Source organism: Cellvibrio chitinivorans, assembly GCF_035117775.1.
In the GTDB taxonomy this organism is placed as follows: Bacteria; Pseudomonadota; Gammaproteobacteria; order Pseudomonadales; family Cellvibrionaceae; genus Cellvibrio; species Cellvibrio chitinivorans.
Genome location: NZ_JAYKKN010000005.1, coordinates 230,687 through 288,357 on the forward strand (window position 1 = coordinate 230,687; position 57,671 = coordinate 288,357).

43 protein-coding genes (2 of these 43 running past the window's edge) are annotated in these 57,671 nt (G+C 47.5%); 22 read left to right on the forward strand and 21 right to left on the reverse strand.

Translation table 11 applies throughout. The features are described from left to right. The 4 genes from SPL68_RS14820 to SPL68_RS14835 all read left to right on the forward strand — a co-directional run. Positions 1-426: the 3' end of a multidrug efflux RND transporter permease subunit gene (locus tag SPL68_RS14820; RefSeq protein ID WP_323815947.1), read on the forward strand. The gene continues 2,649 nt to the left of window position 1, outside the view; 426 of the gene's 3,075 nt are visible here — the last part of the coding sequence; its start codon lies beyond the left edge, outside the window; its stop codon occupies positions 424-426. A gap of 94 nt (positions 427-520) precedes the next feature. After that, on the forward strand, positions 521-3,607 hold the full coding sequence (locus SPL68_RS14825; protein WP_323815948.1) for an efflux RND transporter permease subunit: 3,087 nt from the start codon (positions 521-523) through the stop codon (positions 3,605-3,607). A 59-nt stretch (positions 3,608-3,666) separates the two neighbouring features. Further along, the gene (locus SPL68_RS14830; RefSeq protein WP_323815949.1) at positions 3,667-5,511 is read left to right on the forward strand and encodes a glycoside hydrolase family 2 protein; all 1,845 of its coding nucleotides are present in this window, start codon (positions 3,667-3,669) and stop codon (positions 5,509-5,511) included. A 195-nt stretch (positions 5,512-5,706) separates the two neighbouring features. After that, the gene (locus SPL68_RS14835; protein WP_323815950.1) at positions 5,707-6,417 is read left to right on the forward strand and encodes a FadR/GntR family transcriptional regulator; all 711 of its coding nucleotides are present in this window, start codon (positions 5,707-5,709) and stop codon (positions 6,415-6,417) included. 131 nt (positions 6,418-6,548) lie between these two features. Here the strand turns inward: SPL68_RS14835 and SPL68_RS14840 are convergent, their stop codons facing one another. Together SPL68_RS14840 and SPL68_RS14845 are read right to left on the reverse strand one after the other, a co-directional pair. Beyond that, on the reverse strand, positions 6,549-8,447 hold the full coding sequence (locus SPL68_RS14840; protein WP_323815951.1) for a family 43 glycosylhydrolase: 1,899 nt from the start codon (positions 8,445-8,447) through the stop codon (positions 6,549-6,551). 103 nt (positions 8,448-8,550) lie between these two features. Beyond that, positions 8,551-10,500 (reverse strand): glycoside hydrolase family 97 protein, encoded by a 1,950-nt coding sequence (locus SPL68_RS14845; protein WP_323815952.1) that lies wholly within the window; start codon positions 10,498-10,500, stop codon positions 8,551-8,553. Between the two features lie 216 nt (positions 10,501-10,716). Between SPL68_RS14845 and SPL68_RS14850 the strand changes: the two genes are divergently transcribed. The 4 genes from SPL68_RS14850 to SPL68_RS14865 all read left to right on the forward strand — a co-directional run bounded on the left by SPL68_RS14850 (position 10,717) and on the right by SPL68_RS14865 (position 12,311). Then, positions 10,717-10,971, forward strand: a complete 255-nt coding sequence (locus SPL68_RS14850) for an AbrB/MazE/SpoVT family DNA-binding domain-containing protein (RefSeq protein WP_323815953.1) — start codon at positions 10,717-10,719, stop codon at positions 10,969-10,971. Further along, positions 10,971-11,312 (forward strand): type II toxin-antitoxin system ChpB family toxin, encoded by a 342-nt coding sequence (locus SPL68_RS14855; RefSeq protein ID WP_323815954.1) that lies wholly within the window; start codon positions 10,971-10,973, stop codon positions 11,310-11,312. The genes SPL68_RS14850 and SPL68_RS14855 overlap by 1 nt, the downstream gene beginning before the upstream one ends. A gap of 66 nt (positions 11,313-11,378) precedes the next feature. Next, the gene (locus SPL68_RS14860; protein ID WP_323815955.1) at positions 11,379-11,744 is read left to right on the forward strand and encodes an MmcQ/YjbR family DNA-binding protein; all 366 of its coding nucleotides are present in this window, start codon (positions 11,379-11,381) and stop codon (positions 11,742-11,744) included. Between the two features lie 60 nt (positions 11,745-11,804). Then, positions 11,805-12,311 (forward strand): TlpA family protein disulfide reductase, encoded by a 507-nt coding sequence (locus SPL68_RS14865; RefSeq protein ID WP_323815956.1) that lies wholly within the window; start codon positions 11,805-11,807, stop codon positions 12,309-12,311. Between the two features lie 76 nt (positions 12,312-12,387). On the opposite strand, the gene SPL68_RS14870 is transcribed toward SPL68_RS14865, so the two are convergent. Together SPL68_RS14870 and SPL68_RS14875 are read right to left on the reverse strand one after the other, a co-directional pair. Further along, positions 12,388-13,455: an aldose epimerase family protein gene (locus tag SPL68_RS14870; protein WP_323815957.1), complete on the reverse strand. Its 1,068-nt coding sequence runs from the start codon at positions 13,453-13,455 to the stop codon at positions 12,388-12,390. Positions 13,456-13,499: 44 nt separating this feature from the next. After that, entirely contained in the window at positions 13,500-14,534 is a 1,035-nt protein-coding gene (locus tag SPL68_RS14875) for a glycoside hydrolase family 43 protein (RefSeq protein WP_323815958.1), read from the reverse strand. 119 nt (positions 14,535-14,653) lie between these two features. On the opposite strand from SPL68_RS14875, the gene SPL68_RS14880 reads away from it, so the two are divergent. Continuing rightward, positions 14,654-15,688 (forward strand): arabinan endo-1,5-alpha-L-arabinosidase, encoded by a 1,035-nt coding sequence (locus tag SPL68_RS14880; protein ID WP_323815959.1) that lies wholly within the window; start codon positions 14,654-14,656, stop codon positions 15,686-15,688. A 61-nt stretch (positions 15,689-15,749) separates the two neighbouring features. Here SPL68_RS14880 and SPL68_RS14885 read toward each other — a convergent pair whose 3' ends face one another. Continuing rightward, positions 15,750-18,134 carry a glycoside hydrolase family 127 protein gene (locus tag SPL68_RS14885; RefSeq protein ID WP_323815960.1) on the reverse strand — a complete coding sequence of 795 codons (2,385 nt, stop codon included), beginning with the start codon at positions 18,132-18,134 and terminating at the stop codon, positions 15,750-15,752. A 198-nt stretch (positions 18,135-18,332) separates the two neighbouring features. On the opposite strand from SPL68_RS14885, the gene SPL68_RS14890 reads away from it, so the two are divergent. Continuing rightward, complete coding sequence (locus SPL68_RS14890; RefSeq protein WP_323815961.1) at positions 18,333-18,935, forward strand: hypothetical protein; 603 nt, start codon at positions 18,333-18,335, stop codon at positions 18,933-18,935. 75 nt (positions 18,936-19,010) lie between these two features. Here SPL68_RS14890 and SPL68_RS14895 read toward each other — a convergent pair whose 3' ends face one another. Beyond that, positions 19,011-20,474: a family 43 glycosylhydrolase gene (locus SPL68_RS14895; protein ID WP_323815962.1), complete on the reverse strand. Its 1,464-nt coding sequence runs from the start codon at positions 20,472-20,474 to the stop codon at positions 19,011-19,013. A 180-nt stretch (positions 20,475-20,654) separates the two neighbouring features. Then, on the reverse strand, positions 20,655-23,441 hold the full coding sequence (locus tag SPL68_RS14900) for a TonB-dependent receptor (protein WP_323815963.1): 2,787 nt from the start codon (positions 23,439-23,441) through the stop codon (positions 20,655-20,657). 438 nt (positions 23,442-23,879) lie between these two features. Here SPL68_RS14900 and SPL68_RS14905 point away from each other — a divergent pair, with 438 nt between their 5' ends. Next, the gene (locus SPL68_RS14905) at positions 23,880-25,511 is read left to right on the forward strand and encodes a sodium:solute symporter (RefSeq protein ID WP_323815964.1); all 1,632 of its coding nucleotides are present in this window, start codon (positions 23,880-23,882) and stop codon (positions 25,509-25,511) included. Positions 25,512-25,904: 393 nt separating this feature from the next. Here SPL68_RS14905 and SPL68_RS14910 read toward each other — a convergent pair whose 3' ends face one another. From SPL68_RS14910 to SPL68_RS14970, 13 genes are all read right to left on the reverse strand, one after another. Next, positions 25,905-27,095 carry a pectate lyase gene (locus SPL68_RS14910; RefSeq protein WP_323815965.1) on the reverse strand — a complete coding sequence of 397 codons (1,191 nt, stop codon included), beginning with the start codon at positions 27,093-27,095 and terminating at the stop codon, positions 25,905-25,907. 365 nt (positions 27,096-27,460) lie between these two features. Further along, positions 27,461-30,289, reverse strand: a complete 2,829-nt coding sequence (locus SPL68_RS14915) for a TonB-dependent receptor (protein ID WP_323815966.1) — start codon at positions 30,287-30,289, stop codon at positions 27,461-27,463. Positions 30,290-30,393: 104 nt separating this feature from the next. Next, the gene (locus SPL68_RS14920; RefSeq protein ID WP_323815967.1) at positions 30,394-33,792 is read right to left on the reverse strand and encodes a LamG-like jellyroll fold domain-containing protein; all 3,399 of its coding nucleotides are present in this window, start codon (positions 33,790-33,792) and stop codon (positions 30,394-30,396) included. A gap of 298 nt (positions 33,793-34,090) precedes the next feature. Continuing rightward, on the reverse strand, positions 34,091-34,390 hold the full coding sequence (locus SPL68_RS14925) for a hypothetical protein (RefSeq protein ID WP_323815968.1): 300 nt from the start codon (positions 34,388-34,390) through the stop codon (positions 34,091-34,093). 130 nt (positions 34,391-34,520) lie between these two features. Continuing rightward, positions 34,521-36,059, reverse strand: coding sequence for a methyl-accepting chemotaxis protein (locus tag SPL68_RS14930; RefSeq protein ID WP_323815969.1), 1,539 nt, complete (start codon positions 36,057-36,059; stop codon positions 34,521-34,523). A gap of 52 nt (positions 36,060-36,111) precedes the next feature. Then, positions 36,112-36,396: a hypothetical protein gene (locus SPL68_RS14935; protein ID WP_323815970.1), complete on the reverse strand. Its 285-nt coding sequence runs from the start codon at positions 36,394-36,396 to the stop codon at positions 36,112-36,114. Positions 36,397-36,543: 147 nt separating this feature from the next. Next, on the reverse strand, positions 36,544-37,512 hold the full coding sequence (locus SPL68_RS14940; RefSeq protein ID WP_323815971.1) for a glycoside hydrolase family 43 protein: 969 nt from the start codon (positions 37,510-37,512) through the stop codon (positions 36,544-36,546). Between the two features lie 183 nt (positions 37,513-37,695). Then, positions 37,696-39,033 carry an MFS transporter gene (locus tag SPL68_RS14945; RefSeq protein ID WP_323815972.1) on the reverse strand — a complete coding sequence of 446 codons (1,338 nt, stop codon included), beginning with the start codon at positions 39,031-39,033 and terminating at the stop codon, positions 37,696-37,698. A 133-nt stretch (positions 39,034-39,166) separates the two neighbouring features. After that, on the reverse strand, positions 39,167-39,766 hold the full coding sequence (locus SPL68_RS14950; protein WP_323815973.1) for a beta-phosphoglucomutase family hydrolase: 600 nt from the start codon (positions 39,764-39,766) through the stop codon (positions 39,167-39,169). A 97-nt stretch (positions 39,767-39,863) separates the two neighbouring features. Continuing rightward, positions 39,864-41,366: an L-arabinose isomerase gene (gene araA / locus SPL68_RS14955; RefSeq protein ID WP_323815974.1), complete on the reverse strand. Its 1,503-nt coding sequence runs from the start codon at positions 41,364-41,366 to the stop codon at positions 39,864-39,866. 216 nt (positions 41,367-41,582) lie between these two features. After that, complete coding sequence (locus tag SPL68_RS14960) at positions 41,583-42,275, reverse strand: L-ribulose-5-phosphate 4-epimerase (RefSeq protein ID WP_323815975.1); 693 nt, start codon at positions 42,273-42,275, stop codon at positions 41,583-41,585. Further along, positions 42,275-43,942 carry a ribulokinase gene (locus SPL68_RS14965; protein WP_323815976.1) on the reverse strand — a complete coding sequence of 556 codons (1,668 nt, stop codon included), beginning with the start codon at positions 43,940-43,942 and terminating at the stop codon, positions 42,275-42,277. The genes SPL68_RS14960 and SPL68_RS14965 overlap by 1 nt, the downstream gene beginning before the upstream one ends. A 164-nt stretch (positions 43,943-44,106) precedes the next feature. Then, positions 44,107-45,090: a glycoside hydrolase family 43 protein gene (locus tag SPL68_RS14970; RefSeq protein WP_323815977.1), complete on the reverse strand. Its 984-nt coding sequence runs from the start codon at positions 45,088-45,090 to the stop codon at positions 44,107-44,109. Positions 45,091-45,427: 337 nt separating this feature from the next. Between SPL68_RS14970 and SPL68_RS14975 the strand changes: the two genes are divergently transcribed. The 6 genes from SPL68_RS14975 (at position 45,428) to yjfF (ending at position 52,666) form a co-directional block, all read left to right on the forward strand. Continuing rightward, complete coding sequence (locus SPL68_RS14975; protein ID WP_323815978.1) at positions 45,428-47,182, forward strand: IlvD/Edd family dehydratase; 1,755 nt, start codon at positions 45,428-45,430, stop codon at positions 47,180-47,182. A gap of 11 nt (positions 47,183-47,193) precedes the next feature. Beyond that, positions 47,194-47,964: an SDR family NAD(P)-dependent oxidoreductase gene (locus tag SPL68_RS14980; protein ID WP_323815979.1), complete on the forward strand. Its 771-nt coding sequence runs from the start codon at positions 47,194-47,196 to the stop codon at positions 47,962-47,964. A 70-nt stretch (positions 47,965-48,034) separates the two neighbouring features. Further along, complete coding sequence (locus SPL68_RS14985; RefSeq protein ID WP_323815980.1) at positions 48,035-48,979, forward strand: ABC transporter substrate-binding protein; 945 nt, start codon at positions 48,035-48,037, stop codon at positions 48,977-48,979. A gap of 158 nt (positions 48,980-49,137) precedes the next feature. After that, entirely contained in the window at positions 49,138-50,649 is a 1,512-nt protein-coding gene (locus SPL68_RS14990; protein ID WP_323815981.1) for a sugar ABC transporter ATP-binding protein, read from the forward strand. Positions 50,650-50,676: 27 nt separating this feature from the next. Then, on the forward strand, positions 50,677-51,717 hold the full coding sequence (locus SPL68_RS14995; protein ID WP_323815982.1) for an ABC transporter permease: 1,041 nt from the start codon (positions 50,677-50,679) through the stop codon (positions 51,715-51,717). Continuing rightward, entirely contained in the window at positions 51,710-52,666 is a 957-nt protein-coding gene (gene yjfF, locus SPL68_RS15000) for a galactofuranose ABC transporter, permease protein YjfF (RefSeq protein WP_323815983.1), read from the forward strand. Before SPL68_RS14995 ends, yjfF begins: the two co-directional genes overlap by 8 nt. A 66-nt stretch (positions 52,667-52,732) precedes the next feature. Here yjfF and SPL68_RS15005 read toward each other — a convergent pair whose 3' ends face one another. Beyond that, positions 52,733-53,623: a substrate-binding periplasmic protein gene (locus tag SPL68_RS15005; protein ID WP_323815984.1), complete on the reverse strand. Its 891-nt coding sequence runs from the start codon at positions 53,621-53,623 to the stop codon at positions 52,733-52,735. Positions 53,624-53,962: 339 nt separating this feature from the next. Here SPL68_RS15005 and SPL68_RS15010 point away from each other — a divergent pair, with 339 nt between their 5' ends. From SPL68_RS15010 to SPL68_RS15030, 5 genes are all read left to right on the forward strand, one after another. Continuing rightward, a complete protein-coding gene (locus SPL68_RS15010; RefSeq protein ID WP_323815985.1) occupies positions 53,963-54,133 on the forward strand; it encodes a hypothetical protein in 171 nt (56 codons plus the stop codon). A 36-nt stretch (positions 54,134-54,169) separates the two neighbouring features. Further along, a complete protein-coding gene (locus SPL68_RS15015) occupies positions 54,170-54,985 on the forward strand; it encodes an endonuclease/exonuclease/phosphatase family protein (RefSeq protein WP_416377432.1) in 816 nt (271 codons plus the stop codon). Continuing rightward, complete coding sequence (gene clsB / locus SPL68_RS15020) at positions 54,982-56,262, forward strand: cardiolipin synthase ClsB (protein ID WP_323815986.1); 1,281 nt, start codon at positions 54,982-54,984, stop codon at positions 56,260-56,262. Before SPL68_RS15015 ends, clsB begins: the two co-directional genes overlap by 4 nt. After that, positions 56,259-57,278, forward strand: coding sequence for a lysylphosphatidylglycerol synthase transmembrane domain-containing protein (locus SPL68_RS15025; protein WP_323815987.1), 1,020 nt, complete (start codon positions 56,259-56,261; stop codon positions 57,276-57,278). The genes clsB and SPL68_RS15025 overlap by 4 nt, the downstream gene beginning before the upstream one ends. A gap of 253 nt (positions 57,279-57,531) precedes the next feature. After that, positions 57,532-57,671, forward strand: the beginning of a protein-coding gene (locus SPL68_RS15030) for a hypothetical protein (RefSeq protein WP_323815988.1). 730 nt of this gene lie beyond the right edge of the window; the window shows 140 of its 870 coding nt (coding positions 1-140); its start codon is at positions 57,532-57,534; its stop codon lies off the right edge, out of view.

Below are 57,671 nucleotides of genomic sequence, written 5' to 3' on the forward strand. Positions count from 1 at the left end.
TCGGCTACCGTCGGCGCCTTGCTCGCACTCTTACTCACCGGCCAGCCGCTAGATTTGATTGCCGTAATCGGTGTTGTGCTCTTGATCGGCCTTGTGAAAAAGAACGGCATCATGATGGTGGACTTCGCCCTCGACGCCCAGCGCACGCTCGGTATGTCGCCGCGCGAGGCGATTCATCGCGCTGCACTTATGCGCTTCCGCCCGATTTTAATGACCACTCTCGCAGCCCTGTTTGGCGCTATTCCGCTGATGCTCGCATCAGGCTCAGGCGCCGAACTGCGCCAGCCGCTGGGTTTGGTGATGGTGGGCGGATTGCTGGTCAGTCAGGTACTCACCCTGTTTACCACGCCGGTGGTGTATTTGTTTTTTGATCGCTGGGTACAAAAGCCCGGCGATGACTCGCTTACAGAGGAGGCAAAAGCGTAGGTTGGGCAGCAATGCCCAACATATCGATGCCCAACGCTCCTGTTCGAATCTGGAATTGTTGGGCATGGCTGCCCAACCTACGTGAGATCACCCTATGAATCTTGCAGAACCTTTTATCAAACGACCGGTTGCCGCATCACTTTTGGCGATAGGCATTGTGCTGCTCGGCCTGCTGGCCTGGCGCATGCTGCCAGTCGCGCCCCTGCCACAAGTGGATTTCCCCGCGGTGCAAATCTATGCCGGCCTGCCCGGCGCCAGCCCTGAAAGTATGGCGGCGACTGTCGCAACTCCGCTGGAGCGTGCGCTTGGCAGTATTCCCGGCGTCACCGCCATCAACTCCAACTCCACCCAAGGCAGCACCTTTATCTGGGTGGAATTCACCCTCGACCGCGATCTGGATTCCGCCGTGCGCGATGTACAAGCCGCGCTCAATGCGGCGCGCGGCCAGTTGCCAGCAGGCATGCCAGGCAACCCCGGCTATCGCAAAATCAGCCCATCGCAAGCGCCGATTATGGCGCTGGCGCTCAGCTCGCCCAACCTATCGCCCAGCGCGCTTTACGATGCCGCCTCCACCATCCTTGCGCAAAAGCTTGCTCAGGTGCAGGGCGTGGGGCAAGTGGGGATTGATGGCGCATCCCTGCCCGCCGTGCGCATCCAGCTCAACCCCAATGCGCTCGCCAACTACGGCATAGCGCTGGATGAAGTGCGCAATGCCATTAGCAATGCCAATGTGCTGCGTCCACTCGGTATTCTGGAAGAGGACGATATTCGCTGGCAGGTGCGCACCAATGAAAGCCTGCGCACCGCCAAGAACTACCAAACACTAGTGATTCGCTACGCTGAAAACGGCGGCTTGGTGCGCTTGCAGGATGTCGCCACCGTGAGCGATTCCGTCGAAAACCGCTATACCGATGGCTTCCACAACCAAAGCTCTGCGGTGACACTCACAGTTGCGCGCCAGACCGGCGCCAATATTGTTGAGACTATCGATGCGATCAATGCCCAGCTGCCCGCCCTGCGCGCGCTTATGCCCGCCGACACCCAGCTCAAAGTGGTGATGGATCGCTCCCCCGGCATTCGCGCTACCCTCAAAGAGGCGCAAATCACCCTGATGCTGTCGGTGCTGTTAGTCGTCGGCGTGGTCTGGGTCTTCCTCGGCAGCGCCCGCAGCGCACTGATTCCCAGCCTTGCGATTCCGGTCGCGCTGATCGGTGCCTTCGCGATCATGTATCTCTACGGTTTCTCACTCAATAATCTCTCGCTGATGGCATTAATCGTCGCAGCGGGATTGGTCGTGGACGATGCCATAGTGGTGCTGGAAAACATCAAACGCCATATCGAGCGCGGCGTACCGCCATTTAAAGCGGCGATTGAAGGCACACGCGAAGTCGGTTTTACCCTGCTGGCGATGAATATCACCCTCGTCGTGGTATTTATCTCGATCCTGCTGATGGGCGGCATAGTGGAAAAACTGTTCCGCGAGTTCTCCATCACTCTTGCCGCAGCAATGATTATTTCGCTCGCGGTATCGCTCAGCCTCACGCCCGCCCTATGCGCGCAGCTGCTAAAAAAAGAGTCAAAAAAGGCGGAAAAAGTCGGCATTTTCGAAGATATCAAACACGCCTATTCCATCGCCCTGAGCTGGGCGCTTCGCCATAGCCGGATTGTGATGCTGGTACTGGCAGGTGTCATCGGCCTCAATATTTACCTTTACATCGCCATCCCTAAAACCATGCTGCCCGAGCAGGATACCGGCCAGATGACCGCTTTTGTGCGCGGCGATGATGGTTTTTCATTCCAGATCATGCAGCCAAAAATCCAGCAATTCCGTCAGGTGCTCTTGGCCGACCCGGCGATTGAAGATGTGTTTGGCGCAACCGGTGGCGGCACTGGTGTGAGTAACGCCTGGATGCGCATCAGCCTCAAGCCGATGGCCGAGCGCGGCGTATCGGTACAGGAAGTCACCGATAGGATACGCCGCCAAATCCCCAGTATCCCCGGCGCTATGTTGATGGTCGGCCCGGATCAGGATATTCGCCTGTCGTCACCCTTTAGCCGCAGCGAACAGGAGCTAATGCTGCTCGCCGACGACCTGAAACAGCTGCACAAATGGGCCGCCAAAATCACTACCGCCATGCAGGAAATGCCCGAGCTGACCGAAATTGACGGCGTAAAAGAAGAAGGCACACAGCAGGTGGTGCTCACCATTGACCGCGAAGCCGCGCAGCGTTTGGGCGTGAACATGAATACGGTCGCGAGCATGCTCAACAACTCCTTCTCGCAGCGGCAGGTCTCCACCATGTATGAGGAGATGAATCAGTACCGCGTAGTGATGGAGCTTGAGCCGGGTTTTACCGCCAGCCCCGCTGTGCTGGAGCAGCTGCAGGTAATCACCAATGATGGCAAACGTGTACCGCTTTCGACCTTTGCCAGCTTCGGCTACGGCCTAGCGGAAGACCGCGTGCGCCACAGCAATCAATTTGCCTCAGAGAGCATCGGCTACGGCGTAGCGGAGAATTACACCGAAGAGCAGGCGCGCGCGGCGATTGAGACAAAAATCGCCGAGCTGATGGTACCAAAAGAAGTCTATCTCGCCCCCGCCGGCAGCAGTCGCCCCGGCTGGGGACCAAGCACACCCGGCTTGGCGCAAGACCCGGCAGTGCTTATCGCCTGTGTGCTACTTGCGGTCTATTTAATTCTGGGGATTTTGTACGAAAGCACCATCCACCCACTGACGATTTTATCCACCCTTCCCTCCGCGGGAATCGGCGCACTTTTAGCGCTGCGCCTGAGCGACACACCATTCAGTTTGATCGCCATGCTCGGCCTGTTTTTACTGATCGGGATAGTCATGAAGAATGCGATTTTGATGATCGACTTTGCGCTTGAGTTAGAGCGTAAAGAGGGATTGTCCTCGCGCGACTCCATCTACCAAGCGGCACTGCTGCGCCTGCGCCCGATTATGATGACCAACCTCGCCGGCCTGCTCGGCGCACTGCCGTTAATTCTCAGCTTCAACGAAGGCTCGGAACTGCGCACGCCACTCGGCATCACGATTATTGGCGGCCTTGCGGTAAGCCAATTACTCACATTGTTCACTACGCCAGTGGTGTATTTGTATATGGAAAAAGTGCGCAATTGGGGTTTAAAAAGAAAACATCCTGACAATCAGCTCGCATAACTAATTCACAAGACGAGCGACATAAAAATTAAATAACAGCACACACAAGAGAAATAATTATGAAGCGATTAATCACACGCTGGATCTGTGCCGCCAGTTTATTGATGAGCGGCGTTCATCTCTCCGCAGCAGAACAACCTTTACAAGCCTACACACGCGATGCCACATCGTTAAACAGCGAGTGGAAAATCATCGTCGATCCTTACGAAAACGGTTATTACAACTATCGCTACGAGCCGTTTGATCAACAGCAAAATCCCTCGGTAAATGCGTTTTTTACTGATTCAAAACAAAAAACACCGGCCGATTTGATCGAATACGATTTTGATAAAGCCGAGACATTACAAGTACCCGGCGATTGGAATACCCAAAAAGAAAAACTCTATTACTACGAAGGCAGCGTTTGGTATCGCAAAAAATTTGATGCACCTGCAGGGAAAAAATCCGACCGCCAGTATATTTACTTTGGTGCAGTAAATTACCGCGCCGATGTGTATTTAAACGGTAAAAAACTCGGCGTGCACATTGGCGGCTTTACGCCTTTTCACTACGAAGTAACTGGCAAATTAAAAAGTAAAAACAACTCACTGATTATCAAAGTGGACAACAAACGCTACGCCGATGCGGTTCCCACACTCAATACCGACTGGTGGAATTACGGTGGCATTACACGCGAAGTAAAACTCATCAATGTGCCCAATACATTTATTCGCGATTATAAAATTGCCCTGACTTCGCACAGCGATAAAACCGTTGCAGGTTCGGTGATGCTGGATGGAGCCAAAGGCGGTGAAAAAATTCAGCTGCGCCTGCCCGAATTGGATATTCAGCAAACCCTAACTGCCGATAACACTGGCCGCGTAAGCTTTTCGTTTAGCGCGCCCAATGCACAGTTCTGGTCTCCAGAGAATCCAAAACTCTACGCAGTAAAAATCAGCAGCGGCAGCGACACACTTACCGACACCATCGGCCTACGCACTATCGAAACCCAAGGCAAACAATTACTACTCAATGGAAAACCGCTGTTTTTACGCGGTATTTCTATACATGAAGAATATGCTGCCGATGGTGGTGGCCGTGTCAGCAACACAAAAGCAGCGAAAACACTTTTGACTTGGGCAAAAGAATTAAACGCAAACTTTGTCCGCCTTGCGCACTACCCACACAATGAAGATATGGTTCGTCTTGCCGATCAAATGGGCTTATTGGTCTGGTCAGAAATTCCAGTCTACTGGACCATCAACTGGAAAAATGAAGAAACCTATAAAAATGCAGAAGCGCAATTGAGCGCGATGATCGAGCGCGACAAAAATCGTGCAGCTGTGATTATTTGGTCGCTCGCCAATGAAACACCCGTGTCGGATGCGCGCAACCAATTCCTCGGCCGCCTCGCACAAAAAGCGCGCTCATTAGATAAGACGCGCCTGCTCAGCGCCGCCATGGAAAAACATTACCGCAGTGACAACCCCAATATTGCCGTGGTGGAAGATCCGCTGGCCGAGATTGTTGATCTGGTGAGCTTTAACCAATACATAGGTTGGTACGATGGCCTGCCGGAAAAAGCCGACAAGGTGACATGGCAAATTAACTACAACAAACCGGTATTTATCAGCGAATTTGGCGGTGGCGCCAAGCAGGGCTATCACGGCGATGCACACACAATTTTCACTGAAGAATTTCAGGAGCTGCTCTACCAGAAGAGCGTAAAGATGATCGATAAAATCGATGGTTTTGTCGGCACATCCCCTTGGATTCTCGCCGACTTCCGCTCGCCGCGCCGCCTGCTGAATGGAGTTCAGGATGATTTCAATCGCAAAGGGCTTTACTCCAATGAGGGCGTAAAGAAAAAAGCATTTTTTGTTTTAAAAGATTATTACGATAAAAAAGAAAAAGAATCCCACTAACAGTTAATCGCCATTGCATCACTGCCCTTCCAATATTCACCGAAGGGCAGAGCTGTGCAAAGGTAAAATCACACTGGATAACTGCGATAAATTGCCGCATATTTTCCGCCTTACAATAATTCTCAGATTGTATTATTAACCGCAAATCGTTAATCTTTGGGCATCTTTTTGCCAGTTAATTGGACGATAACAACGATGGCTATTCTCGACCGTAACTTCAACCTATCCCAACGCATGGTACAGGAACTGGGGCGCACGATTATTTGTGGTGAGTTTCACGATGACAGCCTGCCAACCGAAGCTGAGCTCTGCGAAAAATTTGGCGTAAGCCGCAGCGCCGTGCGTGAAGCAGTAAAAATGCTCTCAGCCAAAGGGTTGATTTCCAGCAAACCGCGTCAAGGCATTCGCATCCTACCGGAAGATCAGTGGAATATTTTTGACCCGGATCTATTGCGCTGGGTACTGGAGAGCAAGCCATCACTACATGTGCTCAAAGAATTCCTGCAGGTGCGTATCGCAATCGAACCAGAAGCCGCCGCACTCGCCGCTCGCTATGCCGATCAAGCCAAACTCGACAATATCGAAAAAGCCCTTGAAGGCATGCGCAAAGCTGAAGGCAATAGCCAGGAAGATCTGGAAGCGGATATCGCCTTCCACGTCAGCATTCTCTATGCGAGCAACAACCGTTTTTACATCCGCCTGCGCGATTTTATTTCCACCGCATTGCGTGTAAGTATCAGCCACACCAACCCGATTAAGGGCAATCACGAAGGCGTGGTAGAAGATCACTCCAAAGTGTTCAACGCGATCAAAAACCGCAACCCCGAACGCGCCAAACAATCCATGTTGGCATTGATCGATGAAGCGCTGAACTTTATTGAAGATGCTATAGCCTCACAAAAGTAAATATTTTTTGTATGCAGCAGATACCAAAACGGCAGCCAAATGGCTGCCGTTTTGTTTTGCTCAATGTCAATCGACTATCTTGATCAAACCTGACCGGCGCTGCATTTATGCAGCGCCAGCTGTATTGCTAATTATTGAATCGGTTTAATTTGGAATCGCTGACAGTTGGAGTTTAACCATTGCCCCTGCGCGAAATTGGTGTGATTCGCAACACCACAGTGCGCCAAATCCAGTACCAGATTACTTTTACGGTTGGCTAGTTTTACTGTGCCATCGCTCAGGAAGTCCACCTGCCATTGGGTGTGAACATCTCCGCACGCGGCCAACTCGGCATTACTACCCGGCACAATCGATTTGTTGGCAATGGATACGCAGAGTTTTGGATCTACCACTGACTGAATGTAGTAATAGCCTTCCTGTGAACTCACCAAAGACCAGCGCTGGGTCGATTTATTATTCCACTCATCCTGCTCGATATTCGCGCCTGCTTTAGTAACACCAGCAACGCTAATCGCCTTACCGCTTTGAACACTGGTAATCGCCACTTGTTGTGTAGGTTGAACACGCCACAAATTACACGCGGATTTTTGTTCGATAAATTGCGGTACATCTTCTACTGATTTTTTTCCTTCAACTACAGCAGGCTCAACACAATTGCCGAAATGTAATTCCTGTTTGGATTGCACATTCACTAAAGTTGACCAGCCTTTATCGTGCGGAACCAATTGCCATTGTTGGCAAAGTTGGTTGTGCCAAGGAGCGATATTCAATGCATCGGTTTTGCCTGCTGAGCAAGCTGCGCCGCCCTGCCCTAAAAACTTGCCGTCTTTATTCACCAAACGATAATTGCCATTGGTGGTGTAATCCAACACCCAATTGCTTGCTGATACATTTTTACAATCTGCTGCGGCAATTTTTCCATCAGCTCCGAAGCTCACACATTGTTGATTCGCTTTGCTTACCAACTGCACTTGAGTGCCTTGAACTTTAGTCACCAGCGGGCCATTTTCACCTGCAGGTGAAATCACCGGCTCACCTGCTGCGACTGGCTCACCAAAGTTAGGTGTGTCATCTGCATTCCAGGTAAATTTTTGCGCGCGCAGTGAGCGAGTTGCACTGCAGCCCTCTTTCTCGCTCGCATTGCCGTGATAGATCAACCAGTCTTCAGTGCCATCGGGTGATTTAAAAAAGCCGTTGTGGCCAGGGCCATAAACGCCATTGGCTTTGCTAAATACAGGCTCGGGCGATTTTTTCCATGACTCGGGTTTTAGCGGATCACCAGTTAATTCAATCAAACCGAGTTTGTAATCCGGCGTATTACAAAAACTCGCCGAATAAATCATAAAAGTGCGGCCATTGCGCTTGAGAATTTCCGGCCCTTCATTCACTTTCATACCGGATTTTTCCCACTCGTAATCCGGCTTGGAAATTAATACTTTCTCACCGGTAATCGTCCAGGGGTTTACCATTTTCGCAACGAAAATGGATTGCTCATCTTTCACCCATTCAGACCACAACAAATAAAGCTGGCCGTTGTATTCAAGGTAGTTGCCGTCGATATTCCAGGTATCCGGCATGGGCGAGCCTTTGTAAGTGTAAGGGCCGAGCGGATCATCGCCCTGACTCTCAATCACACTCAAATGTTGGCGATCATAATTTTCCGCGATGCCGGAAGTGTACATCACATACCAGCGATAACCTTTTTCGGTTTTCAGACGATGAAATTCAAACGCCCAGAAATTACAGCAGCGCTCCAATTCACTTTCTGACCAAATATGGATTGGCGTTGCGGATGCCAAACCGGCAAGCGTTGGCGATTTACGCATCACCAACTGCGATGTCCATGTAGTCGTCGTCAGATAGTAATTGCCGTCAAAGTATTCCAACCAAGGATCAGCGCCGTTGGGATAAATCGGGTTGGTAAAAGTATTGGCATCCAGCGTTTTTTGCTCTTTTTCTGGTGCGGAATCTTTTGTTGCACAACTTAATAAAAAGATGGGCAATAACAAGCTTGTTAATAGTGCTCTCATGTTTTCTCTCTCACTGTTTACGTCTTTTTAATTTTTACGTCTTTTAAATTTTTAATATGTTGGGCATTGCTGCCCAACCTACCAAATATTTTAAATATCAGCTTTATTTCAACACCATTACAAAACCGGCGCTGGGGCGCAATGTGATGGTGTGCGATGTTTTGTTATCAATTTGCTGCTGTGCAAAATCGCGCTCGCCTTTGCCACTGGTAATCAAGGAGCCTTGCTTATCGCCCGCAAAACTCAAATCCAACACCAGGGTTTTGTTTTCTTTTTCGGCATTAATACCTGCGATATACCATGCATCGCCCGCTTTGCGTGCAATCACCGCAAACTTGCCGGGGTAGCCATCAATAAACTTTACGTCATCCCATTCGCGCGGCAATTCGCGTAAAAAATCTTTTACATATTCAGGTGCGGTCGCCATGCCTTCTGGAATTTCCGCAAAATGTTGTACTCCGGAAATCATTAATACTGATTCCGCCAATTCAAAGGAATTTTCGGTAACACGTTTGATATTGGGGATATCGCCAAACGCCATAGGCGTGTAATCCATAGGATCAAAAATATTGCGCGCAAACAATGCGGTGGCCACATGCGCAGCAACCGGATCTTGATCTGCTTGGGTAAAAGTTGTGAACTCAAAACCTTTGATCGATTCCATGGTCATCAAGTTGGGATAGGTACGCTGCCAACCGCGCGGCAAGGTTGCACCGTGGAAATTCACCAGCAATTGATGTGCAGCAGCATCCTTTAATATATCGATGTAGTACTGCATAAAGGATTGTCCATCGCCACCGAAGAAATCGATCTTCACACCCTTCACGCCGATTTTTTTCAGGCGTGCAAATTCAGCTGTGCGCTGCTCATGAGTAATCAGTTGGCTTTTGGGGCTGTAGGGAGTTTGATTCCAATCGCCTGAGGAGTTGTACCACACCAAAATGCCGACATTTTTTTGCGCAGCGTAATTCACCAGCTCCTGTAATTTTTCGTAACCGATTTTTTTATCCCAATCTGCATCCACCAACGTGTAGTCCCAATGCATATCGGCGGCGTAATCGATAAATTTTTTCTGCACATCAAAGGTAGTGAAATCGTCTTTTAAAATCGCCCAACTCCATGAACTGTGGCCGGGTTTGATAAAAGATTGATCCAGTGCAATCGCAGGCGCTGCCAAATCGGTTCCCAAAGTAGATTCCATAATTTGCGCGAGCGAACCTATGGCAATAATGCGCCAAGGCGAGATTAATTCCTTATCGCTATTCGCAAGCAATGCGCCCTTTTTACCATCAGGAGAAATAAATACTTCGGCATCTTGCGGCTGTGCCAGTGTGTATTCATTTGCAGTTGCGCCTTGCTGCAAATGGGAGCCGTGCCAACTGCCATCCATTGCGGCTTCAGAAATCACAATCCAATTATTATTTGCGTTAAATAACGCAGGAAAAACCCAACCTTGTTTCAGCGTAGGTTCGGTGCCTACCGGCACATCAATTTGGTAATGCTCTTCATAGGAAGGATTGGTATTGCTCCAACCAGTTTGCGCAACCGACATAGGTTGCAGCCAAGCTTTTGCCGATGGCGCGACGGTAAAACTACTCGTCTCTTTAACAAATTGCTTGGTAGCAATAACAGGATCAGTTACCGCATAGCGAAAGGCAACACCATCATTGGATACGCGAAATGTCAGCGCCAGTTTTTGTTTTTGCCCGTTGCTAATAAAAAAGGTTTGTTCATTTGCGCTGTAGTTGATTGCACGTTTTTTTCCGACGCGCATTTGATAGCTATCAGTTACCGGCACAATTTCCGATTTGGATTCAATGCTCACACCGCGAGTAAAATCCGCTGTTGTTAACTGCAAACCTAAAGAAGAAGGAAGAATAATCGGCCTGGCATCGAGCACCACGCTATAGGCCAGCGTTTGCTGCTCGGTGATGAATACTTTTACTGCGAGGTGCTTATCGGGGCTGGTTAGCGATTCTGGCACTTTGTTTGCGCAGCTTGACAACACACAAGCTAAACCGAGCATAAACAATACCTTGGCGATTCTTATCATAGTGATCTCCGTGGGCATCACCCACAACTATAGTTATATTATCAGACAATTTGAGTTTACCGAGAAACGCCATTTATGCCAAGGCAGGTAACAGGACTTTACATTGCCCGCCCCTATCACCTCCCCCACCCACACACCCATCGCAGTTATAACCTTGTTGACACACAAACCAATGCCGTGAAACACTGTTATAACACCGTAATAACAGAGGCAACTATGCTTACTCAAGTGCGTAAAATTGGAAATTCAGCCGGAGCGATCATCCCCGCCCCTGTGCTTAAAGAATTAAAGCTTCGCGAAGGCGATAGTATTGATGTCTCTGTGGTTGATAACTGTATCGTTATTAAACCCACCAAGGAGAAGCCCAAATACACGCTCGACGAACTACTGAAAAAATGTGACTCCAACGCACCGAAAAACAAGGAGCTGGACGCATGGGAACAAATTAAACCAATAGGAAATGAAATCTGATGCCGGTATTTGATAAAGGAGATGTCGTCCGCGTTTGTTTAAACCCAACAGAAGGCAAAGAGACCCAAGGAGATTTTCGCCCTTGCTTTGTCATTTCCCCCAAAGCCTTTAACAAACTCGGCCTCACTCTCATTGCTCCTATTACCCAAGGCGGAAGCTTCGCCCGTACCGAGGGCTTTGCTGTCACGCTAACCGGTAGTGGTACAGACACCCAAGGCGCAATCTTGGTAAATGCAGTGCGTACGTTAGACCTCGCAGCACGCAAAGCAGTGAAAATTGAAAAAGCACCGCAAATAATTTGCGATGAAGTTAGTGCAATTTTAATGGCGATTATTGAATAGCTCGTTTGCCGCCATAGTGGATTTAATACTGGCAGTAATTATTCTTATATTCACAGGAACACTCACATGAATTACGAAGAATACAATCAGTATTGCGACTCTTTACCTGCAACCACTTATGTCAATCAGTGGGGCGGTGCACATGTTTGGAAAGTTGGTGGCAAAGTATTTGCGATTGGCGGCTGGAGCAAAGCGGAAGGCTTGTCCGTATCATTCAAAGTATCCCCATACAACTTTGATGTACTGAAAGATCAGCCCGGCTTCAAGCCAGCACCTTATCTCGCCTCTAGAGGGATGAAATGGATTCAACAATATAAAGTAACAAAGGATCAGGAAGATGAACTTCAATACTACATAAAAGAGTCACATAGAATTGTGTCTTTAGGCTTAACCAAAAAATTGCAGAAAGAACTAGGACTAAACCAGAATTAAACAAACTGCATAGCGCTATGCACTACCCAAACAATAACGATTCAAAAAAAGGATATAACCATGAGAATACTCGTTTCGCTCTTTTGTCTATTCATGTCCAGCATTGCACATTCAGCCCCCTATCAAGTAGGTGATACACCCTTTGATCTAGTAGGTAAAACATCCACAGGACAAGAAATTAAAGTTTCAGATTACAAAGGCAAAGTTGTTATTGTCTCCTTTTGGGCATCCTGGTGCGGCCCATGCAAAAAGGAATTACCCATACTCGCCGGAATCCAAAAAAGTGCAACGCCAGAGAACCTTCAAGTCATTTCAATTAATATTGATGAGGACCGTCGTTTATTTAAAAAACTGGAAAAAGCACTCGCACTGGGAGATATGATTTTGGTGTCCGACGCGAAAAAACGGGTGGGTAAAAAATACGGTGTCGAAGGAATCCCGCATATGGTTATCATCGACGCTGAAGGTAAGGTTGCATCTGTGCACATCGGTTACAGCGAAGAGATGCTACCAGCATTGGTTGAAGAAATTAATGAAATTTATCGCAGCGGGAAAGCAGAGAGTTAGATCGCAACATAAACCTATAAAAAAACGTCCTGCATTTTCATGCAGGGCGTTTTTGTTTAAGCAGCCAATAAATAAATTACTTCACTGATAATTTAAAAATCGTGCGGGTTTTGTATTCATCACCGGGGCGCAGAATAATTGACGGGAATTGCGGCTGGTTAACTGAATCAGGAGCATGTTGTGGTTCCAGACAAAAGCCGCTGCGTTTTTGGTAGGTCACACCTTTGCCTGTGAGTGAGCCATCCAAAAAGTTACCGGAATAAAATTGTACGCCCGGCTCTTCGGTAAACACTTCCAGTACACGACCGGAATTAGGCTCTTCTACACGCGCGGCCAAGGTCAATTCTTTGTAGCTGGATTGATTGATTAAAAAATTGTGATCATAACCGAAGCCGTTTTTGATTTGCTCGTGATCCGCATCAATACGACTGCCGATTGATTGCGCTTCGAGGAAATCAAACGGTGTGCCTGCAACTGGCATAGGTTCACCAACTGGAATAGCAACTTCGTTTACCGCATTGATGTGGTCTGCGAAGATTTGCATGCTGTGGTTAAGCACATCACCGCTATTTTCTATTCCCGCCAGATTAAAATAGGCATGCTGCGTCAGATTTACCGGGGTCGCTTTATCTGTCGCTGCCAAATAATCAACGACGATTGCATCCTCGTGAGTGAATTGATAAGTGACTGTGACACTTAGGTTTCCAGGAAACCCTTGATCGCCATCTTCACTTAACAATTTCAAAACAAGACCTTGGCCCTGTTCGTTTTCAAACGGCTCCGCTGCCCATATTTTTTTATCAAAACCATTTGGGCCGCCGTGCAAATTATTGGGGCCATTGTTCGCTGCAAGATTATAAGTAACGCCATCCAGTGTGAATTGTGCGTTGGCGATGCGATTACCCACACGGCCGATCAGTGCACCAAAATAAGGGCCAATCTCCAAATAGGGTTCGAGTGAATCAAAACCCAAAGCGACATCACCCAGCTTGCCGTTTTTATCTTGCACGTGTAGCTCAGTGATAATGCCGCCGAGGTTGATAATTTTTGCGATACTGCCGTGTTTATTCGTCAGCGTAAACTCAGTAACCGTTTCACCTGCAGGGGTAATACCGAATACGCGCTGTGTAATTGCCGTGGTCATTGTGTGCCTATCTCAAATAAAGTCGAATCAAAAAGTGTGAAAAATTAATCGGGTTTGTTTTGTCCAAAATCAGGGAAGCCATCGTTCGTCCATTCAAGGCGACGAATATAGGTGTGACGATTAGGGTCAGTCAGCGGGGTTCCCTGCAACTCTAAATAATCGCGAGCATGGTACACCAGAATGTCAGTTTGACCATCATCACTCAAAGTAAAACTATTGTGGCCGGGGCCGTAACGCTTTAAGGATTCATTTGTCGAAAAAATCGGCTCAGGCAATTTATGCCATGAAGCAGCATCCAACAAATCCGCATTTACATCAGCCCAAAGTAAACCCATTGCATAGCGATGATCGGTTGCACTTGCGGAGTAACTGATAAAAATTTTCCCGTTGCGCACAATTACCGCAGCGCCTTCATTTACCTTGTAACCCTGAATTTCCCAATCCAACTCCGGGCGCGTAATTTCCACTTCTACTTCACCCACTTGGGTGGGCGATACCAGCTTGGAAATATAGAGCGCAGAGTTGAGTTTCTCTTCCGGATCTTTTTGCGCCCAGACCAAATAGCGCTGACCTTTGTGTTCAAAACTGGTGGCATCGAGCGAGAAAGAATCGCGTGCGGTTTGCACTTTGCCCAGCTCCTCCCACTCACCTTGCATTGGGTCTGCATTGCGATTGGCAAGCACCCACATGCGGATCAGAAACGGTTTTTCGGCATCGGCCGCTGCAAAATAGATGTACCAGGTGTTATCAAAATAATGCAGCTCCGGCGCCCAAATATTGGCTCCCATAACGCCAGATTCATGTTTGCGCCAGACGGTTTTTGCCTCAGCTGTTTTTAAGCCCATGAGTGAATTTGCACTGCGCAATTCAATGCGATCAAACTCAGGTGCGGAAGCAATAAAGTAATAATGGCCGTCCGGGGTGCGATGGATAAAAGGATCGGCACGCTGCGGAATAAATATCTCTGGGGTTGCAGATGCCTTGAGCGCATCTGCGGATGACACCTCGCCATCCACCGGCTTGCACGCCGCCAATCCCAACATCGCCACCACTACTGAAAAAACTAAACCATACTTCATCACACGCTCCTCTCACCTGTAATGGACGGTAAAACCGCCTTAACAGGAGTTAACTGTTATTATTGATAGACTCATATTATATTACATATTCACAAAAATTAGACTAAGAGAGAGACTTCATGCCATCAACTAAACTAACCTTTTTTTACGCTCGTGCACTCGCCTTGGGCGCCCTGCTCTGCACCAGCTTTATCGCACAAGCCAAACAAGTCGATGTTCATGACCCGGTAATGACCCGCGAGGGCGATACCTGGTATCTGTTTAGCACCGGCCCCGGCATCACCATTTACAGCTCCACAGACCGCGTGAATTGGAAATACTCTGACCGCGCTTTTGCCACTGAACCTACTTGGGCAAAAACTGTGTCGCCAACATTTGATGGCCATTTGTGGGCGCCGGATATCATCCAGCACAACAACCAGTTTTATTTGTATTACTCGGTTTCCGCCTTCGGCAAAAACACTTCAGCCATTGGTGTGACGGTAAACAAAACACTCAATCCAAAATCACCTGATTACCGCTGGGAAGATAAAGGCATAGTGATTGAATCTGTCCCCAACCGCGATGCGTGGAATGCGATTGACCCGGCAATTATTGTCGATGAAAAAAATCAGGCGTGGATGAGTTTTGGTTCGTTTTGGAGCGGATTAAAAATCTTTAAATTAAACGATGATTGGACGCGCCCCGCTGAACCGCAAGAGTGGCACAGCATCGCCAAACGCGATCAGGTTCCTGTTGGCACTGGCAGTACTGCTGGCCCTGGTGAAATTGAAGCGCCGTTTATTTTGAAAAAAGGCGATTACTATTATTTGTTTGCCTCTTGGGGTCTGTGCTGCAAAGGCGCCAACTCGACTTATCACCTAGTAGTTGGTCGCTCTAAAAATGTTACCGGCCCTTATGTTGATCGCGCCGGAAAAGACATGAACGATGGCGGCGGCAGCTTATTAATCAAAGGCAATAAAAACTGGGTCGGCCTCGGCCACAACAGTGCATATACATGGGACGGCAAAGATTATTTAGTCCTGCACGCCTATGAAACTGCCGATAAATACTTACAGAAATTAAAAATCATGAACATCAGCTGGGACAAAGAAGGCTGGCCGATGGTGAATGAAAAAGAGTTGGATACCTACAATAGCAAACGAATTAAATAGTTTTTAAAACCAATAAAAAAACCGGCAGCTGCCGGTTTTTTTACGTCTCAACATTTAATAGCTAACGCAATAACCTAACTCCATAAATTCCACCCGCTACCGAACCCGGTGCGGCAACAAACTTAAGGGTGTATTTGCCGTTGGCTTTTTTTACCAATTCTTGTGGGATGGCGTAATCGACAGTGAAAAATTCTTTTGCATTGCCGGTCGATTCCACATTCGCAATCACCACGCCATTTAATTGGACTTCAAATTTTCTGCCTGCATCGATACCCGCATAAGTAATTTGCAGGGTTTTGGCTTCCTGTTTTTTATCGTTCAATTCATAACTGAACCAAGCGCGAGTGTGACGCCAGTGGCGGCCGTTATACAAACCGGCTTCGCTTTGCTCGCCTTTGTAGAAATGATCTGACTCGGGTTGCTGCTCGCCCGGCGCGACCTGATCAATGGTTTGCGCTTGTAATGCCAAACGCGCTTGTTCATCTGCTGCCGCTTTTGCACGAGCTTTTTCCACATCGGCCGCTGTGGTATAGGGCCAATAAATGCTGTAGCGCGATTCATGCAAACGGAAAAACGGAATCAGCTCCACGTGCTCCATTTGTTTGCCATTGATTAAACCTGACGCATCAAAAGTTAAAGGTTTACCGGCGACGGGTTTTAATTTTTGGATAAAATCTTGTGAATTACCTAATAAAAATGGCGCAGCTTCTAGCGGACACATTTGGCCGCTGGCGATATGCCCCATGCGCGAGTCATCACCAAAGTAATTTATTTTTTCAGCAGTAAATGGCTGGGTTTTGGCAGCGAGTACGATTGGGCCATGCAAAATGGCGTAGTAGTTGGAACCGTCAGGCATTTTTTCCAGCGTTGAGCGCATCGGCAAGGTAAGTTCGACTTTATCGCCTTTTTTCCAGCGCCGCTCCAATGCAATAAATTCACCCGGCTGCTGGGTTACATCCACTTTTTTACCATTCACGCTAAGCGATAACTTGCCTGCTTCCACCCAGCCGGGGTAGCGCAGTTGCAAACGGAAGCGCGCGGATTTATCGATAGTGATCGCGGTAGTTTCTGCATCCGGGAACAGTGTATTTTGCGTAAGCTTAATACCCTGCTCTTTCCACTCCATGTGCGATGGAATAAATAAATTGATAAATACTTCAGGCAACTGCTTGGCTTTTTTATCGCGCGCGTAAATAAATTCAGCGTATTTGGAATGGCTTTCCAAACCCGAACCTACACAACACCACATGCCATCATGCACTTGCGAATAGACGCGGTAGTGATTGGGGCGCATTGGTGTGAAATAAACAAAACCGCCAGTCGTTGGATTTTGTGAACCGAGAATATGGTTGTAGAGCGCGCGCTCGTAATAATCCGCGTACTTCATTGCTGGATTAGATTGCTCGCCCGATGAGAGGTACAACATTTCGGTCAGTTTGAGCATATTGTAAGTGTTGCAGGTTTCCGGCCCTTCCACCTCATTGATCATTGGCTCGAAATCGGCAGTATCGTGAAAGTGCTCTTTTACGCTGTTGCCACCAATCGCAACTGTGCGTTTATCTATAACGGTTTGCCAAAAAAACTCTGCGGCGCGTTTCCAGTCTTCATTATTGGTTGCATCGCCGTAGTGTTTAAAGCCAATCACCTTCGGAATTTGAGTGTTGGCATGCAAGCCAGTGAGTTGGTCTTGCGATTTTTCCAGCGGCTGCAAAATGGCCTGATGGGAAAAGGCTTCAGCCAGCTTGAGATATTTTTTATCGCCAGTGATTTTTGCCACATCGACAAAAATTTCATTCATGCCGCCGTGCTCTGTACGCAGCATAATCTGCATTTGTTCGGGCGATAAATTTTTAGTTAGCTCGATTGTCCAGTCGGACAATTTAACCAACATTTTTTTTGCATCTTTGTTATCGGCATACCAATAGGCATCGCGCAGACCGGCGTAGACTTTATGGATGTTGTACCAAGGCACCCAACGCTCATTGGTAGAAAAGTTATCTGCACGTATATCGCCCTTGGCGATTTCATCCCACATTTTTTTACTGTCGGGAATACCGCCGATATAACCTGTACCTAACTTGTCCTGACATTTTTTTAATTCATCGACTACATAATTTAAACGCTGCAAGACAGCTTTATCACCGGTTGAGGCGTACATCAATGCCAATGCAGAAACATAGTGGCCCCCCATGTGGCCATCCAATCCGGTCGACTCCCAATTACCGTAGGTTTCTTTAAAGGGCAAGCCAGCTTCGCGGCGAAAAGGCGCTAACAGTTTTTCAACATCCAGCGCCATCAAATAATCTTTATTGGTATTTTGTGCATGTAAAAAAGGGCTATCGAGTAATTGCACATTGCGCAGCGGCACTAATTCCAATGCTGCTGCGGGTAAACAACTCCAACTGGCACACAAAGCAAGCGCGCAATAAAATTTCTTTAACTTCATCGATAACCTCTTTTTATTTACGGTAGTGAAAGGGACATTCATAGGCCTCGTATCATTTTTGGTAGCTGCCCCAAACCTAATAAAATATTGTTGATTTTTTCCCTTCTGGCCAACAATTAAATATATAGTAATATAATATCTTCAAACACAAGATTATCATTTTATTACTCAACAATAATTCAGCAGGGATATAAAAAAATGAACAAGAAACGCCTTTTAATGTTGTGCGGAATGATCTCGATTGCCTTCTCGGCGAACATGAGTGCAACAGCACAAATAGCTCAGACCTCACCTAAAGTTGTTAACCCCAGCGCCAGCTACGCTGAAAGTGACCAACTCAAAAACACAGTAAAAAGCATCACAATCCCCTCCAAGGTTTTAGCTAATTCATGGGCGTTTACTAATTGCGCATATTGCGAAAATGATGTCGCTGATTACATTAAGAGCCACTCACAGCTTCCCACCGTTTGGCATCAATACGTCAGCACGCCGCAGGGAAAAAATCTGAACAATGACCGCACCAGAGAGAGGCTCGGGATAAAACTAGAAGATGGAGGCACAATCGGAATTGAGACAAGAACAACTGACGACTCTATATCCATTGATATCGTTACAATCACAGACCCTAACGGAAACAACGTACCCAAAAGCGCGAAGCAAATTAATAAGAGCACAAGATACAAATCATCCGCTGAATACTTTCCAATAATTCAAAATGTACTCTCCGAAATTGGATATATGGCAACAAGAAATGCCTCGACAGGAATCATCACTCTCGATACAAAACCTCTTAATCACTAATGCTCCTATACAGCCAAGAAAATGAGCCCCAGCATTTCTGCTGGAGCTCATCGTTAGCACTTTAATCAAAAATACTTACTGAGCTTGTAGCGTAAACATTTGGTTAGTGCTATTGGCAATGCATTCCCATTGATTCAGGTTTGCACCGTCTGCTGTGGCAGCAGCAGAAATATCCAAACACTTTTCGCTATTGCGATTCACAATGCGATAGCGCCCTGAACCAGCCGATTGAAAACGGAATTGTTGGGCGTGATTGGTGTAGGAAGTCCATAACATCAGATTCGCGCCATTTGCTGTTGAAAATGAATTCACATCGAACGCCAAACCCGTTGCACTTAATGGCGAAATTTTATGCCAGACACCATCTACCGATGTGATCGAAAACTTTTGGCAATTATTATTCAACCAACTCCACTGGCGCAGATTAGTGCCCGCCGCAGCTCCACAATTTTCAACATCCAGCGCTTTACCAGAATGCACAGGAGTAATACGGTAATTGCCACTTACGCGCACATTGTTATCTGACTTGATAGAAAAATTGCGGCTGAATACCGGCCAACCATTGGAGAAAGTCATTTGCAATAAATCCAAACGCGCAGGCCAACCGGTAGATGTAGTGCCATCGTAATAATGGATAGACGCTAAATGCTGGCCGTTATTGTAGTAATAACCAAAGTGGCCAGGGCCGATGTATTTGCCATCGGTCATCAACACATTGCTGCCGCCGTAGTTCCACAGGTTCACACCGTTTTTATCCAAAAATGGACCGGTCGGGCTGGTAGAGCGGCCAGTCACTATGTAGTAATCGCTATTGCTACCTTGGCAACATTCGCCGAGGTTTACAAACATGTAGTAATAGCCATTGATGTATTGCACTTGCGCCGCTTCAAATTCATGCCACGCATAGTTATTGCCCACCACTGGGTAGCGAGTGGAATTTAATAATTTCCCGGTCGCAGGATTTATTTGGCGAACAAATATTCCTGCGTAGTGTGAGCCGTAAACCATCCACACATTGTTTTGTGCATCGCGATACAAACCCGCATCGATAGCATTTACCGGCTGCCCACCTAAAGTGCCTTCATCAATGGTCGAGACGACCATCCCTAAATCAGTCCAGTTCGGATTATTGAGTGAGTTAGTCACCATCACCCCAATCGCTGAACGCATTCCCGATGTCGCGGAGAATGCTGAATAGTACAAATAATATTTGCCATTCATTTCGATTAAATCAGGCGCCCAGAAATTTCCATCAAACCCCGGCACCTTGCTATTAATCCAACTGGGATAAGTATTGGCAGGAATCGGCGATGGACCGCGCTGCCAATTCACCATATCGGTTGAATAAAGTGCATTGATCGGAAAATTACTCGCGCCGCCACCGGTACCAAACGTCCAGTAGGTATTTCCTTCTTTAATAATGGTGGACGGATCGTGAATATCCGTTGTGCCATTAATCGTAATAGCAGCAGTGTGAAGACTGAAAAAAGCAGATACAAGAAGCGCAACACTTTTTAACAAGCGAACAAAGTTACACATAGAAAGTCCCTCATTTATTGATTATTTTTTAAGGCGTTAAAAAAAATGAGCTTCATCATTGCAATTGAAATTCAAAAGCAACAATGAAACTCAACGACAAAGACCAATGATTGATCTTTATGAGTTAGTTAAAACACTTAATAGAAATTATTAAGTGTTTTAACAAAAGCGAGGTAAAACTTAGAAGGTCAAACGCGCACCAACTGCAAAGGTACGGCTGTAAAGTGCTGAACCAAAGTTATTGGTGGTTGCACCGTTTTCACCGTAGTAACTTTGATAAATTTCTTCGGTGAGGTTGGTGCCATCCAGAGTCAATGACAGGTTGTCGTTAACATCGTAGGTTACTTGCAGATCCAGACTTGATTCTGGCTTTCTCCAAACTTCCAGCGGGTTAGCAAACAGCGCAGCTTCATAGTTATTCAGGAATGCGCTACGCCATGCGTAAGACAAACGCACTCCCAGATCATTTTTGTCATAAGCCAATACAACACTGTAAGACTCGTCAGACACACCAAACAAGTCAGTTTCTTTGCTGCCAGTAATGTTGCCCGCAGAATCAGTCATTGGCGTAGTTTGTGATGACTCAAGCGCGGTATAACTCGCCTGAACACCAAAACCATCCAGCACTGAAGGTAGGTTATCCGGGAACCAAACAGCGCCCAATTCCAAGCCTTTTAATTCACCGTTTGATGCGTTGTAGGGTTGATTCAGTACATAAGTACCCATATCGCCATCAGGAGTTTCATGCTGTACTTGACGACGGAAATCGATAACAAAACCTTCGATATCACGTTGGAACAAAGTACCGTACAGCGAGCTGCCTTCAGCAAAATACCACTCCAAAGACACATCGTAGTTTTGTGATTCGGTAGGCTTCAGATCTGAGTTGCCGCCATTAGCTGTACCATAGCCAATTCCGGTCACGTCTTCGTTATAAATGATTTGCGAATTCAATTGTGCAAAGTTAGGACGACGCAGAGTTTCGGTATAAGCAAAACGTGCGTACAGGTCATCTGCTAATTCATAACGAATATTCAAACTCGGCAATATTTTAGAGGCGCTGGTTGAACCCGGATAAACATCCAGATCTTGGGATGCAGTATCAGTAAAAGCCATATCAGTATTGGAGCTGGTATAACGCAGACCGATTTCACCATCCAATGTTCTGCCCGCAATTTCAGTTTCATAACTTGAAGTCACATAAGCAGATGCTGTTGTTTCTTCAATCTCAAAACTTTTAACCAAATCCTGCTTGGTCAGACCATAAATTGCGCGCATTTCATCTGCATGAGAACGCAGATAATAACCGTTTGCTACTGCCCAAGTGGTTGGAACGTCTGCATTGCCATCGAAGAAACCTTTGTTGATATAGGTCATTTCATCGGTGATAGTTACTGCATTGTTAAAGCCTTCCTGACGACTAAAGGATTCAGCTGCACTGCGCTCATCAATACGGACACCAACGTTAACTTGCTTGAAGAAACCACCTTCAGTGTCATAGCTAACATCAGTAGTGAACGTAGTTGCATCACCTTCATTTTTATTAGCATTATCGTAAAGCTGCGCGGTTTTCCAGTTGGCAACATCGGCAACATCGGCTTCATTAAGCGCAGTGTCTGGATTGTCGATAAAATTAAATGCTGGAATACCGCCGCCCGCATTGAAATCCACATTCAAACCATAACGAGCACCTTCATAACGCGCTGCAATAAAATCTGATTCAAAGGTACTGTCTTGATAAACCAATTCAGATTTTACTTTCAGGTTATCAGTCAGATCCCAATCGCCACCCAACGCATAAACAAAGCTATCAGTTTTACCGGTAGTCAAATCGCCACTGGTGAATGACCAGTTATCTTTCACGCTTCTGGATTTAACAATGTTAGTGCCATCAAATAACACCACATTGGCATCCGCCGCTGCAGTTGGGCTGTTAGCGTAAGACCCCCACCAGTCAGCAAATGAGAACAACAACGAGTTAAAGGACTCGTTGCGATAGCCATTGTAAAACGCTTCAAAGGTATATTCTGATGTGTCATTTGGAGCGAATTGCAAAGACACATTTGCGGCTGAACGCTCACGCTTACCAGTAAAGTCACTGGAGAAAATTGCATCACGGCCGAGCAAATATTCCATCGGCTGGCCATTTACATCGAGCGTAGAACCTGGAGTGTTAGGCAGACCATTCAGCTGACCAGGAGTCCAAATTGGATTCTCACTCACACCATCTCTGGTGAGGAAAACACGCTCATAGGCAGTAAATGGTGCAACAGGGTTATCAGTTGCAAAAGGCACCATAGCGCCAGCAGTTACACTCTGGTCTCGGTAGTTGGTTTCCGCGTAAGACAGGTTAACCAAAGCACCGAATTCACCCGAACCAGTTTCCCAGCGGTTGCTCGCCAAACCACTGATAACCGGATCGGTTTTATCTGCTTGTTCTTGATTAACGGCACGAGCTGACAGCATGTATTTGCTGCCGTCAAAATCAAATGGGCGCTGGGTTTTAATATCAACCGAACCAGCAATACCATTTTCAATTTGCGAAGCCGAACGGGTTTTATACACATCCACTTGCTTAACCAAACTCGCAGGGATGTCTTGTAACTGAACCGCCAAGCCAGAAGCGGTGAAAATATTGCGGCCATTTACAGTGGTATTAATATCGGTCAAACCGCGAATAGATATACCGGTAACCTCACCAGATCCACGGTTGGTCACTTGCACACCGGTGATGCGCTGCATTGCTTCGACCACGTTGTTGTCGGGGAACTTACCAATATCTTCTGAAACAATTGCATCAACAATTTGCGTGTTATTGCGCTTTACATCCAAAGCTTGAGTCAAGCTGGCACGAATACCAGTAACAACGATTTCTTCTATTTGACCATCTTGTGCAACTGCTGCTGCCGATGCGCCCAAGGCGGCGATCATAGCGATAGATAAGCTAAGTGTTTTTTTCTGGAACATGAGTGATCTCCCGAGGGTGACCGCCGCCGAATGAGATTCTGGCGTGTGCAATGCGGTCGTTATTATTGATCTACCAATCCTGTCTTATCAGAGCTGCGTGAAATCACGATGCTAACCATCGGCACCAATTTCTACATATTGTAAGACAATTTAATGGTATTTCTCCGGCATGGGAGCGTCAACGGGCAGACAGGTTTTTTACGGAAACCTAACATCGGGTAACGATTTGCCAGACAATTTCGTTACCTAGAGTTACAGAAATGCGCCACTCGCCCAGTCAGAGAAACACTTTGCACCAAAAACACGCTGCTATGGCCAATGGAGATGAAGCAGGATTTCCCGCCAAAATATTTGTATTACAATAATATCGCTCAAAGGGTGAGCAGCTCATCAAGCCCGCCCTAGCCCTGTAGATAACATCAATAAAAAGGAAACCCCATGATTCACTTTTCCTCACTCGACTGGGTGGTGCTGGCCGGCTTTATGCTGTTGCTGGTCGGCGTTGTCATCTGGTCGCTATTAGAGAAAGAAAAAGATACGTCTGATTATTTTCTCGCAGGTCGCAACGCCGGTTGGCTTGTGATTGGCTCTTCGATTTTTGCTTCCAACATCGGCTCGGAACATTTGGTGGGTTTGTCTGGCGCGGGCATGCAGTCGGGCATGGCGATGGCGCACTGGGAGTTGCAGTCCTGGATTATTTTGCTGCTCGGCTGGGTGTTTGCGCCCTTCTATTGGAGCAGCAAGGTGTACACCATGCCTGAATATATGGAGCGCCGTTACTCATCCAATTCGCGCACGTTTTTATCGTTTATTTCGCTGGTGAGTTATGTGCTGACCAAAGTGTCCGTCACCGTATACGCAGGCGGAATCGTTTTAAAAACAGTACTTGGGATCGAGTCGCTTTGGGGCATCGATTTTTTCTGGATCGCCGCTTTAGGTCTGGTCATTGTGACGGGAATTTACACTGTGCTCGGCGGCATGAAGGCGATTATGTGGACCTCGGTTTTGCAAACGCCGGTGCTGATTATTGGCTCGCTGGTGATATTGGTGGTGGGTTTGGAAAAAGTCGGCGGCTTTGCAGAGCTTGAGCGAATTAACGCTGAGAATATGCATTTGATTCGCTCCGCAAGCGATGCCAACTTCCCTTGGCCGGGCGTAATTTTTGGTTCATTTATTATCGGCTTTTGGTACTGGTGTACCGATCAATATATTGTGCAGCGCGTACTTTCTGCCAAAGGAATTCAAGCGGCGCGACGCGGGACAATTTTTGCTGGCTACTTAAAACTGTTGCCGGTGTTTATCTTTTTATTCCCTGGCATGATCGCCTTTGCGCTGCATTCACAGGGTCAAATTCAAGTTGATAGCGCCGACCAAGCTTTCGCGGTATTAGTCTCGGAATTATTGCCTTCCGGTATTAAAGGCATAGTTATCGCCGGTTTGCTTGCAGCACTGATGAGTTCGCTTGCCTCACTGTTTAATTCATCCGCAACGCTATTCACCATCGATTTTTATAAAAAATATAAACCCGCTGCGAGCGAAGCAAAATTATTAAGCGTTGGCCGCACCGCCACCATAGTCGTCGTGATTTTAGGTGTGGTGTGGATTCCGGTAATGCAAATGGTTTCCGATGTGCTCTATGAATATTTGCAGTTGGTGCAAGCGTTAATCGCGCCGGGAATTGCGGTGGTATTTTTACTCGGCGTGTTTTCCAAACGCATCACCCCCACCGCTGGTTTTATCGGTTTGGTGAGTGGATTTGTACTGGGCATGTTGCGTTTGGTACTGACGATTTTTAAAGATCAATTGAACCCTGATGGATTACTTTACAGTTTGGTCACCATGAATTGGCTCTACTACTGTTCACTGTTATTTGTAGTGATTTGCGCTTTGGTGATTATCGTCAGTCTGTTCACTAAACCGGCGAGTGATGAACAACTGCAAGGTTTAACCTACGGTTCGATTAGCGCTGCTCAGCGCGCAGAAATTCGCGCGGGAATCGATAAATGGGACATCATTCATACCATTGCAATTGTGGCTATTACCATCGCGATTTATAGTTATTTTTGGTAATCGATTCAGGCGCTTTTATTTTTATTTTTACGTAAGCAGAAACGCAAACCGCAGGCACATCGCCTGCGGTTTTTTATTGCGCATTATTTGTGGAAGCAAAAAAAAAGCCGCTACAGAAAGCTGTAGCGGCTGAACAAAGTGGTGTGGTTAAACAGCGACACACCATCCAACGACAAAGGGGTCAAACTCCTGACAGAACACAAGCTCTACTGAGCATAGAGGTTAAAACATTGAGGGGATTAACCATCTATTTGTAATATAATATATCATAATATAAATAACGCAAGGCTATTTTTTATCTTTCTCATTTTTTTACCACTGACCATAAAAAAGCCGGGCACATGGCCCGGCTTAAATACATCAATCACAGCGATCACAAAGAGGCGTTGCGGGTTAAAGCGCGCTTACGTCGCTGGTTGAAACATCGCAGTTAGCGGTGTTCCAGTACTCACCGTATTTGGTCGATTCACTACCCTTCTGCACACCTTTGAACTCTTCACACACTGGCGGCTTGCCGCGTGAATAGCTTTTGATTTTCAGGTTGCGGATGGTGGCTTTGTCGCCAAAGTTGCGGTTTACCCCAGCGATACTGCCGATAGTGCCGTCGACTTTCGCATCGTAAACAATCAGGTTGCGCGGGCCGCCGTTACTGGAACAGTTGCCACAGGAGCGCCACAACTTACCGTTAGTACCTTTGGCGGTGAAGCCGCCGGAGATAATGGTGGTGCTGTTTTTGGAGTTGTGCTGGAAGATCTTGTCAGGCTTACCACCGTAACCGCTGCCAGAAGCGTTGTAAGCAGAACCGCCGACGATAGTCATAGTGCCACCCTCGGATTTGTTGGTCGCCGCATCCTCGCAGATATCGTTCCACACCACATCGGTCAGGGTGCAGTTACCGTTGTTGCAGTGAATACCATCGGAACCACCATTAGCCGCGAGCTTCACATTGCGAATCGATGAGTTTTTCAGCGTAATTACCGCCGGTTGGGATTCACTGTCACTGTTACAGCTCAGGCCGATAGTTTTACCGCCGCAATCGACAAAACGGTTAGTCAGAGTTGCACCCGCCACACATTCGCTGGAGCTGCCGACTTTTTGGAAGGTCCACAACTGCCCTGCACCACCCCAGTAGCTGAACATGCGCACATCGGCACCCGCAAACATGCTCATGCCCCACACATCCATAGCGCGGCCACCGATTTTATTGGTGATGGAGTAGTAATCGCCCCCAGCGGAGTTGATGTACCAGCGCTGGTTGTCGGCACCGGTATAAGGCCACTGACGCACCTCGGCACCATCGTTAGGGTTCCACTCCCATAAATCGAGCGCTTTACCGCTGTGTACTGCGCGAATGGAGTAAGTGCCGTCACTCAGAGCGGCGACATCAAACTGCTGATTGGTGCCGCCCATAGCAAACCACTGCATAACATCGGCGCCATCGGCGGTGCTGAAGTTAGCTACATCAATGGCATTGCCGTTGAGTTTGGACACAATTACGTAACGGCCATTGGACAGCGCCGCATAGGTGTTAAGGCTCGCCAAGGCACCAAATGCCAACGCGAGAAAGAAAGAAAAACGTTTCATTGTTCGATCTCCAGTTTTTATCTTTATTAGGAAAACCACAGCGCAGAAAACGGCTGTGATGAGAGCTGTAGTGCCTCTTTGGATCGACCGGGGAATTGCCTTGATAAACAACCATCTTGACGAGCTGCAGCCAGAACTGGTCATCGCCTTATTAGTATTATAATAATTTTATGTGAGATTAAAGATTGAGCGGCAGGCTGTAAAGGTCAAATCATGAGCAAGGCGCCGCATAGAGAAAATTTCGGCGCGTGATTAAACATAATCGGAAATAGCCACCCCAAAAATGAAAAGCCCCGGCTGCATAAGCCGGGGCTTTGGGTGAAACATCAGACAAGACAATAATGTCTTGCCTGTTTTTTTGCCGCTTAGAACTGGTAACGCGCACCCAAGGCGAAAGTCTTGGAGTAAACGCCACTGCCAAAGTTGTACAGATTTTGGTTACCTTCACCGTAATAGCTTTGGTAAACATCATCCAACAGGTTGGTCGCGTCGAAAGTCAGCATAAGATCATCTGTTACATCCCAACTAACCTGTAAGTCCAAGCTTTGCTCTGGACGGCTCCAGAACTGAATTGGGTTAGCAAAGATTGCCGCTTCATTGGCATAGTAGAACTTTTCACGCCAGGTGTAGGACAAACGCGCATCGAAGATATCTTTATCGTAAGCCAGCACCACGCTGTAGGACGAGTCAGATACACCTGCCATTTTGGTCTCTACATAACCAGCGACGCTTCCATCAGTATTATCATAAACAGGTGTCTGCTGGGATGAGTCCAGTGCGGTATAGCTCGCCTGTACCCCCAAACCATCCAATACCTGCGGCAGATTATCCGGGAAGTAAACCAAACCAACTTCTACGCCCGACAACTCACCATCGGCCGCGTTAGCGGGTACGCTCAACACGTAATCCTGCGGATTACCATTTTGATTCGGACGATTAACCACCATTCTGCCAGGGATCACCGCCCCCTCAATTTCGCGCTTAAATACGGCGCCATACAAAGAGCTATCCTTGGCGAAATACCACTCCAAAGACAAGTCATAGTTAGCTGATTCAGTCGGCTTAAGATCAGGGTTACCACCGTTCGCTGTGCCATAACTGCCAGAACCTTCCGTCAAAGGATCCTGGAAATATTGCAATGGGTTCAAATCAGCAAAATTAGGCATACGCAAGGTTTGGGTATAGGCCGCACGACCGACCAGATCATCGGTGATATTCCAGTTCAACGACAGACTTGGTAGTACCTTATCAGCCTTGCCTTCACCGGTAGCATAATCATAAATATTCGTGTTCACCCCAGTTTCTGACCAAGCCTTGATCGATTGGGTGTAATCCACATAGCGCACACCAATATCACCGGAAATGCTATCGCCCAATGTATATTTAGCCGTTGCATAGAGTGCAGCAGACTCTTCAACAACCTCCAATGTTTTCACCAGCGACTCCGACTCAAGCCCGTAAACGGTACGCACTGCACCCGCATTATTTAACAGGTAGCTACCATCGGCAGTGATAAAACTGTCAAAGGTATCTGCACGGCCTTGGAAGTAGTCATTTACGGTAAAGACCAAGCCTGAACCATCACCCGAAGCACCAGCGTTGACCAGCGCGGTCATCAACTCACTCACGGTTCTGCCGCCGGTATCCCAGGATTCCTGACCGCGACCAAATTGTTGAGCGTTACGCTCTTCGTAACGACCACCAGCTTTGATGGTTTGGATAAAGCTGTTGTCCAGCTCCCACTCAACATCGGTCGTGAACGAAACAGAATCGCCAAGATCACGCCCACCGTTATCCCACATGCCGGATGCGTTCCAGTTTTCAACTGCCGCCATATCGGATTCATCAACACCGGTCGCAGGGTTATCAATAAATTCAATGGAAGGTACGCCATCGCGATCGTTGTAATCAACATTGATGCCGTAAGCGGTGCGTTCGAAACGCATCGCAAAAAATTCATTGCTGTACTCACTGTCTTGATACAACAACTCGGATTTCACGGTCACATTGTCACTCGGTGTCCACTTGGCACCCAGCGCGTATAAGTAGCTGTCGGTTTTACCGGTTGCATAGTCACCACTTTGGAAACCACCATTGCTCCAACCCTGATGCTCTTTAACAACATTAGTGCCTTCATAGATGGTGGGAATATCGATATTGCCGAATTGATGCTCAAAGGTATTGCTGAACCACATGGCATTTTGTGATTCATTGCGATAGCCGGTGTAGAAAACTTCACCCAACAGCTCCAACTCATCATTCGGTGCCCATTGCAAAGACACACTCGCCGCCGGACGCTCGCGCACACCGGTGTAGGATGTACCAAAGATCGCATCGCGCATCAGCAGATATTCATAGTCGGTGCCGTCAATAGCAAGGGTAGAACCCGCGCCATTGGGCAGGCCCATCTCCAACCCCGGCTCCCATAAACGAGTATTGTTGCGTGTACTGGGGATCATTTCGTAAGCGGAATAATCAGGGTGCGGATTACTATTAAAGAAGGGAAATACTGCACCCGCTGTCATAGTGTCATCGCGGTAATGTGTTTCCGCGAAAGAGATGTTCAGCAAAGCACCAAACTCGCCACCACCTTCCAGCTCCCAGCGGTTGCTAAACAAAGCACTGACGTTAGGATCAATTTCATCTGGCTGATCGGCATAGATACCGCGCGCAGCCAGCACTACTTTTGAATCAGTAAAATCAAATGGGCGATTGGTTTTTACATCAATCGAACCGGCAATACCGCGCTCTACCTGATCAGCAGTACGGGTTTTATAGACAGTCACACCAGCGAGCAAACTAGCGGGAATATCTTGCAGTGCGATGGCGCGACCGATACCTGTGTAAACATCGCGGCCATTCACAGTAGTGTGTACGTCAGTTAAACCACGAATAGATATGGTGCTCGCCTCACCTGCGCCGCGACCGGTAACTTGTACGCCAGTCATGCGCTGCAGCGCTTCGATCACGTTGTTGTCAGGGAACTTGCCGATATCTTCGGCAACAATCGCCTCAACTATCTGACTGCTATCGCGCTTAATATCCAGCGCTTTAGATAAACTCGCGCGAATACCGGTTACCACAACTTCTTCAACCTGCCCCTCTTGAGCTGGTGCATCTTGTTCTTGGGCGCTCGCGATTTGTGCAGTCATGGCTGCCAGCATCGCACTCGCCAATGCGGTTTTCTTAAACATAATAAACTCCAATATTGTTATTAGCCTTGAGTTAATGTTTTAGGCATTAACACAACCAGAAAGGGTTGATTGGGGGGATTACTCCCCCCTGCTTTGAGCCGCACTTATTGCGCAGCACCTTCCTGATAGAGCGAGTTAATCTTTTCTGCGCTGATAGTGCCGGTGAACACTTTCAACTCGTCGATAGCGCCGTTGAACGGGGTATCCCAGTAGTTCACACCCAGTGCGAATTCATTGGTATCGCCTGCTACAGTCATCACGCGGCGGAAGTCAGGTGATTCCAACTGCAATGCGCCATTTACGTAGAGCTTGATGGTGTTGTTATTTTCACCGTCAACCATGATCACGATGTGCGACCACTGACCCACTGGGATGCGATTCGCCAATTCAGCGTTGTCGTAGAACGACGGACCATTTGCCCATACGCGGGTTTTTGCAGTGCCAGCCATAGAGGGAACCAGACTCAACCAGTAGTTACCGTTAGCACCGCCGAAGAAGGCAGTGGTGTAATCGGTAAAGGCGGTTGGTTTTAACCACATAGAGATGGTGTAGCTGTTGGTGGTGATCAGATTGTCTGGCAGACGTACACCCGAGGTGCCATCCAGATTCAGCGCCGAACCTTTAATACCTTCAACGTAGCTCACTGCACCGCCAGTGTTATTCATACGGTCACCAGTCACGGTACCCGCTGCTGCAACAGCATTCACTGAACTCAAGTCGCCTTCAAAGCTGTATTCCGCTGGTGCCAGAGACTTAATCGTTACTTCAAAGTCTTTAGTGTCAGTGAAATCCTGATACTTGATATGCGCAGTCAAGGTGATGGTCTTGTCGCCTTCATCTGCTGTTGGCTGGTTGACTACCGCAGTGCCATTGGTTGGTTTCAAGTATTTTTCATCACTTGAAGTCCAGCTGATACCAGAGACAAACGGACCTACACGAACCAGCTCAAAGTTCTCGCGCACCGCTGACATATCACCCAGCTCCAGCGCGTCTTTTACGAAACCGGCGAACTGTGATGGATCGGTCAGGTTGTTGATGGCAGCGCCGTTGATGTCCAGTGAACTCAGTGCGTAGTCGTAGACGATGAGTTCATCGATTTGGCCTACAAACGGCAAGTCCCAACCGAAGTTCACACCCAGCGCAAACAAACCGCCGTTATTCGGAGTGAAGATGTCGTCACGCGGCATGGAACCAGCCAGTGCGCCATTGATATACATATTCATCATGCCGCCGGTGTAGGTAATTGCTACGTGCTGCCATTGATTGACGGGCGCACTAGTTGCAGCCACAACCTGATTCCAGTTGCCGAGATAGTTACTCCAGATCAATTGTGCTGACGTGAACCAGGCTTTGCCGGGGATATAGCTAAACCAGTGATCAACATCAGTAGCACCGAAGAAAGCAGGTGTATGGTCAGTCAACGATTCCGCATTGACCCAGAACGCAACGGTGTAATCGCTCGACTTAATAATGTCGTCCGGCAGACGAACACCGTTAGCACCGTTAAAGTCGTAACCTTGGCCGGCATAACCTGTTGTATAAGTTGGTGCGCCAACATCCACATTTACCAGATTGTTATCGGTTGTTTTGGCTGCTGCCAGGTTACCCATGGAGTCAGTCATCACATTTTCAAAGGTGTAGTGCGCAATTGCATTTTTGAACTCAGGACGCGCTTTTACCGTTACGTTAAATGCTTTGCTAAAGGTTTGACCATCCAACTCCATGTTTGCAGTCAAGGTAACGTTTTGGTCGCCCAGATCCGGGGTAGGAATAAACAGATTGCCAGCTGAGTCAATGAAGTACTCGTTGCTGCTATCCCAACTAATTTGGGTACCGCTCTTACCAACGGTTGGCAATGAATAGCCTTCATCCGCAAGCGTTAGCTCGGATTTAACATCCAAAGCTTCACTAACTGTATTCAGCGCCGCAGCGGTATCAGCAATCGCATCAGTACGAGTACCAAACACGCTGGCACCTTTGCGCGACATAGCAGTAAACACCGGCACCAACTTCTTCAGACCGTTATCCCACTGCCACTTGAGCACACCAAAGTAGGTATCGGAATCCAGCGTCAGCTTGATAGAGTTATCGCCCTGAATGGTCCAGGTGCCCTTATCGCTACCGCTCACAGTGCGGTTGCTATGCAGGGTGACATAACCGGATTTGATCGCCGCCTTGTTAACACCTGTACCTTGGTTCACGAACTTGTAGTGACCGGGAACTTCAGCAACATCAACCACGTTGTCGCCCGCCAATGGAACATAGCGCTCAGGTGATACCACCAGCCAGCCTTCGTTGTTCACGAACATTTCGTGGGTGCGCACCGCGTGAGCTTCAGGAACGGTTGGATAAGCTGTTGCCGATGTAGGGAAACGAGTGTGAGTTACCAACAGGTGGCGCTTGGTCGCTGCATCATAGATAGCTGAGTTGTGACCGGGTGATTGGTAGCCCCAGGATGGATCAGCCTCGCCCAGAGTTTCAGTGAACTCAAAACCGCCAAGCAGTTTGCCGCCGATTTCCAAACCGCCAGTTGTGGCGATATCAACACCCGCTGGATCAAGGTAAGGGCCATTCGGATTTTTGGAGCGCGCGATACGAATGTTGTAGCCATCGTTAGCAGCAAAACCAGCCACTGAGTAGAACAAGTAGTAGTAATCAGCTACCGGGCTGTACATCACAAACGCACCTTCGATAGCGCGGAAGTCGCCACCTAACAGACGCTTGCCATAACCTTGACCGGCTTTAGGCTTACCAGTGGTGGTATCCATTTCCAGCACAAAAATACCGCCAGAGTAAGAGCCGTAGACCATCCACAGGCCGCCGTTCTTATCAAAGAAAGCAGCTGGATCGATCACGTTAGGATCAACCGCACCATTCCAGGTAGTTTGACCGTTATCGAGTGGATAGCTGGTGAACTCAGCCTCTGTGCGATAACCGCTGCGCAGGAACACACCCTTGTTTACGTAAGGGCCTTCAACCGAGTCTGCCTCGGCCAAACCAAGATACGAACGGTTCCAGCAACCGCCATTGTCCGCTTCGGTTTGTGCGCAGTGGTTGTAGTAGAACCAGTATTTGCCGTTAGGCGCCTGAATAACATCGGCCGCCCAGTTACCCTTGTAACCATCAGTCCAGGCGATACCTTCAGCTATTTCAGTGGAATAGGTATTAAACAGCGGGCTTTCATCTACCGACCCGTTACCTGAAAGTACCGAAACATATTCCCAGTTAATCAAATCTGATGATTTAGCCGCAGCCAGATGCGAGCCAAAAATGTAGTAATCACTGCCCGCTTTTACCACCGATGGGTCATGTACGCCGATGTCCGCAAATGCCACAGCACCTTCGTCGGTCATGGGAATATCGCTAGACATGCTTGGTTTAGCGTAAACCGGTTCAGGGGACGCAGGCGTTGTGGAATAGGTTTTCTCACCGCCACCACCGCCGCCGCAACTGGCCAATGCCAGCACGCCGCTAACGGCTAATGCTATACGTGTTAGCTTCATTTAGATGCACCTCTCGTGTAGTTATTTCTTATTAATTTGGTGTAGCAGTTGCAAGAACAGATAGCAGCTCTCTCACCCACTACCATTTGGAACCAGAACGTAAATTTATAGTTATGTCATACAATATTATGATCGCTTAATATTGTCATACAAGTTCACCTAGGTAAAGTTTTTTACGGGCGAAACGAAAGGCGTGGCAATACACGTGTAGAAAAGTAGCAAATGAGATTTACGTCAAAAAAAAACCCGCACTAGGCGGGTTTTTAAAGCAGTAGCTGAAAGGTAAAAACTGAGGGGATTAACCCGCTGAACGCGCCTTATATGCACGCACTACAACGTTGAAATCCTCGGCGAACTTTTGCAGTTCATCTATCTCTTTCTTTTCTTCAGAGCGCGACAGACCGGCACAACCAACATAATCCTGTACTGCTTTTACGTAAGCTTTTACGTCGTTGTTTGCCTTTACCATTTGCGCGGTTACAACGGTAGCAGCATCTGGAATTTCCGGTTTAGCGGCAGGCTTATCACAGCCAGCAGCAGCCAGAGATGAGACAACACATGAGGCAGCAAATACACCCGCTACAACAAACGCTTTCATAGAATTTCCTCTTTTCAAAATTAAGAACCTAGCCCAATTAAAATCTGTTTAAAAACAACCTAAGCGACCAATAACAGTCGAAAATTAAACGCGCTAATCCTTAACTCGTTCACTCTAAATCCATCAAAAACTAAACTCTAAAACGCCCCACCAACTCCGCCATACGCCCAGCCATTTCCGCCAAGTTACCTGTGCTGCTGGTGATACGGCTGGAGCTTTCTGCAGTGTGAGTAGCAACCGATGAAATGCGATCGATATTGCTTTCAATCTGACGCGTGGCCGCGCTTTGCTGCTCGGATGCTGCCGCAATTTGATTGGTTCTATCGCGGATCACACTGACGATTTCGGTGATGCGTTCCAGCGCGTGGCTCGCGTCATTGGCTTGGGTTACTGCCGCATTTGCCTGATTGGTTCCCGCCGCCATCATTTCTACCGCTTCGTGCGAACCAGATTGCAAACGCTCGATCATCTCGCGAATTTCAGTGGTGGAGCTTTGGGTTTTGGATGCCAGTGTGCGCACTTCATCCGCAACTACCGCAAAACCACGCCCCTGTTCACCAGCGCGCGCCGCTTCAATGGCCGCATTCAGTGCAAGCAAATTGGTTTGCTCGGCAATGCCGCGAATTACATCCAACACCGAACCAATACTTACCGTTTCTTTGCGCAGGCGATCAATTACATCGGCGGCGGTTTTAATATCGCCTGACAAGTGCGTGATCTGCCCCATGGTGTTCACTACCAAGTTTTTACCGGACGCCGCAGCGCCATCGGCTTGCGATGACTTATCCGCAGTTTCGGTCACACTCACGGTTACGTCCTGAACCACACCGGCCATCTCTTTTACGGCACCTACGATGTGTTCGATTTCATTTTGCTGGGTGCGAATTTCACGCTCGGTATCGCGCGACATTTGCGACAGATTCACCGCGCTGTCACTCACCTCGCGTGCCGTCTGCGCTACGCTGGCGATAATCGACTGCAAGCGCTCAACAAATTGGTTAAAGCAGCGCGACAACTCGGAAACTTCATCCGTTCCAGCCACCGGCAAGCGGCGAGTCAAATCGCCTTCACCCTGCGCAATATCGCGCAGCGCCGTCACTACATTGCTTACCGGGCGCACAATACTTGCCTGCACTGCGTAGGCGAGCGACGCCGCAATCACGCTGATGACCACAACCAATATCAAGCCCGAGTAAAAAGCGTCTGTCGCAATCTCATCGATCTCGGTCATATCAACATGCATGCTGATTGCACCAATAGTGGCGCCGTCAGATTTAATCGCCTCGGTGATCGTCAACATATTGCCTTTGGCTTCGATACCCGTTGCGCGCGGGCTACCAGACAACTCGCGCGGCACGGCTTTGGAATCGGTATTTTTTTCATACCAGGCAAACGGGGTTTTGTTGTTGTACACCACCGCACTCAAAATGCGCGGGCTTACACGCAAAGCACCCAGCGATGAGCTGACAGTCGCCGAGTCATCAAAGGTCATGGCGCCAATACTGGCCTCGCCCAATACCTGCGCCAAGGTGCGGGTATCTTCAATAATTGCCTTTTCCGCCGTTGCAATACCGGCGCGCGCGGTTACCAATGTAGTCACCACTACAGCGGCGATACAGGTCAGGGTTACGCTAAATAGAATCTTCCATTTAAGTGATAAATTATTCACTTCTACCTCAGTTGGGTTCACAAATAATGGATGTATGCAAATGTGATAGTGGTCACAGTTTGCCCGTAAGATTAGCAGAGCAGATTATTTCCGCCTCTTTTTTTATTTCTTTTTTAGAATAAAAAACCGTTTTTGCGCCACTTTCCGAAAAATACGGAATAAAAACCGCATTTCGCGACGAAATCCTGTCATCCAAAAAAAGAAACAAGCACAAAAAACAATCGCCGCCGATTTTTAGGCGCTCATTTTTTGTAATCAGTGAGTAGATCAGGCGCTGTGCTGCACTTCCCGCAGACAACCATCTACCTACTCCATTTTTTATCGGCGCCAATAACACAAACTTTACCGATAGCCTTGCCGAATTTCGGAAATAAAAAAATCCACTCATCGGTCAGGAGTGAGTGGATTTTGTAAATCACTAATGGCGAAAAATTCTTTAGTAAAAATTAATCAGCCGCAGACATTATTTAATCATTGAGATTAATTAATCGATCATCGACGGCTTACCAAACACCGGCATACCTTGATCATTCCAGCGCAGCGGTTTTACAAAAGTGTGGCGATCAGGGTTCCACAGCGGGTCGCCTTCGATTTCGGTGTAGGTGCGCGCATGGTAAACCAGCATCACGGTATCGCCATCTTCTGCGTAGGTGAAGCTGTTGTGGCCGGGACCGAAGATTTTGTTAGGAATATCCGAGCAGAGCACTGGCTCTTGCGCTTTAGTCCAATTAGCCGGATTTAATACGTCAGCATTTTCATCAATCCACAGTAAGCCCATCGCGTAATTTTCATCGGTCGCGCTTGCGGAGTAACTCAAAAAGATTTTGCCATTGCGTTTTACAATGGATGGGCCTTCGTTCACCCAGAAGCCGCGAATTTCCCACTCAAATTCTGGTTTGGTGAGCATCACTGGTTCACTCGCCAATTCCCACGGAGTTTTCATAGGCGCGATATAAATATTGGAGTTGCCGCGAATGGCTACGTCTTTCTGCGCCCACACATAGTAGAGAACATCTTTGTGGGTAAAGGTAGTTGCATCCAAACAGAAAGTGTCGATACCCGAATCCACTTGCCCCATAAATTCCCACTCGCCTTCAAGCGGATTCGCGTTTTTATTGCGAATCGCGTACATGCGGTGCTGGAACAGATCGAATTTAATTTCGCGGCTTGGCGCTGCGGCGAAATAAACATACCACGCGTATTCGCCGGAGGATGGATCTTTGTTGAAATGAATTTCCGGTGCCCACACCAGTTCGCTGTAAGGGCCGGTATCCGGCTTGTGCCAAGCATCTACGGTCGGCGCTGTGGCCAACTCTGCAATCGTTTTTGCGCGACGCAATTCAATACGATCGTATTTCGGTACAGATGCAGTGAAGTAGTAGTAGCCATCGGTGTGTTTGTACACGAATGGATCTGCACGCTGCGGGATTAATGGCTTTAATAATTCGCTCACAATTTTTCTCCAAACTTTCTTTAATTTAACCGTAAGTTGGCGGTGAGCTTGCGAACCCCAACACGACCATGTAACCGCACAAACCAAAACCCGATTAAATATACATTCCGGCTTACGGCAGTCGGTGCAAGATGGACATGTTGGGGTTCGTTCCTCACCACCAACCTACGTTATTCATATTTATTAATGATCAACGCGTTTTTCATCGATCATGGTGCGATAGTAACTGTCTGAAATCTTATATTTAAACAGGATGAATCCTAACAGCGCATGAAAGACGCCAGGAATGATAGTGAGCATCAATGCCAAGCCGTGCAGGGTTTCGGGCGTCTGTACTTCGTTCGGCACGTAATTGAAGTACGCAAGCAATAAACCGCCAGCCAATCCTGCTAAACCACCGCCAGCTTTCTGGCAAAAGGAAATACCGCCAAAAGACAAACCCGACGCGCGCACGCCGTCTTTAATCTCACCGTAGTCAACTGCTTCAGCAATTGCCGACCAAAACACCGGCGCGTGCAGATCAACCACAAACGACAACAAAATATAAAGCGCAAACGCAAGTACTACATCGCCCGGCTGAACAGCAAAATACATCACTACCGAAATGATCAATACGGCAATTTGTGAAAAGCGAAATAATTTAATTTTGCAATAGCGCTTGGTAATCCAGGTACTGGCCACCATCGCAGCAATAGAGGCAACAATTCCCGAACTGGCAAAATAACCAGCGAGTTGTTCATCACCTAAAAAATACTTGGCGTAATAGAGTGCTACGCTACCGCGAATGGCGTAACCCAATGTACCCAATACACAAGCCGCACATAACAATAACCATTGATCGTTTTTCAATAATACTTTCAGCTGGGTTAATACACTTTGTTGTTCAACGCGGTGCTCAATGCGTTCGCGGGTAGTGGCAAAACAAAATAACATCAAGATCACGCCACAGGCCGATACCAATCCCATCGCCAATTGATAACCTTTGCCGATGTTGTCGCCACCCCAGGCAGTCGCCAGTAACGGTACCGAAAACACAATCGCAACATTGGCGATTTTTGCAAAAAACATGCGGTAGCCATTGGCTGACAAACGCTCTTGTGGGTCAGCAGTTAACACGCCAATGTAAGAGATATAAGGAATTGCTACGCCGGTGAACATCAGCGTTGCAAATAAATACGTAGCATAGGCCCAGACGAGCTTCATGTTGTAGCTGAAGTCGGGCGTAGTGAATAGCAGAACGATTGAGAAGCCGTAGGGAATCGATAAATACAAAAACCAGTGACGGAAATTACCCCAACGCGTTTTTACACGATCGGTAATAACACCCATAAGCGGATCAGTAAACGCATCAACAAAACGGGCAACCAAAAACAATACGCCCATATCAACCGGATCAAGGCCGAAAACGTCGGTATAGTAAAACGACATAAAGTAAAACAGGGCAGCAACCATGACGTTAATCGCCATATCACCTGCACCAAATCCGACTTTTTCGACAATGCTTAATTTCTGTGACTGCATTATTATTGTGCCTCGTATTTTTAATTCTTTGTGTGTAAAAAAAGCGGCATTACACAATGAGTAAATGCCGCTTCCTTTATCTCTCACCGCTCTCTCTGCGTAGATTCGGTTATTTGTTTCTAATTACTGCGCATTAGAGGTAGTAATCATTTTCTATCGCGTGAACCAGTAATACATCGATTCCCGCCATGCCTGCACTCGCTGCTGCTTGCAGGCCGAGTTTTGAATCTTCAAACACTACGCACTTGGTTGGGTCTACACCCAATAGTTCTGCGCAGCGCAAAAATGTATCCGGTGCGGGTTTTGGATTTTCTACTTGGTCTGCACCAACAACGGCGCTGACGTACTTATCCAATCCGCAAATTTTTAAAATCGATTCAGCTTCTTGCGTATAAGCACCGGTACCAACAGCCATTGGTTTAATGCCGTGGTAACGCTGCGCCACTTCCATCAACGCGGTTGGCTTCACGTATTTGTGCATATTCTCGTGCACAACCTGCTCTTTAAAATCATTCATTTCATCAAGGCTTGCGGTAACTTTGATGTTGAATTTTTCCAGCAGGATTTCAATGGTGCCTTTGGTGGGTACACCGGCGAGAGAACGCATTAATGGGCGATCAATCGGAATACCGTATTTGTTCAGTGTTTCCGTCCATGCGAATTCATGTAACTGGCCGCTATCAACCAGTGTGCCGTCCATGTCAAAAATCAGTGCATCGTAATGGTCGTACATCTTTTGCTCTCTTGTTTGCCGTTTAAGGCAGAAATTAGAGCACACTTTGTATTAAGGAGCGCAATAAATTGCGCTCCTTAATACTTGGCGTTACTACTTAAACACCATCTTTCAAGTGATAGTAAGCAGCGTTGTGGCGCAATTCGGTTTTGAATGCACGCACGGTGGTGTCTTCACCGATTACAACCGCTTCAACACCCGCCATTTCAGCGTAGTCTACGATCTCATCTGCAGTCACACCTTGGGTGTAAGCACTGTGGTGTGCACCACCGGCTTGAATCCATGCAGCAGCAGAAATTTCGAGGTTAGGACGTGGCTCCCACAATGCTTTTGCCACTGGCAAGTTAGGCAATTCTTGTGGTGGGTTAACGGTGTCTACTTCGTTGATGATCACACGGAAACGAGTACCGATATCGATCAAAGAAATACACAGCGCTGGACCCGCTTTACCGGTGAAAATCAAACGCGCGATGTCGTTGCGGCAACCGATGGTGTGCAAGTGAACTTCCAGTTTTGGTTTTGCAGCAGCGATAGAAGGACAAACTTCCAACATGTGCGCACCCAATACTTGGTCAACTGCACCGAAGTGATAGGTGTAATCTTCCATAAAGGATGAACCACCAACGCGGCCTTTAGACATCACTTTACAGATGTGAACCATAGCGGCAGTTTTCCAATCGCCTTCACCGCCGTAACCAAAACCAGCAGCCATCAAACGTTGGGTTGCAAGGCCAGGAAGATTGGTCAAACCAGTCAGGTTTTCGAAGCAGTTGGTAAATGCACCAAACTCGCCGTCGGTCAAAAACTTCAGCATGCCCAGTTCCAAACGCGCTTCGTTTTTCAGCATTTGGTATTGATGTTCGTCATCAAAAATACCTGGGTTTACATCGTATTCTTTTTTGTAGATTTCGATTTGCGCCGCAACTTCTGCATCGGTCACTGCATCAACCACTTTTTGCAGATCGCCCAAACCGTAAGCGTGAACTTCGTAACCAAATTTAATTTGCGCTGCAACCTTATCGCCATCAGTTACTGCTACTTGACGCATGTTGTCGCCAAAGCGCGCTACTTTCAGGTTTTGGCTTGCATACCAACCCATTGCCACGCGGCACCAGCTATCGATTTGCTTTTGTACAGATTCAGTAGCCCAGTGACCAACAACCACTTTGCGCTCTTGACGCAAACGTGTGCTCACGTGACCAAATTCGCGGTCGCCGTGTGCAGATTGGTTCAAGTTCATAAAGTGCATGTTGATGTCAGCAAACGGCAGCTCAGCGTTGAACTGGGTGTGCAAATGCATGTAAGGCTTGCTCAGTGCGCTCAAACCAGCAATCCACATTTTGGCTGGAGAGAAAGTGTGCATCCACAGAATCAAACCAACACAGTTAGGATTGCTGTTAGCTGCTTGCGCTACTGCCAAAATTTCTTTAGGTGATTTAACGGTAGGTTGCGCAACTATCTTGATAGAAATGTTGGCAGATTCAGTTAAACCAGCTGCAATTTTTTGGCTGTTCTCGGCGACTTGTTTCAATACGCCTGGACCATACAAATCTTGTGAGCCGGTAACCAACCAGACTTCTTTATCGCCGTAGATTTTCATGTTGTTTTCCTCAGAAAAATTTCTTTCAATTATTTGGATATTTAAGCCTGCGCGGCCCGATCCAAAGTACATTCTCTTTGAGCGAGGATTGGCTGGTTCATTTGGCGACCGTCTGCTGCATGGATGCAGCAGTCGAGCCTACATGGACGTATTCACGGCGCGTCGCAAAATGAATTAGCCAATCCTTGCATCCCACACATTCGAATAACAAATAACTTACTTTTGACCGTAATAGGCGTTTTTACCGTGTTTGCGCAAATAGTGCTTATCCACAATGCCCTGCTTTAACGCTGCCGTATTTGGCTGCAGGGTTTTAGTCAGATAAGCCATGCGCGCAATTTCTTCCAAAATTACTGCGTGATAAACCGCATCCGCACCGTTTTTACCCCAGGTAAAAGGCGCGTGACCGGCAACGATCACCATAGGTACTTCTTTCGGGCTGCGATCTTTAAAGCAATCGGTAATTTGCACACCGGTTTCTTCTTCGTAATCGCGCTCGATTTGCTCGTCGGTCATCACCGCGGTGCAAGGAATTTCGCCGTAGGCGTAATCCGCATGGGTGGTGCCATAGCAAGGAATTGCCTGCTGGGTTTGCGCCCAAGCAGTGGCATAGGTGGAGTGAGTGTGAGTAACACCACCAATTGAATCGAAGTGGCGATACAAATGCGTATGGGTTTTGGTATCGGAAGACGGGCGCATTTTCCCCTCGACGATTTTGTTTTCCAAATCCACAATCACGATATCGTCCGGCGTCATGACTTCATAAGCGACGCCGCTCGGCTTAATCGCGATCACACCTTTTGTGCGATCAATTTGCGATACATTGCCCCAGGTATAAACCACCAGATTACGGCGGTTTAATTCCATATTGGCTTCGAACACTTCGCGTTTTAATTCGGTGTAGCTCATTAGGCTTTACCTCCATCGACGAAGCGGCCGAGAGCTTGATACTGCTGATAACGCTTGTCGTAAATTGCAGCCGCTTCAGCATTAGGCGTATAGGTTTTGCAGGTGCGTGATGCCATCACTTTTTGTGCATCGGCAACGGTTGGATAAACACCACCACAAACCGCCGCAAAAATCGCTGCACCCAGCGCACAACTCTGCTCGCTTTCCAATACTTCGATTGGGCAGTTCCAAGCATCCGCACAGGTTTGCATTACGAAGTCAGATTTTTTCGAGATACCGCCAATCGCAACAACCGAATTCACCGCAACGCCTTCGCTCTTGAAGCGCTCGATAATTGCACGCGCACCAAAGGCAGTAGCTTCAACCAGAGCGCGGAAAATTTGCGGTGCATCGCTGCCCATTTTTAATCCGGCAATCGCCATAGAAACAGTTTGGTCAGCATCAGGAGTACGGCGACCATTTACCCAATCCAGCGCAGTGATGTTTGCATCAGCCAGTGGCAATGCGCTTGCGGCTTTGCTTAACGCAACGATGGTTTTGTCTTCAATTTCTTGCGCTAATTTTTGCTTGGTGGCTTCGTCCAACAATTCAGATGAAGCGAGCAAATTAGCCATTGGCCAATTAACCAGATTTTTAAACCATGCATACAAATCGCCAAATGCAGACTGCCCTGCTTCCAGACCAACAAATCCGGGCAATACCGAGCCATCAACTTGGCCGCAAATACCGGCGATACATTTCTCGCCAATATCTTCATAACTGGCAACGGTAATGTCGCAAGTAGAGGTGCCCATAATTTTGGTAAGCACACCGGGTTTTACTTGTGCGGCAACTGCGCCCATATGGCAGTCAAAGGCACTGAAACCTACTGGAGTATTTACCGGTACGCCGAGCTTGTCAGCCCACTTGGCAGTCAAACCGCCACAGACTTGATCAGAGGTAAACGTCTCTGCTGGTAAGCGATCGCGCAGGCCATTTAATAAAGGATCGATTCCGACAAAGAAATCATTCGGTGGATAACCACCCCAGCTTTCGTGCCACATGAGTTTGTGGCCAGTGGCGCAGCGACCCATGCGCAATTTGCTTGGGTGAGTTGTGTCGGTCAAAACCGCTGACATCCAATCGCAGTGCTCTACCCAGAGGTAAGCGGCTTTGGCGACGGCAGCGTCTTCACGCAATACGTGCAGGGTTTTGGCCCAGAACCATTCAGACGAGTAGATCCCGCCTTCGTACTTCAAATAGTTTTCGGATGCATTGTTAGCAGCCGCAGTAATTTCTTGTGCTTCTTTAATTGCAGTGTGGTCTTTCCACAATACAAACATCGCATTGGGGTTTTCGGCGAACTCGGGTTTGAGCGCGAGCGCAACACCTTCGCTGTCTACTGCAACGGGGGTTGAGCCAGTGGTATCGAAACTGATACCGACAACTTTGTCGGCCGCGCCAGCGGGTGCCAGCTTCCACAGACCTTGTACAACCTGTTCAAGACTTTCCAGATAATCCAGCGGGTGCTGACGGAATTGATCTTTCGCCGGAATGCAAAACAAACCTTTTTTCCAACGTGGGTAATAGACCACATTGCTTGCCACTTCCTGACCGGTCAGGGCATCTACCAACAAGGCTCTGACTGAGTCAGAACCGTAATCCAGCCCCAAGGCATAAGAAGACATGAAATCACCTATAAATAAAAACTGAACCGAAACTCATTGTTATTTTATTAATATTGCCTCACCAGACGATATTAATATTGTATGACAATATAATCTCAACAAGCCTATCCCCTGTCAATCGGTTTAATTGTTGTCAGGGGATAGTTTTGGACTATTTCACAGGCTTATTTAGCCTTCTTATCCGCAGCAGCTGGCGCTTTGTTAGCCGTAACGCCTTCACTGGTCATAATGATGCGCTTGATGGTGCCATCCGGGTTATAAAACAGTTCATCGATGCTCACTGAACGTCGATATTGACCACCATCCGGGCGACCCGCGCCAGTGTGATAAATAAAGTAGTGCTTGTTATTGAATTCGATAATCGCCTGATGGTTGGTTGGTGTATTACCCGCCACTTCATTGAGGATGCCTTTATATTCCCAAGGGCCAGTGATGTTCTTGCTCATGGCATAGCCGATCTTCTCGGGGAAGCCCATCGCGAAAGACAAATAGTAGTTGTCTTTATATTTATGTACCCAGATCGCCTCAGTAAATTCCGGCAGGGTTTTGATCGGTACAATCGGGCCATCCAGCTCGATCATATTGGGCTTGAGCTTGGCGTAGTAAGCCTTGGTATTACCCCAGAACAGATAGGCCTGACCGTCATCATCGATAAACACGGAAGGGTCGATATCATCCCAATCCTGTTTGGTATCGGTGGTCATATCGTTAGTGATAAGCGCAGTGCCACGCGCATCCTTAAATGGGCCGAGCGGGCTATCGCCCACCGCTACGCCAATTGCAAAACCTGGCTTGGTGTCGTTGTGGCGCGCGGTGATATACCAGTAGAACTTGCCGTCTTTTTCAATGATCTGGCTCGCCCAGGCATCGCCTTTCGCCCATTTAAAATCCTTCACATGCAAGCGCGGGCCGTGCGCTTCCCAATTGACCATATCGTCCGAAGAGAAGACCAACCAGTCATGCATTTCAAAAAACTTGGTATTGTCTTTGGCCTCATCGTGACCAGCATAAAGGTACACCTTGCCGTCATAAACCATAGCGGCTGGGTCGGCGGTGAACACATCGGTGAAGATTGGGTTGGCGGCTTGCGCCAGAGAACTGCAAGAGGCTGCTAAGGCGACAGCCAAAGACGGAAGTAGTGAACGCATACTGATCATCTCTTTTTATTGTGCATCCCGCTGCAGGATGCTGATTAACAGAAATCACCCTCGCCAACTAACCAAAAGCTGAGGGGTTGATTTATCTTGATATTATAATACAATTTAATCAAGCATTCCTCGCGAAAAGTTTTGTTAGCCTCGGTAATTCAGGCTAGTAGCTCCTAAATTCAGGCTAGCAGCTCGTAAGTAAACCTGCGTAATGAGGATTGCCGCACCCTAAACGACTCTTATATTGTATGACTTTAATAATAATTACGCCCTGACTGGGACAAGGTTAGAGCTGATCCTGCCATAGCTGTGGCTTAATAAGATGTAGCAGCCCTGTATGAACCAAGATAATAAGACAAAAAATTCAACGACAAAGCCGCTGCGCAGCGCCCAGTGGTTTGGCATCCAAGACAAAAACGGTTTTATGTATCGCAGCTGGATGAAGAACCAAGGTATTCCAGAGCATCATTTTCAAGGCAAGCCGATTATCGGCATCTGCAATACCTGGTCCGAACTCACTCCCTGCAATAGCCACTTTCGTGAACTCGCCGAAAGCGTGCGCCGCGGCATTTTGGAAGCAGGCGGAGTACCGGTCGAATTTCCGGTATTTTCCAACGGCGAATCCAATCTGCGCCCCAGCGCCATGCTGACACGCAATTTGGCGGCGATGGATGTAGAAGAATCGATTCGCGGCAACCCTATCGATGGCGTCGTCTTATTGGTCGGCTGCGATAAAACCACGCCCGCATTAGTGATGGGCGCCGCCAGTTGCGACTTGCCCACAATTGTCGTCACCGGCGGGCCAATGCTTAACGGCAAACACAAAGGCAAAGATGTCGGCTCAGGCACACTAGTGTGGCGTATGAGCGAAGACTACAAAGCCGGCAATATTTCGCTGCAGGAATTTATGGATGCGGAAGCCGATATGTCGCGCTCCACCGGCACCTGTAACACTATGGGCACTGCATCAACTATGGCCTGCATTGTGGAATCGCTCGGTTTATCGCTGCCGCAAAACGCCGCCATTCCCGCTGTGGATTCGCGCCGCAAAACGCTCGCCTATTGCTCAGGCATGCGCATCGTCGAAATGGTGCAGCAAGATTTATGCATATCCCAATTACTCACCCGCGACAGCATTATTAATGCAATTCGCACCACTGCGGCAATCGGCGGATCAACCAACGCCGTTATCCATTTAAAAGCAATGGCCGCGCGTTTGGATATTCCGCTCTCACTCGACGATTGGCAAAGCCACGGCCACCAAATTCCTACGCTGGTAAATTTACAGCCGTCCGGCGAGTTTTTGATGGAAGATTTTTATTACGCCGGTGGCTTACCCGCGGTATTAAAACGTTTGGGTGATGCCAATTTAATTAATAAAGATTGTTTAACTGCAAATGGAAAAACATTGTGGGAAAACAATGCGCAAGCGCCCTGCTATAACGATGAAGTGATTCGCCCGCTGGAGAATCCACTCTGCACCAGCGGCGGCATTTGTATTTTGCGCGGCAACCTTGCACCGCGCGGCGCGGTGTTAAAACCCAGTGCCGCATCGCCCCATTTAATGCAGCATCGCGGGCGCGCAGTAGTGTTTGAAAATTTTGATCACTACAAAGAGCGCATTATGGATGACGCACTCGATGTGGATGCCAATAGCGTTCTGGTATTAAAAAATTGCGGCCCCAAGGGTTACCCTGGAATGCCGGAAGTGGGCAATATGGGTTTACCGCCTAAACTGCTAAAACAAGGTGTAACCGACATGGTGCGCATTTCCGACGCGCGCATGAGCGGCACTGCGTTTGGAACTGTTGTGTTGCACGTAACGCCTGAAACACAAGAATTCGGCCCGCTCGCGGCAGTAGAGGATGGTGACTGGATTTCGCTGGATGCCCTTTCAGGCTCACTCGAATTGGAAGTAAGCGATGCCGAGTTGCACGCACGCCTCGAGCAATTGCGCGCGCAAAAAATCCAGAAAAAATCCGGCGGCTATTTGCAGCTCTACATCGAGCATGTAATGCAGGCCGATGAAGGCTGCGATTTTGATTTTTTGGTTGGCTGTCGCGGTGCGGCAGTTCCCGGCCATTCGCATTAGTGGTGATGACAATGACACTCACTAATCAATATCCCAGTTTAAAATACAAAGTTGTACTCATCACCGGTGGTGCATCCGGCATTGGCGCCAACTTGGTAGAAGCTTTTTGCAACCAAGGCGCGCAGGTATGTTTTATCGATATTCGCGATGAAGATGCACAACAGCTCGTTGAACGATTAAGCCATCGCCCCGATACAACGCCACCAAAATATTATCGCTGCAACTTGTTAAATATCCCCAAGTTGCAAGCAACCATTAAACAAATTTACAACGATGTCGGCGCCGTGAATGTTTTAATTAATAACGCCGCTAATGATACGCGCCACGATTTCCGCGAAGTTACCGTTGATTATTGGAACGAGCGTTTGGCGGTGAATTTGCGCCATCATTTTTTTGCCGCGCAGGCTGTGTATGAACATATGCTTGAGCTGGGCGGTGGTTCAATTATTAATTTAGGTTCGATGAGTTGGTACGCAACCCAAGGCGGTATGCCAGGTTACACCAGTTCCAAGGCAGCGATTGAAGGCTTAACACGTGGCCTTGCGCGCGATATGGGCGGCAATAATATTCGTGTGAACACACTGGTGCCAGGCTGGGTAATGACGGATCGCCAAGTAGCGATGCTCACCAAAGATAAATCTGCCAAAAGTATTTTAGAAAACCAATGTTTGAAAAAATCCGTTATGCCGGAAGACATTAGCGCTATGGCGTTATTTCTGGCATCGGACGATAGCCGTTTATGCACCGCGCAACACTTTATTGTGGACGGCGGCTGGATTTAAAAATCGGAATAAATAATCCGAATATAAAACGTTTTAAATAATTTAATAATGTTAATACACGAGGTTCACTATGAAGAGCATGTTTAAAACGCTGACACTCGCTGCCGCAATTGGCATTAGTGCAACAGCAAACGCAATCACTGTGGGTTTTGCGCAAGTGGGTTCTGAATCTGGTTGGCGCACCAGTTTTTCTGAATCGGTAAAAGCCGAAGCGGAAAAGCGCGGCATCACCTTAAAATTTTCTGATGCACAACAAAAGCAGGAAAACCAAATTAAAGCGGTGCGCAGTTTTATTGCGCAGCGTGTGGATGCAATTTTAATTGCACCCGTGGTTGAAACTGGCTGGCAGCCGGTATTGATGGAAGCCAAGCGCGCGCGCATCCCTGTAGTGATCTTGGATCGCAACGTATCGGTTACTGATCAATCACTTTATCTCACTCGTATTGCGCCCGACTTCGAAGTGGAAGGTCAACGTGCGGCAACATGGCTTACCGAAAAAACCGGTGGCAAGTGTGGCATTTTGGAATTGCAGGGTACTGTAGGTTCAAGTGCGGCCTTAGGTCGCATGAAAGGTTTTAACGATACCATCGCTAAATTTCCCGAGACCAAAATTGTGCGCAGTCAAACCGCAGAATTTACTCGCGCCAAGGGTAAAGAAGTCATGGAGACCATGCTGAAAGCAGAAGGTGGCGGTAAGGGTATTTGTGCAATTTGGTCGCATAACGATGAGATGGCGCTGGGTGCAATTCAAGCCGTGAAAGAAGCGGGTTTGCAGCCGGGCAAAGATATTTTAATCGTGTCGGTAGATGCGGTGGATGATGCTTTGAAAGCAATTGTTGCAGGCGATATCAATGTGTCTGTTGAGTTGAGCCCGCACCTCGGTGGCCCTGCATTTGATGTCATTAATGAATTCCGCGGTGGCAAAAAAGAATTTGATAAGTGGATCAAGATGGGTGGCGCTGTGTTTACGCAAGAGAATGCGGCGGATGAATTAGCTAAGCGCGGGGCTAAATAGCTTTCTAGTAGTAAGGACTCTAGCGAATAAGGTTGTGCGACGCGCCGTAAATACATCCTTGTAGGCTCGGGCACAGCATCCATGCTGCGCACGGTCGCACAACCTTATTCGCTAGCATCCCGCAAGAATTTGCCACACCCTAAAAAAGTGATTTTAAAATGACTACAACTCCAGTTTTACAGACTCCTGTTTTGCAACTAAAGGGAATTCACAAAATATTCCCCAGCGTTCATGCCTTAAAAGGTGTGAGCCTTACTTTGCGTGCGGGCGAAATTCATGCGCTGCTCGGTGAAAACGGCGCAGGAAAATCGACACTGATTAAAGTGATGACCGGCGTTTATCAGCGCGATGGCGGCGATATTTTGTTGGATGGCCAACCGATATTTCCGAGCAACACTGGCGATGCGCAAGCTCTTGGCATCAGCACTGTGTATCAGGAAGTTAACCTGCTGCCCAACCTAACGGTTGCGCAAAATATTTATCTTGGTCGCGAGCCGCGCCGTTTCGGTTTAATCAACTGGGGCAAGGTGAATCGCGATGCGCAGGAATTATTGAAAGGTTACGATCTGGATATCGATGTCACCTTGCCGCTCTCAAGTTATTCCATCGCGGTGCAGCAATTAATTGCGATTGCGCGCGGTGTGGATATGTCGGCGAAGGTGTTAATTCTGGATGAGCCAACCGCGAGTTTGGATGCGGATGAAGTGCAGTCGCTGTTTCGCATCATGCGCGATTTACGCGCGCGCGGTATCGGTATTTTGTTTGTTACGCACTTTCTCGATCAGGTTTACGCAGTTTGTGATCGCATCACTGTATTGCGCAGTGCGCAGCTAGTGGGCGAGTTTGAAACAGCAACCCTGTCGCGCAGCGAATTGATCGGCCATATGCTCGGTAAAGAATTGGCGGAGCTGGGCGAACATAAACCGCAAACCAATTCCGAATGCGGTGAAGCGCTGCTAAATGTGAAAGGTATTGGCCGCACTGCAACCCTCTCACCTACCGATATTCAAGTGTGCAAAGGCGAAGTGGTTGGCCTTGCGGGTTTGCTCGGCTCTGGCCGCACTGAATTATGTCGTTTAATTTTTGGCGTCGATAAAAAGCACACTGGCACAGTGACTTTTAATGGCAAGACGGTAAATTTTTCGTCGCCACGCGAAGCCATCACCGCTGGTATTGGTTTGTGCCCGGAAGATCGCAAGCACGACGGTATTCTCGGCCAATTGTCGATTCGCGAGAACATGATTCTCGCACGCCAAATCAAACAGGGCTGGTGGAAGTTCATCTCGCGCAAAGAGCAGGAAGAAATCGCCAATCAATATGTAAAAGAGCTGAGCATTGCTACTTCTGATATTGAAAAGCCCATCGAACAGTTGAGCGGTGGCAATCAGCAAAAAGTGATTTTGGCGCGCTGGCTTGCAGCTAATCCGTCGCTGCTGATTTTGGATGAACCAACCCGCGGTATCGATATTGGCGCTCACGCGGAAATTATCCGTTTGATTCGCAAACTGTGCGATCAAGGTCTGGCCTTAATCGTCGCTTCATCCGAGCTGGAAGAGTTGGTGGCTTTCAGCAGTAGCGTCGTGGTACTGCGCGACCGTCAAAAAGTAGCGGAGCTGGAAGGCAGCGATATTAATCCACAGCGCATTATGCAAGCGATTGCAGCGAATTAATCACGCAGGAATTAACGAGTACTTATCATGAATCTGACTAATAACCCCAACCTGCGCCGCTACTTATGGCCCTGCGCTGGTTTACTGGTGCTGCTGATTATCAACGCGATCATTGCACCGGAATTTTTTCATATTGAATTTAAAGATGGCCGCTTTTACGGCAGTCTGATTGATGTATTAAACCGTGCGGCGCCGGTTGCTTTGCTGGCGATTGGTATGTCGCTGGTGATTGCTACCGCCGGTGTGGATTTGTCGGTCGGCTCGATTATGGCCATCGCCGGTGCGGTGAGTGCTTATTACATCACCAAGGGTGTAGATAATCTCGCGCTGATTATCGGTGCCGGTTTAATCGCCGGTCTGATTGCCGGAATAGTGAATGGATTTTTGGTTGGTTACATGAGTATCCAGCCAATCGTTGCCACATTAATTTTGATGGTTGCCGGGCGCGGTATTGCGCAATTAATTAATGAAGGCCAGATCGTCACCTTTGATCACGCTGGTTTTGCATTTCTAGGCACTGGCAGTTTTCTCGGCCTACCCTTCCCTGTTGTATTAGTGATTATCACTTTTGCGATTGTGCAATTGCTAACACGCCGCACTGCGCTGGGCTTGTATATTGAAGCCGTAGGCGCGAATCCATCAGCAAGCCATTACATGGGTTTGAATGCGAAAGCGATCAAGATGAGTGTGTATTGTGTTGCAGCCTTGTGCGCGGCACTGGCGGGCATGATTGCCGCAGCAGATATTCGCGGTTCCGATGCGAACAACGCCGGCTTGTGGTTGGAATTGGATGCAATTCTTGCCGTAGTAATTGGTGGTGCTTCGCTGATGGGTGGCCGCTTCTCCATTATGCTCGCGATTATCGGCGCGCTGATTATTCAAACACTTACTGTGACAATTATTCTTAGCGGTATTCCACCGAAATTTAATCTGCTAATCAAAGCCAGTGCGATTATTTTGGTGCTGCTGTTGCAATCGCCGTTGTTCCAAAAACAATTGGCGCAATTAAAGTTCAGTAAAAAGTCTGCCTCCACTACCACCAATAATAAGGAGGCAAAAAATGCTTAACCGTAAATTCATTCCACTCGCGGTTACCTGCTGCTTGTTCTTTTTGTTATTCGGTATAGGTGCTGTTCAATTTGAAGGTTTTGGCACTCCGCGCGTATTTTTTAATTTGCTCAGCGACAACGCCTTTTTGATTATCGCTGCGGTAGGCATGACCTTTGTGATTTTGTCGGGCGGGATTGATTTATCCGTCGGCGCCGTTATCGCCTTAACCGGCGTGGTGTGCAGCGTATTGATCAGCAAATACCAATGGCATCCGCTAGTGGTATTTCCTGTAGTGCTTGTCGGCGGTACTGCATTCGGCGCAATCATGGGCGCAATCATTCACTACTACAAAATGCAGCCGTTTATTGTGACACTCGCGGGTATGTTTTTCGCGCGCGGTTTGGCGAGTGTTATCAGCGAAGAATCCATTCCCATCGAACACGAGTTTTACAATCAAGTGTCTATGTTTGGTTTTGAAATTCTGGACGGCGCTTGGATCGGCAGCTCAACCATCATCTGTTTATTAGTGTTAGTCGCAGCGATTATCATCGCGCACTACACCCGCTTTGGTGGCCGCGTGTATGCAGTGGGTGGCGATGCAAATTCCGCAGCATTGATGGGCATTCCACTCGCACACACCACCATTCGCATCTACGCGATTAGCTCACTGCTCGCGACACTGGCCGGCATTGTCTACTCCTTCTATACTTTCTCCGGCTACTCACTTGCCGCGGTCGGCGTAGAGCTGGACGCAATCGCCGCAGTAGTTATCGGCGGTACTCTGCTCACCGGCGGCTACGGCTATATGGTGGGAACATTGATGGGAGTGTTGATTATGGGCGTAGTGCAAACCTACATTTCGTTCGACGGCACATTGAGCAGCTGGTGGACAAAAATTGTAATCGGCTTCTTGCTCTTCTGTTTTATTGCCTTGCAACAACTGTTGGGCAAAGTAAAACCAAGCTAACACACTCTTACCAAGAAATCAGAAAGCCCAAGGCATACGCCTTGGGCTTTTTATTTAGAACGACAATTAATGACGCTTTTTCTCCAGTTTCACAATAGACTCTAAAAGATAGGGTTTATCATGTTCAAAAAATGATGGGTCGATATTGGTATTGTTAATATAAAACACCTTAGTTTTTTTATTGTTGAGCAATTTTAAGTCATCTGCAAAATAAGCATTAAATAAAGCATCCATCTGACCGCTAGCATGCAGTTTTTTCAACCCGTATTCCAACCTTCCGGCAAGCTCAGGCTTATCTTTCCCAACGAAAAAATACATGGGCAAATAGGTATATACAGCAAACTGATCGACAAGTAACAGTTCAGGCGTTGATTTCTGTTGTGCAGCCAAATCAGGTTTTGCTTCAAAAATCCCCCGCATCAATAGTTGAAAACGATTCGCCTCTAACATCGCGAGCAACGTAGAAGATGGTCCATAAACCACATTGAACCCATTATCTTCCAATATTTTTCCTGTAGACCAACCATCCCCCTGACCAATATTAAAGCGCTTTAAATCAGCCAGCTTTTTCACTTTATCAAAGTCCTGCCAATGCTTTTTGCCACCCAAAAACAGGCGATAACTTGCGAGCCCCTTCATCAGGGGAATACGCACCGCGAGGGCATTGTCCATCCATTCTGGAATAGGCATAGACGTAGCTACAGAAATACTCCCCTTTTCCAAATCTAACAAATGTCTTTTGAGTACGCTGCTTTGTTCCTGCTGAACAATTTTGTAAGGCCCATATTTGTCGACCGACGCTTCCATCGCCTTAGCAAGCAAATGATCCGTATAGAGCCTGTGAGAAGCATTCACCTCCATATATGGAATGACGATAGTACTTATAGAGTGATCCGCCTCACTGGCCAACAACGGAGCACTGACGACAATAAAAATTCCAATTAACAATGATTTCATCAGTCTATAACTCTCAACCTACCCAATAGCGTTCATTTTTTTGACAGCACAGCCTTATATCAAGATACAGAGTTTTTTAAACTAGTTATGCATTAAAACCAATAAAAAAATAACTAAAAACAATTTCAGAAAATCTTCTCAAGCACCGATTGTAAATTTTTCATCCCTACAGTGCTTCAAGTCTTTTGATTTATTGGAATTTTATAAGTATGGCTATTTATTTGAAAAATATACAAAAAAGTCGAGTTTAGTTAAGAAAAACTCCGGGAATTTTAGCGGCGGAATTATTGCGCTAGTATAAAAGTCAGAGTTTAAGGAATGATTGAAGGAGTGAATATTATGAGTAACTCAACTATCGACGAACCCAATCCAACACCACCGCCAGTACCGGATCCGCACAATCCGCCGATGCCTGCCCCTGAGCCGTCGCCTACGCAACCGCTTCCAGATCCTCCTACTCCGCAGCCTGCAGACCCAACTGAACCTACGCATCCAACTGCTTACAAATAAGCGGCAAATAAGCAAGGATTGAGGAGCAGATAGAGCATGAATAGCACCAGTGTGAAATCAGAATTGCAAACCAGTGTGGACAGAGTCATTCATTTGACTGAAGCGAAACCTGCAGTGCACAAATTTAAATTACTTACTTTGAATATGCACAAAGGCTTTACGGTTTTTAACCGCAGTTTTATTTTGCCGGAACTACGTGAAGCAGTGAGATCACTTTCCATGGACGTAGTTTTTTTACAAGAAGTGCATGGCAGTCATTTGCATCATGCCAAACGTCATAAGCACTGGCCCAAAGTCCCGCAATATGAATATCTTGCCGATACTACTTGGCCTGAATACTCCTATGGACGCAATGCGGTTTATCCCCACGGCGATCATGGCAACGCTCTGCTCTCTAAATTCCCTATTGTTCGCTATCAAAATCTGGATGTCTCTATCGGCACTATTGAGCAGCGTGGATTACTGCATTCAGTGCTGAAGATTCCGGGGCACGATGCGGTTCATGCGATCTGCGTTCACCTTGGTTTGCGCGAAAACCATCGCCAACAACAACTGCATTTACTGCGCGAATTAGTTGAAAGTTTTCCATCAACTGAGCCAGTTATTGTCGCGGGAGATTTTAATGATTGGCGAAAAAAATCCGATGCGATTTTGGAAACCTGCGGCCTAAGCGAAGCCTTTGTAAATGCTTACGGAAAACCAGCCAAAAGCTTTCCCGCCCGCTTTCCGCTGCTCAGTCTTGATCGCATTTATGTGCGCAATGCCAAGACTTGGAACCCGGAAGTATTTCACCGCCGCCCTTGGTCACACCTTTCAGATCACGCTCCACTAGCTGTTGAGGTACACCTATGAAAAATAATTGGCGCTCAGGAAATAGCGTTGACTTACTGATCAATGGCGAAGCATTTTTTCCGCGTGTTTATGAACGTATTGCTCAAGCAAAAAAAGAAATCATCATTGAAACCTTTATCCTGGCGGAAGATAAGGTAGGCAAGCAGTTACAACAATCGTTAATCGCTGCGGCCAAAAGAGGCGTGCAAGTTGATTTAACAGTTGATGATTATGGCACTTGGGATTTGAGCACCGAATTCGTCAAAGCTATGGTCGATGCCGGCGTTAGGCTACACATATTTGACCCACAACCCAAAATATGGGGCACAAGATTAAATTTATTTCGTCGTCTGCACCGCAAGTTGGTGGTGATCGATCAGCAAGTTGCATTTATTGGCGGCATCAATTATTCGGCTGATCATTTAATGGATTTTGGTGAAAAGGCAAAACAGGATTATGCAGTTGAATTGCAAGGGCCGATTGTGGCGGACATTCATCAGACCTGTATGTTGCTGCTGCTTAGAGGCTCAACTCGAAAAGAACGGCGAGCCTATATCAAACATGCAAGAGCAGATGTGCCGCCAGCAGAAGGCGAAATAGATGCACTACTCGCCGTACGCGACAATCAATGGCACAAAAAAGATATTGAAAAGCAATATTTATTAGCCGCCCGCACCGCTAAACATCGCTTGGTTATTGCTAACGCTTACTTCTTTCCACATTTCTTTTTACTGCGCGCATTTCGCCGCGCTGCACAACGGGGCGTAGACGTTACTTTGATTCTACAAGGCTGCCCGGATATGCCTTGGGTATCCAACTTATCTCGCTTGCTCTACAGTTATTTACTCAGAGGCAATGTCAAAATTTATGAATATTGCCAGCGCAGCTTGCACGGAAAAATTGCCATTATGGATGATGAATGGGTAACCGTTGGCTCCAGTAATCTCGATCCGTTAAGTTGCAGTTTAAATTTGGAAGCGAATGTGATGCTGCGCGATAAAGCGTTGAACAATCGCTTGCATGAGCATTTGCAAAAACTTATTGAAAATCACTGTGACCCTATTGATATGGACGCAGCACAGCGCGGTTATTGGTGGCGCATTCCGCTTATCTTTGTAAGCTTTCACTTCTTGCGCCATTTTCCTTCTATCGCAGGATGGCTGCCAGCGCATATCCCTGTACTGGAAATGGTTCGCCCCAAGAAACAATCACGCTTGAATAATAGTGTTACATCTGACGAAGACAGCGAAGCCGAGGAAAGCACCTTAAAAACTTACAGCAAGGAAAGTATTTCATGACGGCAACTCACCCCACATCGAATACGACAACCGACACCACATTGGCAGGGGATTCGGAAGCAAATAATCCCAGTAAAAAATGGATGTGGGCCAAACGTATTTTCACTATTTTTTTCTTTATTTTAATTCCGTTTTTGCTTTATATGGTTTTGAAAAAAATTGAATGGCAAGAAGTTACAAATGCGTTGAAGTCTTATGATATGTCTGCACTCTTGCCCACCTTAGCGATTGCACTATGCAGTTACCTCGTGTTCGCTAGCTACGATTTAATTGGAAAAAGATATACCGGCCACCCCCTTTCCACATGGAAAGTTATTCCGCTCGGGTTTGTTTGTTACGCCTTTAATTTAAACCTATCCACTTGGGTTGGCGGTATCGCTATGCGCCTGCGCCTTTACTCCCGCTTAGGTTTGAACGTGCCGACTATCACCAAAGTATTTACGCTCAGTGTTATCACTAACTGGCTTGGTTACATCATTGCAGCAGGAACTATTTTTGCGTTAGGTCTAATTAATTTGCCCGACAACTGGGGCATTGGCACTACCTCTTTGCGTATCATCGGCGTAGTTATGTTAGCAGCGGCAATCAGTTACTTCGTAGCCTGTAAGTGTGCCAAACGGCGCTCATTTAGTTTGTTTAAACACGAGTTTGAATTGCCCCAATTGAATATGGCGCTAGCGCAAGCCGGTTTGGCGATAACCAACTGGTCACTGATGGGGCTGATTATTTTTCTTTTATTACCTGAAGGTGATGTCACCTATCCAACTGTGCTGGGAATTCTATTGCTCAGCAGTATTGCGGGTGTGATCACTCATATACCGGGAGGCATAGGTGTTCTGGAAACCATTTTTATCACTATGCTGCAACACCAGTTATCGCAAGGCAGTATTTTAGCTGCGCTCATTTGCTACCGAATTGTTTATTTTTTAATTCCACTGGCTATCGCATTTATTATTTATTTAGTTCTTGAAGCTCAAGCCCAAACAACATCTGCGCATTTACAAAGAAGTAAATAAACATCTGCCTAATCGCGTCCTGAACCAATGCCACCCTAAACCTATAACCACCTCACTAATAAATTAGTTCAGATGCATTCGATTTGATCGTTTCTCAACTATCATGTCACACTAGTGCTTCTGAATTATTGTGTAATTCAGTCTTGAGCTATTAATAACCTAATACCAATAAATATCTCTACCATACACTGGTCAAATGCCGACCGGACAACACCAGCAAGGAGCAAAGACCCTCTCATCAAGGAGCTGCTTGTTGAAAGCTATCGCACAACTTTATTGCATTATTAGTGGATTGCTAATAACGCTCGTCTGCCATGCAGGGAATACCATTACCGCTGCAGTGGATGAAGACATAATCGCAGATTACCAATTATTTATTGGTGAGCGCGACCC

What these genes read in the sequence shown, in the direction of transcription:
- SPL68_RS14825 (WP_323815948.1), top strand. Translation starts at nt 521, where the DNA reads ATGAATCTTGCAGAACCTTTTATCAAACGACCGGTTGCCGCATCACTT.
- SPL68_RS14830 (WP_323815949.1), top strand. Translation starts at nt 3,667, where the DNA reads ATGAAGCGATTAATCACACGCTGGATCTGTGCCGCCAGTTTATTGATG.
- SPL68_RS14835 (WP_323815950.1), top strand. Translation starts at nt 5,707, where the DNA reads ATGGCTATTCTCGACCGTAACTTCAACCTATCCCAACGCATGGTACAG.
- SPL68_RS14840 (WP_323815951.1), bottom strand. Translation starts at nt 8,447, where the DNA reads ATGAGAGCACTATTAACAAGCTTGTTATTGCCCATCTTTTTATTAAGT.
- SPL68_RS14845 (WP_323815952.1), bottom strand. Translation starts at nt 10,500, where the DNA reads ATGATAAGAATCGCCAAGGTATTGTTTATGCTCGGTTTAGCTTGTGTG.
- SPL68_RS14850 (WP_323815953.1), top strand. Translation starts at nt 10,717, where the DNA reads ATGCTTACTCAAGTGCGTAAAATTGGAAATTCAGCCGGAGCGATCATC.
- SPL68_RS14855 (WP_323815954.1), top strand. Translation starts at nt 10,971, where the DNA reads ATGCCGGTATTTGATAAAGGAGATGTCGTCCGCGTTTGTTTAAACCCA.
- SPL68_RS14860 (WP_323815955.1), top strand. Translation starts at nt 11,379, where the DNA reads ATGAATTACGAAGAATACAATCAGTATTGCGACTCTTTACCTGCAACC.
- SPL68_RS14865 (WP_323815956.1), top strand. Translation starts at nt 11,805, where the DNA reads ATGAGAATACTCGTTTCGCTCTTTTGTCTATTCATGTCCAGCATTGCA.
- SPL68_RS14870 (WP_323815957.1), bottom strand. Translation starts at nt 13,455, where the DNA reads ATGACCACGGCAATTACACAGCGCGTATTCGGTATTACCCCTGCAGGT.
- SPL68_RS14875 (WP_323815958.1), bottom strand. Translation starts at nt 14,534, where the DNA reads ATGAAGTATGGTTTAGTTTTTTCAGTAGTGGTGGCGATGTTGGGATTG.
- SPL68_RS14880 (WP_323815959.1), top strand. Translation starts at nt 14,654, where the DNA reads ATGCCATCAACTAAACTAACCTTTTTTTACGCTCGTGCACTCGCCTTG.
- SPL68_RS14885 (WP_323815960.1), bottom strand. Translation starts at nt 18,134, where the DNA reads ATGAAGTTAAAGAAATTTTATTGCGCGCTTGCTTTGTGTGCCAGTTGG.
- SPL68_RS14890 (WP_323815961.1), top strand. Translation starts at nt 18,333, where the DNA reads ATGAACAAGAAACGCCTTTTAATGTTGTGCGGAATGATCTCGATTGCC.
- SPL68_RS14895 (WP_323815962.1), bottom strand. Translation starts at nt 20,474, where the DNA reads ATGTGTAACTTTGTTCGCTTGTTAAAAAGTGTTGCGCTTCTTGTATCT.
- SPL68_RS14900 (WP_323815963.1), bottom strand. Translation starts at nt 23,441, where the DNA reads ATGTTCCAGAAAAAAACACTTAGCTTATCTATCGCTATGATCGCCGCC.
- SPL68_RS14905 (WP_323815964.1), top strand. Translation starts at nt 23,880, where the DNA reads ATGATTCACTTTTCCTCACTCGACTGGGTGGTGCTGGCCGGCTTTATG.
- SPL68_RS14910 (WP_323815965.1), bottom strand. Translation starts at nt 27,095, where the DNA reads ATGAAACGTTTTTCTTTCTTTCTCGCGTTGGCATTTGGTGCCTTGGCG.
- SPL68_RS14915 (WP_323815966.1), bottom strand. Translation starts at nt 30,289, where the DNA reads ATGTTTAAGAAAACCGCATTGGCGAGTGCGATGCTGGCAGCCATGACT.
- SPL68_RS14920 (WP_323815967.1), bottom strand. Translation starts at nt 33,792, where the DNA reads ATGAAGCTAACACGTATAGCATTAGCCGTTAGCGGCGTGCTGGCATTG.
- SPL68_RS14925 (WP_323815968.1), bottom strand. Translation starts at nt 34,390, where the DNA reads ATGAAAGCGTTTGTTGTAGCGGGTGTATTTGCTGCCTCATGTGTTGTC.
- SPL68_RS14945 (WP_323815972.1), bottom strand. Translation starts at nt 39,033, where the DNA reads ATGCAGTCACAGAAATTAAGCATTGTCGAAAAAGTCGGATTTGGTGCA.
- SPL68_RS14950 (WP_323815973.1), bottom strand. Translation starts at nt 39,766, where the DNA reads ATGTACGACCATTACGATGCACTGATTTTTGACATGGACGGCACACTG.
- araA (WP_323815974.1), bottom strand. Translation starts at nt 41,366, where the DNA reads ATGAAAATCTACGGCGATAAAGAAGTCTGGTTGGTTACCGGCTCACAA.
- SPL68_RS14960 (WP_323815975.1), bottom strand. Translation starts at nt 42,275, where the DNA reads ATGAGCTACACCGAATTAAAACGCGAAGTGTTCGAAGCCAATATGGAA.
- SPL68_RS14965 (WP_323815976.1), bottom strand. Translation starts at nt 43,942, where the DNA reads ATGTCTTCTTATGCCTTGGGGCTGGATTACGGTTCTGACTCAGTCAGA.
- SPL68_RS14970 (WP_323815977.1), bottom strand. Translation starts at nt 45,090, where the DNA reads ATGCGTTCACTACTTCCGTCTTTGGCTGTCGCCTTAGCAGCCTCTTGC.
- SPL68_RS14975 (WP_323815978.1), top strand. Translation starts at nt 45,428, where the DNA reads ATGAACCAAGATAATAAGACAAAAAATTCAACGACAAAGCCGCTGCGC.
- SPL68_RS14980 (WP_323815979.1), top strand. Translation starts at nt 47,194, where the DNA reads ATGACACTCACTAATCAATATCCCAGTTTAAAATACAAAGTTGTACTC.
- SPL68_RS14985 (WP_323815980.1), top strand. Translation starts at nt 48,035, where the DNA reads ATGAAGAGCATGTTTAAAACGCTGACACTCGCTGCCGCAATTGGCATT.
- SPL68_RS14990 (WP_323815981.1), top strand. Translation starts at nt 49,138, where the DNA reads ATGACTACAACTCCAGTTTTACAGACTCCTGTTTTGCAACTAAAGGGA.
- SPL68_RS14995 (WP_323815982.1), top strand. Translation starts at nt 50,677, where the DNA reads ATGAATCTGACTAATAACCCCAACCTGCGCCGCTACTTATGGCCCTGC.
- yjfF (WP_323815983.1), top strand. Translation starts at nt 51,710, where the DNA reads ATGCTTAACCGTAAATTCATTCCACTCGCGGTTACCTGCTGCTTGTTC.
- SPL68_RS15005 (WP_323815984.1), bottom strand. Translation starts at nt 53,623, where the DNA reads ATGAAATCATTGTTAATTGGAATTTTTATTGTCGTCAGTGCTCCGTTG.
- SPL68_RS15010 (WP_323815985.1), top strand. Translation starts at nt 53,963, where the DNA reads ATGAGTAACTCAACTATCGACGAACCCAATCCAACACCACCGCCAGTA.
- SPL68_RS15015 (WP_416377432.1), top strand. Translation starts at nt 54,170, where the DNA reads ATGAATAGCACCAGTGTGAAATCAGAATTGCAAACCAGTGTGGACAGA.
- clsB (WP_323815986.1), top strand. Translation starts at nt 54,982, where the DNA reads ATGAAAAATAATTGGCGCTCAGGAAATAGCGTTGACTTACTGATCAAT.
- SPL68_RS15025 (WP_323815987.1), top strand. Translation starts at nt 56,259, where the DNA reads ATGACGGCAACTCACCCCACATCGAATACGACAACCGACACCACATTG.